The organism is Niabella sp. ZPM-14, assembly GCF_055693045.2.
Map to the genome: position 1 here is coordinate 4493026 of NZ_CM181148.1, position 46100 is coordinate 4539125.

The 46100-nt window shown below is 47.8% G+C and carries 26 protein-coding genes; 21 read left to right on the forward strand and 5 right to left on the reverse strand.

Features of this window, described 5'->3' with window-relative positions; translation table 11 throughout:
- Positions 1-142: 142 nt before the first annotated feature.
- The 16 genes from ACU37H_RS19100 (at position 143) to ACU37H_RS19175 (ending at position 31122) form a co-directional block, all read left to right on the forward strand.
- Positions 143-2080, forward strand: a complete 1938-nt coding sequence (locus ACU37H_RS19100; RefSeq protein ID WP_472706331.1) for a DUF6923 family protein — start codon at positions 143-145, stop codon at positions 2078-2080.
- Positions 2081-2543: 463 nt separating this feature from the next.
- Positions 2544-3698 carry a Gfo/Idh/MocA family protein gene (locus ACU37H_RS19105; RefSeq protein ID WP_472706333.1) on the forward strand — a complete coding sequence of 385 codons (1155 nt, stop codon included), beginning with the start codon at positions 2544-2546 and terminating at the stop codon, positions 3696-3698.
- 144 nt (positions 3699-3842) lie between these two features.
- Positions 3843-5501 (forward strand): alpha-glucan family phosphorylase, encoded by a 1659-nt coding sequence (gene glgP, locus ACU37H_RS19110; protein ID WP_472706335.1) that lies wholly within the window; start codon positions 3843-3845, stop codon positions 5499-5501.
- 282 nt (positions 5502-5783) lie between these two features.
- Complete coding sequence (locus ACU37H_RS19115) at positions 5784-10961, forward strand: amino acid adenylation domain-containing protein (RefSeq protein WP_472706336.1); 5178 nt, start codon at positions 5784-5786, stop codon at positions 10959-10961.
- 9 nt (positions 10962-10970) lie between these two features.
- Positions 10971-18158 (forward strand): non-ribosomal peptide synthetase, encoded by a 7188-nt coding sequence (locus ACU37H_RS19120; protein ID WP_472706338.1) that lies wholly within the window; start codon positions 10971-10973, stop codon positions 18156-18158.
- Positions 18159-18549: 391 nt separating this feature from the next.
- Positions 18550-18945: a response regulator gene (locus ACU37H_RS19125; RefSeq protein WP_472706340.1), complete on the forward strand. Its 396-nt coding sequence runs from the start codon at positions 18550-18552 to the stop codon at positions 18943-18945.
- The gene (locus ACU37H_RS19130; RefSeq protein ID WP_472706342.1) at positions 18890-20020 is read left to right on the forward strand and encodes a sugar transferase; all 1131 of its coding nucleotides are present in this window, start codon (positions 18890-18892) and stop codon (positions 20018-20020) included. Before ACU37H_RS19125 ends, ACU37H_RS19130 begins: the two co-directional genes overlap by 56 nt.
- A gap of 173 nt (positions 20021-20193) precedes the next feature.
- Complete coding sequence (locus ACU37H_RS19135; protein ID WP_472706344.1) at positions 20194-20895, forward strand: TolC family protein; 702 nt, start codon at positions 20194-20196, stop codon at positions 20893-20895.
- Between the two features lie 23 nt (positions 20896-20918).
- On the forward strand, positions 20919-23105 hold the full coding sequence (locus ACU37H_RS19140) for a hypothetical protein (RefSeq protein WP_472706346.1): 2187 nt from the start codon (positions 20919-20921) through the stop codon (positions 23103-23105).
- An 18-nt stretch (positions 23106-23123) separates the two neighbouring features.
- Complete coding sequence (locus tag ACU37H_RS19145; protein WP_472706348.1) at positions 23124-24587, forward strand: O-antigen ligase family protein; 1464 nt, start codon at positions 23124-23126, stop codon at positions 24585-24587.
- A gap of 81 nt (positions 24588-24668) precedes the next feature.
- A complete protein-coding gene (locus tag ACU37H_RS19150) occupies positions 24669-25289 on the forward strand; it encodes an acyltransferase (protein ID WP_472706350.1) in 621 nt (206 codons plus the stop codon).
- Complete coding sequence (locus ACU37H_RS19155) at positions 25286-26482, forward strand: glycosyltransferase (RefSeq protein ID WP_472706352.1); 1197 nt, start codon at positions 25286-25288, stop codon at positions 26480-26482. The genes ACU37H_RS19150 and ACU37H_RS19155 overlap by 4 nt, the downstream gene beginning before the upstream one ends.
- Positions 26463-27590 carry a glycosyltransferase family 4 protein gene (locus ACU37H_RS19160; protein ID WP_472706354.1) on the forward strand — a complete coding sequence of 376 codons (1128 nt, stop codon included), beginning with the start codon at positions 26463-26465 and terminating at the stop codon, positions 27588-27590. The genes ACU37H_RS19155 and ACU37H_RS19160 overlap by 20 nt, the downstream gene beginning before the upstream one ends.
- Positions 27591-27608: 18 nt before the next feature.
- A complete protein-coding gene (locus ACU37H_RS19165) occupies positions 27609-28817 on the forward strand; it encodes a glycosyltransferase (RefSeq protein ID WP_472706356.1) in 1209 nt (402 codons plus the stop codon).
- A gap of 56 nt (positions 28818-28873) precedes the next feature.
- Positions 28874-29452, forward strand: a complete 579-nt coding sequence (locus ACU37H_RS19170) for a gluconate 2-dehydrogenase subunit 3 family protein (RefSeq protein WP_472706358.1) — start codon at positions 28874-28876, stop codon at positions 29450-29452.
- 5 nt (positions 29453-29457) lie between these two features.
- Positions 29458-31122: a GMC oxidoreductase gene (locus ACU37H_RS19175; protein ID WP_472706360.1), complete on the forward strand. Its 1665-nt coding sequence runs from the start codon at positions 29458-29460 to the stop codon at positions 31120-31122.
- A gap of 120 nt (positions 31123-31242) precedes the next feature.
- Here the strand turns inward: ACU37H_RS19175 and ACU37H_RS19180 are convergent, their stop codons facing one another.
- A complete protein-coding gene (locus tag ACU37H_RS19180) occupies positions 31243-32583 on the reverse strand; it encodes a flippase (RefSeq protein ID WP_472706361.1) in 1341 nt (446 codons plus the stop codon).
- 393 nt (positions 32584-32976) lie between these two features.
- Here ACU37H_RS19180 and ACU37H_RS19185 point away from each other — a divergent pair, with 393 nt between their 5' ends.
- A complete protein-coding gene (locus ACU37H_RS19185; protein WP_472706363.1) occupies positions 32977-33834 on the forward strand; it encodes a beta-1,6-N-acetylglucosaminyltransferase in 858 nt (285 codons plus the stop codon).
- Positions 33835-33942: 108 nt separating this feature from the next.
- On the opposite strand, the gene ACU37H_RS19190 is transcribed toward ACU37H_RS19185, so the two are convergent.
- From ACU37H_RS19190 to ACU37H_RS19205, 4 genes are all read right to left on the reverse strand, one after another.
- On the reverse strand, positions 33943-35262 hold the full coding sequence (locus tag ACU37H_RS19190; RefSeq protein ID WP_472706365.1) for a hypothetical protein: 1320 nt from the start codon (positions 35260-35262) through the stop codon (positions 33943-33945).
- 204 nt (positions 35263-35466) lie between these two features.
- Complete coding sequence (locus tag ACU37H_RS19195; protein WP_472706367.1) at positions 35467-37062, reverse strand: hypothetical protein; 1596 nt, start codon at positions 37060-37062, stop codon at positions 35467-35469.
- A gap of 132 nt (positions 37063-37194) precedes the next feature.
- Positions 37195-38046, reverse strand: a complete 852-nt coding sequence (gene prmC, locus ACU37H_RS19200; RefSeq protein WP_472706369.1) for a peptide chain release factor N(5)-glutamine methyltransferase — start codon at positions 38044-38046, stop codon at positions 37195-37197.
- A 132-nt stretch (positions 38047-38178) separates the two neighbouring features.
- Entirely contained in the window at positions 38179-40101 is a 1923-nt protein-coding gene (locus ACU37H_RS19205; protein ID WP_472706371.1) for a choice-of-anchor Q domain-containing protein, read from the reverse strand.
- Positions 40102-40323: 222 nt separating this feature from the next.
- Between ACU37H_RS19205 and ribD the strand changes: the two genes are divergently transcribed.
- The 4 genes from ribD (at position 40324) to ACU37H_RS19225 (ending at position 45685) form a co-directional block, all read left to right on the forward strand.
- Complete coding sequence (gene ribD / locus ACU37H_RS19210; protein ID WP_472706373.1) at positions 40324-41403, forward strand: bifunctional diaminohydroxyphosphoribosylaminopyrimidine deaminase/5-amino-6-(5-phosphoribosylamino)uracil reductase RibD; 1080 nt, start codon at positions 40324-40326, stop codon at positions 41401-41403.
- Complete coding sequence (locus tag ACU37H_RS19215) at positions 41381-41992, forward strand: IMPACT family protein (protein ID WP_472706375.1); 612 nt, start codon at positions 41381-41383, stop codon at positions 41990-41992. Before ribD ends, ACU37H_RS19215 begins: the two co-directional genes overlap by 23 nt.
- A 228-nt stretch (positions 41993-42220) precedes the next feature.
- Complete coding sequence (gene clpB, locus ACU37H_RS19220; RefSeq protein WP_472706377.1) at positions 42221-44836, forward strand: ATP-dependent chaperone ClpB; 2616 nt, start codon at positions 42221-42223, stop codon at positions 44834-44836.
- A 237-nt stretch (positions 44837-45073) separates the two neighbouring features.
- Positions 45074-45685 carry a DsbA family protein gene (locus ACU37H_RS19225; RefSeq protein ID WP_472706379.1) on the forward strand — a complete coding sequence of 204 codons (612 nt, stop codon included), beginning with the start codon at positions 45074-45076 and terminating at the stop codon, positions 45683-45685.
- Positions 45686-46100 lie beyond the last annotated feature (415 nt).

Genomic DNA, 46100 nt, shown 5'->3' on the forward strand with positions numbered 1-46100 from the left:
GCGGCAGGACAGCCATTCGCAAGGTGCTTGAAACTTAATAACCCGTTAGCGATCCTGATTTATTAACGCCCCTAAAACTTATTTTGTGATTAAAAACATCATTTGGCTTGCTTTCTTATCAATGATAAATACCGGGCAGCTTATGAGCCAGGCTGTTACTCCCTTTACCTGTACGGATACGGTATCTTATGTCAGTCATGCTACGGTCAGCGACGGATTTACGGGTCTTTATAAAATGAACCTGATCACGCGAAGTAAGGAAACGATAAGGATTCCCGCGGATATCAGGTTTAACGGTATCGGCTACAACGTACGCGACAACTATATTTATGGTGCTTACGCGGGAACCATCTCCGGAGCGTCTGCATCGGCCAGCAACGATATCGTAAAGTTAGATGCAGAGGGCAATTATACGATCATTGACGTACCTGCGTTGCCCAGCGACACTTATGAGGCCGGCGACATAGATGCCGATGGCAATCTGTACCTGTATTCCTCCGACGCAAGTGACATTTACAAAATCGATTTAAGTACATTCACTGTTTCAGTGATCAGTTTATCTTCAACGGCAAACCTGAATGATATTTCAGTGAGCGATGATGGATCCAGGATATGGGGTGTTTCCGCAAACGATGGGAATATTGTGACCTACACCAATGGGACGTCGTCAGTCAGGTCCGGCTATCGTGTTGGAATCAATGCTATGAATTTTTTTGACAGCCGGCGCAACCTTTTTATGATAAGTGAACTTTCAGGCAATCTTTTTCTGGTAAATCCTTCCGGCGGTAGCATCGAGCGGATTTCCGATAACCCTGCATTTAGCTATTACCAGGGCGATGGCGCTCAGTGCAGGAATGCATCGGTATATAGTAACGAGCAGCCGGCTTTGGGCTGTGAGCCAGGTATCGGATATGTAATAGACGAGCACTCCAGTGATCTGTACCGGATCGACGCTTCGACCGGTGATTACACCCTCGTTAAAGATGATATATCACCCCGGGACGTCACGGATCCTAATGCAATGGGGTATAATCCGAAAGACGGATATTTATGGGCCTACAACAAAAAGACTAACCAGATGCTGCGTATTGGCGGCGACTATTCTATGCAGTATTTCCCGATAAGCGGGCTGGAGGAAGATACTGATTATGGATCTGGAGCGTTCGGCCCCGACGGTATCTATTACCTGTATAATGGAGCAGAGCCCACCGGCGTGATCCGACGCCTGGACCTTAATCCGGCTTCCGCCACCTATATGGAGTTTTTGCCGGATCTTGATCCGACGCCGGTCGGGTTTACCAGGTCTTCCTCTATTAATGATATTGCATTGAACGTTACAGATGGAAAATTTTATGCGGTAACAGAAAATGGCAGCATCATGCAAATAGATCCTGATAACGGCGAGATGCGTAGCCTGGGTACAATGACTGGTGACGGTGCCGGCACAGGAGTTGTAGCCATCACATTTACCGATTCCAAAGGCAATCTGTATTTACAACGCTCCGACGAGACGAATATGTGGCAAGTCGATTCGGTGCACACTGGTAACCTTCAAACTAAACTCTTCAAGTCAGGTCTAACCTCCTTTTCAACTGCCGACGGCGCCCGCTGTGCAACAACCGGCTTTGCGCCGCCGCTTACGGTACGGTTTGGTGCCATGAATGCGTTGATACAAAACGACAGATTGCTGGTGAATTGGGAAACGATAAGTGAAAAAAATAATGATCACTTTGAAATAGAAATATCTACCGATGGGAAAACGTTTAAAACCGTCAAGGTGATAGCCAGTAAAGCGAAAAATGGCAATTCGGATACGAGTATTCAATACGGACAAAGTATTTCATTAAGTGGCTTAGCCCTGATGGGCACTTCTCTGCTGTTTTGCATAGCAATGATAATGCACCGGCATAAAGGACTCGCCGTAATGATAGTAGCAATGGGCGTCTGCTCCACCTTGTACGGCTGTGTCAAAAAGAAAAAATTTTCTGTAGAAACGCAAAGAATATATGTCCGTATCAAACAGGTCGACAAAGATGGAACTGCCACGTATTCTAAAGTAACGACGGCTGAAGTAAAGTAAATCCCGGTTATATCTTAAATGACGCGCGGCGCGTCCCGGATGGGGGGGCTTTTAGGCATCAGCTTATGCCCGATTTCTTCAACAACTGTTTTAATAACGCCTAAGCAAATGATCGGTCAGACGGCTCCCAAGGAAAGGATGCCAGGCCGTCCTGTTAGTGGTGCAACCACTTTTTTCAGAATGATCTTTACTATTGCACAAATTTGATAAAACAGGTTATTTTTTAGACCGTATATTCGTAGTCTGACAGAGACCAAAAGAGAACGTGCCGCGGATGTTTACATTCGACATGGTTACCGCTCTGCAAAAAGTGGTCTTTCTCACCGGATAGCATTACATAAAAAAACTAAATAGTAACAGATGAAACGCTCATAATACACTTGTTCACAAACAAGGAATGTATATAAGCGTTACATTCGACTAAAAAAATCGCAGCGTAGCTGCAAACTAAAAAAGTATACGAATGAAACAAAAACTACGGGCAGGAATGATTGGTGGTGGAAAAGGCGCTTTCATCGGCGCTGTGCACCGCATTGCATTAAATATGGATGGGCTGATCGAGTTGTGTTGCGGCGCATTCAGCCAGAACCCGGATAAGTCAAAAGAATCAGGAAGAGAGCTGTTCTTACCGGAAGACAGGATCTACGGTAGCTACCAGGAAATGTTCAAAAAAGAAAGCGAGTTGCCTGAAGAAGAGAGAATGCAGCTGGTGGTGATCGTGACGCCCAACTTTGCCCATTTTGAACCGGCGATGATGGCCCTCGAATACGGCTTCAATGTGATGATCGATAAGCCCATGACGCTGACCCTGGAAGAAGCAAAATTGTTAAAAGCCAAAGTGGACGAAACAGGATTGCTCCTGGGACTTACCCATACCTATTCCGGTTACCCGATGGTAAAGCAGGCGCGTAAAATGGTGGCTGATGGTGCGTTCGGCGCGATCCGCAAAATATATGTAGAATATCCTCAGGGCTGGCTGAGCAAGTTGAGCGAGGGCGATGGCAACAAGCAGGCCGCCTGGCGTACTGATCCCGCTAAAAGCGGCAAGGCCGGTTGCATGGGCGATATCGGGACGCATGCAGCCCACCTGGCGGAATATATTTCCGGACAAAAGATCACAAAACTATGCGCCGATCTGAATATCGTAGTGCCCGGGCGTATGTTGGACGATGATGGCGCCATGCTGTTGAAATTTGATAAAGGCGCCAGTGGTGTACTGACAGCTTCACAGGTGGCTGCCGGTGAAGAAAATAATCTCAGGATCAAAATTTACGGTGAGAAAGGCGGGATCGAATGGAGCCAGCAGGAGCCCAATACATTAATGGTAAAATGGCTCGACGCTCCCGCACAGGTGTACAGAGCCGGTAATGGTTATTGCTCCGATGTAGCGCAGTTCAATACGCGCACACCCGGCGGTCACCCAGAAGGTTACCTCGAAGCATTTGCCAACCTGTACCGGAATTTCGCATTCACTTTATCAGCTAAACTAAACAATGAGCCGGTGGATCCTTTATGGGATTTCCCCAATGCAGCCGATGGGGTGCGTGGGATGGCTTTTATCGAAAACGTAGTCGCTTCCTCTCAAAGTGAGCAGAAGTGGTGGGATTTCGTGATATAATTGCATGCGGTCAACCCGTTACCAGCGACAGATCCGGCAACCTGGAACCGGCGATGGGAAACCTGCAGTAATGATCCTCTTTCCCGCCCTTTAGACTTTAATTAATTTATCATACTTTGCTTACTTTAAAAAAGAAATTATTTTATGAGTTTTGAAAACTTCAAGGTTCCTTACGAGATTGATAACAATTATGGGAAGAAGGTAGCCTATTTTTCGATGGAATTTGCTACGCATCAACCTTTGAAAATTTATAGCGGGGGATTGGGCTTTCTGTCAGGCTCCCATTTGCGCAGCGCCTATGAATTAGGGCAAAACCTGATCGGCATCGGGATCCTATGGAAGTACGGATATTACGACCAGGAACGCAACCAGGATCAGACGCTTGATGTGGCGTGGAATGAAAAAAATTATAGCTTTTTAGAAGATACCGGTATCAAATTTCAGATCGACGTACACGATCACCCCGTTTGGGTGAAAGCCTGGTACCTGAAGCCGGAAACCTTCAAGACAGCGCCTTTATTCCTGTTAAGCACCGATCTGCCCGAGAATGATTATGTGTCTCAAACCATCACTCACAAATTATACGATAGCAATGTGGCCGCCAAAGTCGCTCAGTTCATTTTACTGGGTGTTGGCGGGGCCAAGCTGGTGGACATCTTAAACTTCAACCCGGATGTGTATCACCTGAATGAAGCGCACGGCCTCTCAGCCGCGTTTTATCTGTATCGCAAATACAACAGGAATCTCGAAGAAGTAAGAAAAAGACTGGTATTTACGACCCACACACCTGAAGAAGCCGGAAATGAAAAGCATGATATCTTCCTGTGTCACAAGATGACCTATTTCTGCGGACTAAGCATCGACGAGGTAAAGCATCTTACGCAGGAGCATGGAGACATGTTCAACCATTCCCTCGTAGCGTTGCGTTTTGCAAGAATAGCCAATGGCGTGTCGCAGCTTCATGGAGAAGTGTCGCGGGCCATGTGGGGTAAATATCCCAATATCTGTTCCATCACTTCCATTACCAATGCGCAGAACTGGACCTACTGGGCCGATAAGCAGATGTATAAGTTCAAAGACGTGGGCGATGATTACGGATTTGATGACCGTAAGAAATGGCTCAAAAAGCGAGCCTTTGAAATCGTGGCAGATCAGACCGGTAAGCTGTTCAATCCCGATGTGTTCACGATTGTCTGGGCGCGCCGTTTCGCGGGTTATAAAAGAGCCGGTTTAATCGCTTCTGATGCCCATCGCTTTTTCGAGCTGATGAACAATGAAAAATATCCGGTGCAGATCGTTTGGGCTGGAAAGCCTTACCCGATGGACCATCCGGCCATCAGCGAATTCAATGAGCTCGTACACCTGAGTAAGAAATATAAAAACGTTTCCGTGCTGGTGGGGTATGAGCTGGGCTTGTCCAAACGCCTCAAGCAGGCTGCCGATCTTTGGCTCAACAACCCGCGCGTACCGCGTGAAGCTTCCGGTACCAGCGGCATGACCGCTGCCATGAATGGCGCTGTCAATTTCTCAACGGATGACGGCTGGATCCCCGAATTCATCAATCACGGCCATAACGGTTTCGTGATTCCGAAGGCCGACTATGGAAATATGTCCACCTATGATCAGGATCAATACGATCTCAACAAGTTGTATGAAATATTGACGCGCGAGATACTGCCGTTGTATTATGAAAATTACAACACGTGGAGACTGATCATGAAAAATGGAATGCAGGACGTGCGGTTCCAGTTCGACAGCAACCGCATGGCCCACGAATATTATGAAAAATTATACAACGCATAAAAAGGCGTTTGTATGTAATCAGATTTTTATATCTATATCACTGAAAACCCGGCAGCCTTCGACGGCGCGCCGGGTTTTTTTATGCGGTTGTCGTCGCGCGCTTACCCCTCCGGGGTTAATGAAAATCACTCATTTGCGTTGTTTGTACTATTCTGCATTATACGTACCTTTGGACGTCCTTACGTGATTAGTGTGAGCCCTGACATTTATTTAAAAGCTTATTGTAACAGATACAATGAGGATTGGCCCGTTATTTAATAATTCTAAACCATACTTTAACTTATGAGCGCTCTAAACGAAGCTATGTCGCGGAAAAATGATTCCGGTGTTCTGGCCTATTTTTTTGACGCTGTCCGAAAGTATCCTGAACAAGCAGCCCTTTACTATAAGAGTGAGTCCATGACCTACCGCGCGGTAGATGAAAAGACAACTCAATTGGCGCATCAGCTGGTAGCAGAAGGTGTTCAACACAACGATATTGTTGCAATATGTCTTGATAAAGGGTTCGATGTGATCCTTTCCATCATTGCCATTCTCAAAACCGGCGCGGCTTATATGCCGGTAGACCCGGGCTATCCACGGGATCGCGTCGCTTTCATGTTGGAAGACGCTCAACCGAAAGTCATTATTTCTTCCGATCGTTACAGGAATTTATTCAGTGATGATGTCACGATCATTACAGATATCCATGCCGCGACAACTGATCAGGCGGAAGCAATATCGCTCCCGCAAGCGCCCGGATCATTTACTTATGTGCTGTTCACTTCCGGATCGACAGGGCGCCCCAAAGGGGTATTGATGAGGCAAGCGGCATTGGTCAACCTGATCCGATGGCAATTGAAAGATTCTGCCATGGGCCCCGGTTCGCGCACGCTCAACTTTTCTCCCATCACGTTCGATGTATCTTTCCAGGAAATATTCACGACGCTGGCGATTGGCGGTACCCTGTATTTGATCGACGACGATTTAAGGCTGGATGCCGCATCTTTACTGAACTTTTTAGAGACGCACCAGATCAACCGGCTGTTCCTGCCATTCGTAGCACTGCAGATGTTATGTGATATTGCCGGCTCTGAGAATATGTTCCCCCAGAGCTTACAGGAAGTCATGACTGCGGGCGAACAGTTAAAAGTAACACCACAGGTGGTGACATTTTTCTCTGCCATTTCCGGGATAAAATTATTTAATCAATACGGTCCTACCGAAGCACATGTGGTAACCAGCCTGACGTTAGACGGTGACCCCCATGCCTGGCCCGAGCTACCCACGATTGGGGTTCCTATCGATCAGGTACCCATTTATATTATTGACGAGCAAGGAAAAGAAGTTGAAGCGGGAGCTCAGGGAGAGCTCTGTATCGGTGGCATTGCGCTTGCCGAAGGCTATATGAACCAGGATGCGCGGACCGCTGAAAAGTTTATAGAATGGAGCGGAAAAGGAAGTAAAGAACGCATTTACAAAACGGGCGACCTCGCCAGGGTTCTGCCCGACGGAAATATTGATTTCCTGGGCCGCATTGACGACCAGGTGAAGATCAGGGGTTACCGCGTAGAGCTCGGTGAGATCGAAACCACGCTGTTGCAGCACAGCGCAGTATCCAACGGTGTCGTGGTCGCACAAGGTGAGAATACCGGCGAGAAGCGGCTGGTAGCGTATGTGGTAGCCAAGGGCAGTGAACAGAATACCGACGCGGTTCGTAGCTTTTTGCAGGAAGCGCTTCCTGAATACATGATCCCTTCCGCTTTTGTATGGATCGATGAGATTCCAAAAACCGCCAGTGGGAAGGTCAACAAGAAAGCCTTATCCAGTGTGAAGTTCAGACGTCCCGCATTAGCAGTACTGTTTCAGAAGCCTAAAACGGACATAGAAAAAAACATCGCCGCTGTCTGGAGCGAATTGCTGCAGCTGGAAGAGGTGGGTGTAAACGATAATTTTTTTGAGCTGGGTGGCAACTCCGTGCTCGCACAGAAAACGATCATTGCCTTAAAGCAAAGATTTCAATACCTGGTGCCTATTACGAGGTTGTACCAGTTTCCGACCATCAGCGGACTCCAAAATACACTGGAGCCCGCAGCTTCCGTGAAGAGAAAGCCAGGTATCAAAAATAAAAAGACCGATACGTCAGGCGACATTGCGATCGTCGGCATGGCAGGGCGTTTCCCCGGCGCTGACACGATAGAGGCTTATTGGGACGTATTAAAAGAAGGCCGCGAAACGATCAGCTTTTTCTCAAAAGAAGAGATCGATTCAAGCGTACCCGAATCAGAACTGAATGATCCGCTGTATGTACGCGCGAGAGGCGTGTTGGAAGACGTGGCTTATTTCGATGCCGACCTTTTCGGCGTCAATCCGCGCTTAGCAGAATTGATGGATCCGCAGATGCGGGTGTTTTTAGAGGTGTCGCGCGAAGCGCTGGAAAAGACTGGCCGCTTGAACGACGACGAACACACCATCGGCGTGTTTGCCGGTAGCAACACCAATACATATTTCAACAATAATATCTTTCTTCACAAAGACAAGATCAATACACAGGGCTATTATCAAACCCTTTCAGTTTCAGAAAAGGATTACCTGGCCACGCGTGTCGCGTACCACCTGAACTTAAAAGGCCCGGCAGTAAATGTCAATTCAGCTTGTTCTACTTCATTGCTTGCCATTGCGCAGGCAGTAGAAAGCCTGAGAATGGGGCAGTGTGACCTGGCGCTCGCCGGTGGAGTAGCCGTCAGTGTACCCGTCAAAGCGGGCCATCTTTATGAAGAAGGAGCAATGTTCAGTAACGACGGCCATTGCCGTCCTTTCGATGCGGATGCGCAGGGAACGGTGTTCAGCGACGGGGCCGGTGTGATTTTATTAAAACGCTTAAGCGAAGCCGAAGCGGATAATGACCAGATCTATGGGGTGATCAAAGGGGTAGGGGTCAACAATGACGGTGCCGGAAAAGGCAGTTTTACAGCGCCCAGCACTAACGGCCAGGCGGAAGCCATCCTGATGGCCATACAGGATGCAGGCGTGGATCCTGCCGACATATCCTACGTCGAAACCCACGGAACAGCAACGCCGCTGGGAGATCCTATTGAAGTAGAAGGCCTGAAGCTGGCCTTTGGCGAACAACCGGTGCAGCAGTATTGCGCCATCGGTTCAGTGAAAAGTAATATGGGCCACCTGACGCACGCCGCGGGTGTGGCGGGCGTGATCAAGACGGCCTTATCCCTGCATCATCAAAAGCTGGTGCCTTCCATTAATTATAAAAAACCTAACCCGGCCATCGACTTTGTTAACAGTCCTTTTAAAGTGAATGACCAGTACCGGGATTGGCAAAGCGAAGGCAAACGAATTGCAGGTGTAAGCTCCTTTGGTATCGGTGGCACCAATGTTCACATCATCCTTGAAGAGTACGCGTCTCCGGTCGTTTCGGCTCAGAATTTCTCCTCACCGCAGGTCATCACCTGGTCTGCCAGGACTGAGGCCAGCAGCGGGGCTTTCGCGCGTAAACTGGCCGCCTTTGCCCGGAAAAATTCCGGACACGCGCTGTCTGATATTGCCTATAATCTACAAACCATGCGCCAGCCCATGGGCGTAAGAACTGCACTGGTGGCGACTGATATGGCAGATCTCGAACGCCAGCTATCAGATGAAGGTGTGGTGGCCGGCGCCACGCGCGTTCTAAAAGAAGCGCAACCTGGCGTAGTCTTCGTCTTCCCGGGCCAGGGCTCGCAGTTCATCAACATGGGAAAAGCTTTGTATGCAACGTCTTCCGTGTACAAGGCAGCTGTCGATGAGTGTGCGGCTCTATTGTTACAAGAGATGAACGAGGATATCCGGGATATCATCTTTACTGACCCGACAGACGAAGCCACCGAAAAACTAAAAAATACGTATTACACACAACCCGCCACCTTTGTCACTTCCTACGCATTAGCCCGGTACTACATAAGTGTAGGCATCAGGCCCGCAGCGCTGGTAGGACATAGCATTGGCGAATTTGTGTGCGCGCACTTGTCGGGTGTGCTCACACTAGCCGATACCGTAAAACTGGTGGCTGCCAGGGCCCGCCTGATCAGCGGATTGCCCGGAGGGACAATGTTATCCGTTCGTGCCTCCAGCGAACGCGTGCTTCCTTTACTTCCATCCACACTGTCCATCGCGGCCAACAATGCGCCCCATCTTTGTGTAGTGTCGGGAGCATCTTCAGACATTACATCTTTCGGGCAAATACTGGATCAGGAAGGGATTGTGAACAAATCGCTTCGCACCAGTCATGCCTTTCATTCGCAAATGATGGATGCCATCGTTGAACCGCTTCGCGAGGTGGTCGCAACATTTACATTAGGCGTTCCTCAGATCCCGATATTATCAACAGTAACCGCGGCGTGGTTGAAAGATAGTGAAGCTGGCGATCCCGGTTACTGGTCTCAACATGCTCGTGCCACCGTGAATTTCAGCGGCGCGATACAGGCGCTGATCACCGAATTGAACCCGGTCTTCCTGGAAGTGGGACCCGGCAACGCTACTACAATGCTGATCAAACAGCAGGGAGGGGCGGTGGTTTCCAGGGTGGTGCCTTCCATGGAAGTGGCTGCTGATGTAAGCGACGAGATCGCTGTGAAGCGCGCGCTCGGCCGGTTGTGGACGCTGGGCGTTGAGGTAGACTGGAAGGCGTTGCACGAAGGACAGCCACTTCGTCCTTTACATGATCTTCCCACGTATGCTTATGATAAAAAGAAATATTGGGTAGAGCCGCTCCAGGTGCAGGTTGCAACGGCTTCTGCCGCAAGCTACGAGGATACATCGATATCCATGAAAGCCACGCCCGCAGCGGATCTCAGCAAAAAAGACTGGGTAATGGAAAAGATCCTAAAGATCCTCGAAGATGCTTCAGGCAACGATATCAGCGAAAGCAATCCCCATTTCAGCTTTATCGAATTAGGATTCGATTCTTTATTGCTCACACAGGTAGCCAGCAGTTTTAAAAGAGAATTTAAAGTGCCGGTAACCTTCAGGCAGTTGAATGAAACGTACGATACACCGGATAAACTGGCCCGGCATATTGAATCCAACCTTCCGGATGAGCTGTATCAGCCAAAGACGCAGCAACCATCCGCTATACAACTACAGCCCGCTCTGGCAGCGGCTTCCGACGCAGGAAATAAAGCCCTGCTGGAGAGCATCCTGACACAGATCAACCTGCTTACGCAGCAAGTGGCCCGGCTTCAGCAATCGCAGCTGACCGCAAATGCTGCGCCGCTGAATGATACTCCAACTAACGGGCATCATCATCACCAGGAGACACCGGCCGTTGCAGCCGTAGCTACGACCACGACTTTGCCTGATGTAACAATATTTGATAATTCCAACCCGCCGGTGGCCGGCGCCAGACTGGGAAAAGACCAGAATGGCAACCCTGCCTGGTTCATTGCTGATGCCAATCAGCCCGGACGATACTTGCAAATACCCCTTTAGACTACGCTAATGATCAATTCGGAAATAAACCCACATATTCCTGTCGATTTCAATCCTTTTGAGGGAGACGTCATAGAAAAAGTAGTGCCCGCTACTGAATCTCAAAAGGAAGTCTTCGCGTCCTGCCTGCTCGGCGAACGCGATGCCAATCTTGCCTACAACCTGTCCATGTCGCTGCATTTTAAAGGCGACCTGAAAGCCAACGTATTGCAGGAATGTATTGAAGATCTGATCCAGCGGCATGAATCGCTCCGGTCTTCTTTCAGCGAAGACGGCGGCAGAATGATCATTTACGAACGGCAGCCGGTACAGTTTTTACACCGCGACCTGTCGATGCTGGATGCTTCCCAACGCGATGAAGAGGTCAACACTTTTCTCTGGGAGGACGCTGATACCGCATTCGATATTATTCACGGCCCATTGATCCGCTTTGCCCTGTTTCGCATGGCATCTGATCAGCATATGCTGGTAATTACGGTCCATCACCTGGTGTGTGACGGCTGGTCTTTAGGGATCCTGCTCGAAGACCTGAGCAAGTTGTATAATGCCAAAAGATTTGGAACTCCTTTGCCATCAAAAGCCGTTCCTTTCAGCCAATATGCCGTAGACAGCATCTTGTTTGAACATACACATGAGTACCAGCAAATAGTTGACTATTGGAAAAAAGAATACCTGGGCAATATCCCCGTTTTTGAAATTCCGCCCGACTATCCGAGGCCGCCTGTACGTACCTATAAAGGCCGCCGGGATGATTATATCCTGCCTTCCGCTATTGCTGATGCCGTAAAGAAGACAGGTGTACAATATGGAAGCAGCTTTGTCAACATTTTAATGGCAGCTTTTGAAGTGCTGCTGTATAAATACACCGGGCATGATGATATCGTGATCGGCTTGCCCACTTCAGGCCAGGCCGCTACGGAAAATTATAATCTGGTGGGACACTGTGTCAACCTGTTGCCACTGCGGAGTAATCCGGATCCGGGGGTTCCGTTTTCGGATTATCTACGTTCGCGGAAATCGAAAACCCTGCTCGATTATGAAAACCAGCGGTTCACTTTCGGTAGTTTCCTGAAAGAACTGAAGATGCAGCGCGACCTGTCAAGGATGCCGCTGGCGCCCGTGTCGCTCAACATCGATATGGGCATTGACCTGCAGGTACATTTTCAGGGCCTGGAGTATACGCTGGTGCACAACAAGAGAATGTCCGAGACCTACGAGCTGTTTTTAAATGTAGCCGATAGCGAAGAGGGATATGAATTCCAATGGTCCTACAATACCCAGCTCTACAAGCCTTCCACGATGAAGGGGTTGATGGATAAATATACTTATCTCTTAACCCAGATCGTTGCCAATCCTGAACAGAAGATCGCTGATCTGAAACTGCAGGATGAAGCTTCTTTGATCAGCTATTGGAAACAATGGAACGACCGGGACCACCTCAGCTTCGATGCCTCCACGTTGCTGGAGATGATCCTTCGAAGCTGCAAGGACCGCGCAGAGGAAACCGCCCTGTATTTTAAAGGACATTCCTATACCTATCGCCAGGTGGATGAGCAATCCAACCGCATGGCGCATTATCTTATCAAGGAAGGTGTTACCAATGGCACTGTGGTGGGAGTGGCCATGGAACGCAGTGTGGACCTGGTTATTTCCTTGTTGGGTATCATCAAAGCAGGAGGGGTGTTCGTGCCCCTCGATCCGCAGTATGCCCAGGAGCGTATCGAATACATGCTTGAAAATTCGGGAGCGGAAATACTGCTGACTTCCACTGCTTTCAAAGGACGCTTTCATTCCGGAGCCCGGGAAATGCTGGCAGACCGTATGATGGAAGAGCTGGATCAGTTCGAAGCAACGCTTCCGCAGGTGACCGTTACGCCAGAGTCGCTGGTGTATATTTTATACACCTCTGGATCAACGGGTAAACCTAAAGGCGTTATGATCGCCAATAAATCACTGGTCAATTATATCGGTTGGGCAGTACATTATTATCTGAAAGGCCGGCCGGGCGTATTCCCGCTGTATACATCGATCTCTTTTGACCTGACGATCACCTCCATTTTTTCTCCGCTGGTGTCCGGCAGTCTGCTCAAGATCTATGAAGAAGAGGAGCCGGTGGCCATGCTGGAAAAGATATTTACCGACGAACAGGTGAATGTGATCAAGCTGACGCCATCTCACCTGAAGCTCGTAAAAGATAGTGAACGCATCCGGCAGCAACTGCCCGGCCATTTCCTCACGCTGATCGTGGGCGGGGAAGAGCTGGAAACCTTGCTGGCAAAAGAAGTGCGTGAACTGTGTAGTGGCAATGTTGTGATCTGTAATGAATACGGACCTACCGAAGCAACAGTGGGTTGTATGATCTATGATTATACAACGGCCGACGATTTGTCCGCTGTCCCTATTGGTATACCGATTGCCAATGCCAACATTTATTTATTAGATGCCAATCTCAGCCCGGTACCCAAGGGCATTGTAGGTGAAATATATATAGGCGGGGATTGCGTTGCCGAAGGATATTATAAAAAGCCCGAACTGACCGCAGAGCGATTTCTGCCTGATCCGTTCGAGCCGGGACGCCGCATGTATAAAACCGGCGATAACGCTATCATGCTTGAAAATGATGTGATCTTGTTCAGAGGCCGGATTGATGACCAGGTGAAGCTGCGAGGTTTTCGCATAGAACTGGGCGAGATCGATTACCATTTGTCCAACCTTCCCAATGTGCGCAACAATATCACGGTAGTGAAAGAAGATGGATCCGGCAACGGTTACCTCGTTTCCTACGTAGTGCTGCAACAGGTGCCGCAGGAAACGGAATCTTTAAAGAGCGACTGGCGCGAAGCCTTAAGGCACAAAGTGCCGGATTATATGGTGCCCGGCGCCTTTGTGATCATCGACGAGCTGCCGCTCACGACCAATGGGAAGGTAGATAAAAAAAGACTTCCTGCTCCGGAGATCCAGGCCCATGGCTATGTAGCGCCTGAAACCTCCGAAGAGCTTTTGCTGGCCGATATCTGGCAACAGGCTTTTGGAAGAGAGCAGGTGGGGGTGTATGATAACTTCTTTGAAATGGGTGGCCATTCATTGCTGGCAGTGAGAGTGACCAAAATGCTGGAAGCCAAAACCGGCGTGCGCATCGGCGTTACGGCGATTTTCAGGTATCCCGTGCTTCGCGATCTGGCAGCAGAATGTACACGTTTAAAAGCCGATGCGAAGTTGCCGGCGGGCGCAGAGGCTTTGCTTTCGTCAGCGGAGGACCCGGCTACCGAAGCGCCGCTACGGTTTAAGAGTACCGAAGCGCAATTAGAGATCTGGCAAGAATGTTTCATCGGCGGAGACGCGGCCAATATCTCTTATAATGTCACGCACACTGAATATTTGAAGGGCGATCTGGATATCGATGTTTTAAAGAAGTCATTTTCAGTGTTGATGGACCGGCATGAGTTATTAAAAGCCACGTTTTCTAAAGACGGCGCCTTCATTGATATTCACCCTGAAGCTGCGCTGCCTTTCCAGGTTCATGATATCACGGATCGCGATGCGGCGCAACAGGATACTTTTGTGAAAGCCTTTTTAAAGGAAAAAGCTCAAACGCCGTTTCATCTGGATGAGCAACTGTTGTTCAGGGTAGACGTTGTCAGGTTACGCAGTGACCTGCATTTATTCAGCCTGGTCGTACATCACCTCATCTCTGACGGTGCGTCTTTTGATACGATCATCAAAGAAACCGGTCTTTTGTACAATGCCTATTTGCAGGGCGAAGAGCCGCTGTTGCCGACTGCCGTCCGATTTAGCAGCTACGCCAAAAAACAGGAGATGGTATATGCCAGCGAAGCATACAAAGCCGATCTGAATTATTGGGTCAATCAGTTTGCGAAAGATATCCCGGTATTAGACCTCCCGATCGATTATCCGCAACCCGCTACGCGGAAATATAAATGTAATGTGGATGAGTTCTCGATCAGCGAAGAAGCTACTGCGTTGATTGAAAAGTTTGCTTCCCGCTCGCGAAGCACTTTAACCATCTTCCTGCGTACGGTGTTCGATGTATTGCTTTATAAATACACGGGGCAGCAGGATTTCGTGGTGGGTCTTCCTGTAAGTGATCATGTCAGCGAAGCAGGAACCAGTATGGTGGGACATAGCGTCAATATGCTTCCTGTCAGAACCTTTGTGGATAGCCATCTTCCTTTTGATGCCTATCTGAAAAAAAGAAATGATGCGATGCTTTCTGATTATGAGCATCAGCGATTGACCTTTGGCTCTCTCATCAAAAACATCCAGGTAAAACGCAGCGCGATAAAAAATACGTTGATATCTGTCAGCTTCAGCAGTCAGATGGAAAAGTCAGGTAGCTCGTTGGAGTTGCGAAACCTGGACCACGAGAAAGTGTTGATCCCGGAAGTGCATAACAACCTCGAGCTATTTATCGATACCTATAAAAAAGACGGTCGCCTGCACTTCCAGGTGATCTACCGAACAGATCTGTTTAAAGCGTCGACCATCAGTGCCCTGATGCATCAATTCAATGAGCTGTCGGTGCAGATCGTCACTGATCCGGGCAAGGCCATTGCAACTTTTAAACTGGAAGAAGAGCAAGCCATATTAGACAAACTCGCCGCCTGGAGGGATCCGCGGATAGAGCTGCCTCGCGAGTCTGTTGTAGACATGTTCCGTCAGACTGTGAGCAGGTATCCTGATAAAATAGCGGTGACGTTTAATGAAGCGGATCTTACTTACCAGGAACTCGCGGCAAAGGTGAACCAGTTGACCAATACCTTGCTGAGTGCCGGCGTTACTAAGGGTGATATTGTGGGCGTTGCGCTGGACCGCGGTCCGCAGTGGCCCATTTCATTACTGGCGGTGTTGCAGTGTGGCGCCTTGTATGTTCCTATCGACGTATCCCTGCCTACTTCGCGTATTCGTTTTATGCTTGAAGATGCAGGTGTGAAATTATTGATCACAGCGCAATCGTATGACCAGAAGTTCAGTGAAATAAGTCAGAAGGTATTTTACGAAAAAGCAGCAGCAGCAGATGCGCTGCTGCTCGAACATACACATGTGGCGCATGAAGACAGCGCTTATATCTTATATACATCCGGATCTACTGGTTTGCCCAAGGGCGTGGAAGTGACGCATGGTAACCTCGTGAACCTTCTAACCTCGATGCAGTCATTGTTTGGCGCTGATCAGCACCTGAAGCTCTTATCTGTAACGACTATATCCTTCGACATTGTAGGCGTAGAAATGTACCTGCCGCTTATTAGCGGCGGACAGCTGATCCTGACTGACGAGACGCAATCTAAAGATGGCAGCGCACTGCTGGATATGATTGATGAATACCAGGTGAATTATTTCCAGGCCACGCCAGCGACCTACAAGCTCATGCTGGAGTCGGGCTGGGAAAAAGTGACGGATTGCAGGATGATCACCTGTGGCGAGCCGTTGACCAACGCACTGGCTGGAGAAGTGCTGCAGAAATGCACGGCCTTCTACAACATGTATGGTCCGACAGAGACCACCATTTACTCTACCGGCACGCGCGTTGAAACCAGCGAGGGACAGATCACGATCGGTAAGCCCATACAGAACACGGAAATATATATTGTAGATAAAGACGGCAATCTCCTGCCGGAAAATATTGTGGGTGAGATCTGCATCGCCGGTGCCGGAGTGGCCAAAGAATATCACAACCGGCCGGAGCTCAACCGGGAAAAATTTGTAGACGATCCGTTTAGCACAGTGCCGGGTAAAATGTTCAGGACCGGTGACCTCGGAAAATTTAATGCGGAAGGAGAGATCATTTGCCTGGGCCGGAAAGATCATCAGGTAAAGCTGCGTGGCTATCGCATCGAACTGGGTGAAATTGACTGGCAGATCAAACAGTTGGGTGGCATTAAGGATGTGATCACGATCGTGAGGGAAGATAAGCCCGGTGATCAGCGGCTGGTTGCTTACCTGGTCGCCGAAGGTCTTGCGGACAACCTGCCTGCCCCGCGTCAGTGGCGCGAACAGCTGAGAAAGGTACTGCCCGAATATATGGTGCCTTCTACCTTCATGGTGCTTGACCGGTTCCCGCTGAGCAGCAGCGGAAAGATCGACAAGAAGGAATTACCTAAGCCGGAACCGGGCAGGACCGGCGCGGCTGAAACGAAGGCAGATCGACCGCTGACCCCGTTTGAAAGCGGGATCAGAAAGATCTGGCAGGAAGAGCTAGGCGTTGAAGATCTGTCGCTGGATGATGACTTTTTTGATATGGGAGGCAACTCACTGATCGCGATCAAAGTGATGGAGCGCGTGAAAAATGAAACGGAGATCACGCTGCCTATTTCAGCATTATTTGAATATGCTACGCTCGGATCGATGATCACCTTATTGACCGACAAGCAAGTCAGGATCCGGACCAACGCGCTTGTACCCATCAAGACTACCGGCAGCCGAACGCCCATCTACCTGATCCATGGCGGTGCGTTGAATATCCTGTTATATAAAAATCTGGCGCCCTTCCTGGACCGCGAACAACCTTTGTATGGTATCCAGGCATTAGGACTGGACGGCGATACGACGCACTTATCCAGCATCGAAACGATCGCGACACGTTATCTTTCAGAAATACTCGCGCAGAATCCGGATGGCCCTTATATTATAATTGGTTATTCCTATGGCGGTATCGTGGCGCATGAAATGGTGAAACAGCTGATCAGCAAAGGTAAGGAAGTAAAAATGTTAGGTATCCTGGATACCAATGTTTCCGGAAGATACGTGCCTTCGTCCACATCGGCGCGACTCATGGATACATTGAAGCGACAGGTGAAGAAAGCCATGTTCATTGGCGGAAATTTGTTCAGATATCCTAAAGAGGTCATCGCCTACCAATGGATGTTTGTCAAAAGGAAGCTGCTCAAAACCTATAAGGAAGAAGAAAGCGAGCAGATCTACGACTATGACAGCAAAGTGATTGACGCATATGACAAAGCCTTTTTTGCTTATGACATGAAACCGCTGGATGTGAAAGTGCACCTGTTCAGGGTGCAGGAGCGGATCTACTTCCTCGATGATCCGGTTTACCTGGGTTGGAGACGATACGCGAAGCAGGTCATTGTCCACGATGTAACCGGGGATCATAAAACCTTCCTGTTGCCACCTCATAACAAGGCGTTGATCACGACCATTCAGAAAGTTATCAAAACGATCTAGATATCGATTGATATATTCAAGCATCATTAAAATTTAACTATAGTTCATGCTTCAATCGTTATAATATTCCACAATTAAAACCGGTCTTCCGTTTTTCTCGTATGTACGTTCTTGTCTGAAAGTGAACGGCAGGAAGTGCTAAAAGTGAAGGTAATTCCCCGCACAGCTTATACGTTGCGTAAAACGTATGATATGAGTCATTTAGGGCAGTTCGACCGGATATACTCTGGTTTAGCAAGCTCGTGTTTTTCGGACCGGCACTTTCGTTGGATATCATAATAATAGGGTAGAATTATTTTATAAATATTCTGCATATTTTACTATCTTGTTCTTAATTTTACAGCGTATTCTCTAAATCAAAGTAGCCCGTACTTCTAAACCTCAGGTATTCATGAAAAAAACAATTCTGATAGTAGATGATGAACCCACTATTTTAAAACTGCTGGAATTTGTTTTGGCTAAAGACTACAAGATCGTTTTAAAAAACAATGGTTATGAAGCCATTCAATGGTTGGAGGAGAGCAATAAGCCCGATCTTATCATACTGGATATTAATATGCCGTACTTCAATGGCCCCGAATTTTTAAAATCCATCAAGATCAGCGGTATATTTTCCAAAATACCGGTTATCGTGCTCACCGGGACTTCGGATACACAACAACTTGAATCACAATTACCGTTTCCTGTAAATGAAATTTTTCAAAAACCTTTTAATCCGACCAAGCTAAAAGATGCAGTCAAATACCTACTCTCCGAGCACACTAAACTCTCCGCCTCTGAAAACTAATGCCCTGAGCCAAACCGTTGGTATTGCCTATATCGGCAGCGCATTTTTCGAGGAAGTCGTTAGTGAAGGTCGCGGCTATTTCAATTACCGCATCGATCAATATGACAACCTGGTTGAGTTCAACAGCCATTTGTCGCAATCATCGATGGTGGATCTGCCGTATGCTTTGCTGATTGAAATGCAGACCAATGATGAATTTCACGTGTTTAACCAGGTAAAAGAGATCAGGGAAAACGCATTAACATCGGGGATCATCGTGATCCTCCTGTCTTCGTCCAACAAAGCCGAGCTTCACCAGCGTGCGCTGGAGGCAAAGGCCAACGATATTTATTTCAAACCATTCAATACCGCGCTGATATTTGAGAGGATCAATTTCCTGATCAAGTTCAAGCTTTTGAAACCACACGATCCGGGCCGCATGCCTGCCAAAAACCTCGAATATAAAATGCCGGTATCCAAGCGGCTGTTCGATATTCTCGTGTCTACATTTTTGATCCTGCTGCTGTCTCCTTTGTTCCTGCTGGTGGCCATACTGGTCAAACTGGAAAGCAAAGGACCTGTGGTATACAAAAGCAAACGTGCCGGAAGTGGTTATAAGATCTTCGATTTTTATAAGTTCCGCTCAATGGTAGTAGATGCTGATAAAAAGCTGGAAAACCTGAGCAAGACCAATAACCAATACGCTGCAGGGGAACAGCAGGGAACTCAAAAAGCATTTGTAAAGATCCTCAACGATCCGCGTATCACCAAGGTGGGTAATATCCTCCGTAAAACCAGTATTGATGAACTGCCACAGTTGTTCAACGTGCTGAAAGGAGACATGTCCATTGTAGGTAACAGGCCATTGCCATTGTATGAGGCAGAGCAATTGACTTCTGATCAGTTCGCCATGCGTTTCCTGGGACCGGCCGGTATCACCGGGTTGTGGCAGATCAGTAAAAGAGGTAAAGCCGAAATGTCGGAAGACGAGCGCAAGCAACTGGACAATACCTACGCAAAGGACGGATCGTTCTGGATGGACCTCAAGATCATTTTCAAAACGGTGCCTGCTATGTTGCAGAAAGAGAAGGTTTGATGTGAAATCTTTCGACTATCATAAACAATAAACATTCCGCATGAAACGCTCCGATCAGATTTTCGGAACTAGTGTTTCAACGAGTTGAAAAAACAAACGATATACGAACGGCCGACATCATTCGGATCAATTATAAGGTGCTGTTCGGCTATTAAAAGAAATAAACATTTACGATGAAAGCTAAGATTGTTATTTCATTCATCTTTTTACTGACTTCTACCGTTGCGTTTTCCCAGGAGTCGATCATTGCCGATATCAATGATCCTTTCCTGAAGAAGTGTATCAGCCTGGCCCTGGTAAACTATCCCAGGAGAAAGGTGGCTGACTATACTACGGAAAAAGCCAGGGCCCAGGTTACCATGGCGACGATGTCTTTGTTTGACATTTTCAATGCCAGCTATTTCTACAGCCCCCAGAGAAACGAAGGACTGATCTATATTCCCGGCGGCGGTAGCGGTGGTGTCAACAATGTGGTGCTAAGCGGGTTCCAGTTTGGTGTGACCGTTAACCTGGGTAACGTGCTCTCCAAGCCTGCCAACCTGAAAGCGGCCAAAGCGGATTATAAAATAGCCCAGGCTCAAAGTGCTGATTACCGCATTGAACTGACCAATATGGTGAAGTCGAACTACTACGATTTCCTTGCTGCAAGAAAGCAGTTAGAGATCAAAACCCTTGCGGCTAAAGATTTCAGAAGCATTTTAACCAATGCTCAATCCCAGTTTCAGAACGGCACCGTGACGCTGGACATTTACACCCAGGCGAAAAGCTCTTCCGTTGAAGCAGACGTAGAGGCACTGGAAGCAGAAGTAACCTATCTGAAAGCCAAAAACCTGCTTGAAAGTGTTATTGGTACGGCTGTTGAGAATGTTAAGTGATAAGACAAAAAAGCAATTAAGTAATGATCAATCTGAATCTAAAGGATTTTTTAAAATATTTACTCAAATTCAAATGGCTGCTGATTGCGGTTCCCGTGGTGATTGCTGTGGCCACTTACTTCATGGCTAAAACGCTGCCGAAGACCTACACTTCAACATCTTTAATTTCTACCGGGCTTGCCAGCCGGTTCCAGCAAAGCGCGCTGAATGGCGCCGAAAGGATGGATTTCTTCCAGCTTAGCCAGCAGTTTGGCAACATCATGGAGCGGATGAAATCAAAGCGCAGCATGAACGCACTGTCGTATAAGCTGATCCTCCACGACCTGGAAAATCCTTCGCAGGCTTTCAAAGAGCCGTCCAAATTGATGAAGCAACTTTCTGAAGAAGACAAGCAGATTGCCATCAATGAATACCGGAAACGCCTGGAGGCGGGTAGTCTGATTTCTGTTGCGGATAACGGCAACCGCATCAAGTTGTTTGATATGCTGACCCAGTCCGGTTATGACGAAAGATCCCTGTTGAAAGACCTTTCCATTTCCAGGAGTGGCGAGAGCGATTTCATTCAGGTGGTGTATTCCTCTCCAAATCCTGATTTATCGGCCTATGTCGTAAATACTTTTTCCACTGATTTTATCACCTATTATAATGGATTGGCTGCGGCCGGTCAGCGGCAGTCATTAGCGCTGCTGGACACGGTGCTGCAGAATAAACAATTGGAAATGGAGCGTAAAAGCGCTGAAGCGAGAAGAGCATTGGAAGGAGAGGCAGCCAAGGCAGCTGGTCAGGCCAATGCGCAGCGTCAGTCTGAAGTGGCCTATTCACGGTATTCTGAAGCCGAAGCACAACGCCTGCAATACCTGCGTCAGATCAGCTCCATCAAAGGAAACCTCGAAGAGGTCAATGCCAAATTGCAGGGCAAGGGCGGATATGTTAATCAAAGCCAGTCCAGGGAAAACGTGGACATCGTCAATATCGATGCGCAACTGAAAATTGCGAACCAGCGGTATATCAATAACAATTTTCGTGCAGAGGACCGGAATACGGTTGACTCATTACAGCGGATCAAAGACCGTTTGATTGCAAGATCTTCCAGCAATGCCGGGTCCAACACGGCTGCCCTGCGGCAGGATCTGCTGGCCGAACGCCTGAAACTGGAAGGCGATCTGGCTTCCACGCAGGCAGCATTAAGAACAGTAGAAGATCAGCTGAGATCGATGCCTAATCCTTCAGGAATAGGTGCTGCAACCAACTTGCCATCCACCTCTACCGATGTTTTACGTGATGCCGAGAACGCGTCCACCGATTATGAGCAGGCGCAAAATCAATACACGCAAACAGAACTGATGGCCAAGAGCAGCGCCAACCTGAGCCTGGCCGAACCGGGATTACCCGGGCCACCCGAAAAATCCAAAACGGTGATGTTTGTTGGTTTTTCAGGCGTCTCAAGTTTCCTGCTCTGCGTGATGACTTTGTTCCTCACGTTTGCCTTAAATAAAAATGTAGAAAACACTTCGAGGCTTGAAGCAGTAACCCAGCAAAAAGTACTCGGCTGTCTTAACTATATCACCGAAGACGATAAGGATCTTCGTAACATATGGAAAGATCAGAACACGATCAAGAATTATAGTGCATATAAAGATCTTCTGCGATCGCTCCGTTTTGAGATCAATCAGCATCTGTCAGAAGAAAATAATGTGTTGGGTATTACCAGCATGAAGAACGGCGATGGGAAAACCTTTCTGGCCGGAAGCCTGAGCTATGCCTTCGCCATGATGGGCAAGAATGTGTTGCTTATCTGTGAAAAGGACGGCAATATCCTCGACCTGGTGACGAATAAAAACGAAGGCATCAATCCTGATAAGCAACAAAAGTTTGAATCCTTCCTCGTTAAAAAGCAGATACAGGTGGAAGACCGGATCACGATCCTGAACCGGAACACGTCCAATAACTCACTGCTTGAACTCAGAGATACCAAGAGCCTGATCGCCGGGTTCGAAGTGTTGAAGAACACATTCGATATAGTGATTATCGATATTTACAGCGGCCAGGATCTGCACAATGTGAAAGAGTGGCTGATGTTTTGTGATCGCAGTGTAGCCGTATATGAAGCCGGTTCCAAATTCTCCGAGGAAAACAGACCTTTCTTAAATTATTTGTCATCACAGCCCGGATTCCTGGGATGGGTTCTGAACAAGGTGAAGATAGCCTGATGGCGATAAAATATATTGATGTACCAAGTGCCATCCGGATATCAGAAATTAACCAAGCGCGGCTACCTGATCATAATAGCAGCACTGGTGTTATGTCTGTTGTCCGGTGTCGCGGCCATGACCACTAACCTGGTCTTCATTCCCATGATTCCCGTGATTTTAGCGGGACTGGTGATATTCCTGGTGGTGTTGTTCAAGGAACCTTTTGTAGGCTTGGTATCGGTCTTTGTCTACTGCTTTTTTCTGTTTGTGCTGTCGAGAGAGATCAGCGGAGATATTCAGTTTGGGCTGGGCACGGAAGCATTGCTGATTTTAACATGGTTGAGCGTGTGGTACAATGCCAAACGCTACGATTTTTCTGTATTAAAAAGTGAACTGACCATTTTATGCCTGGTCTGGTTTGTCATCAGCGTGCTACAATTAGGAAACCCCGCCGGTGCCAGTGTGATGGGCTGGCTGCAGGAGATCCGGTCAACGGCGTTATTGCCTTTACTGATCGCTCCGCTGGGGATGATACTGATCACCAATAAGAAGAAACTGAATACGATTATCTACGTGATGATTGTCTGCTCTTTTTTAGGTGTGCTCAACGGCATCAAGCAACAGTACATCGGACTGTCTCCGGGTGAGCAGCGGTTCCTGGATGAAGGAGGAAGTGTCACGCATATTGTATTTGGTCAGTTGCGCGTGTTTTCCTTTTACAGTCATGCCGGCCAGTTTGGCCCTTCACAGGCGCAGGTATCCGTGCTTTGTGCCATACTTGCCCTGGGTCTTAAAGGTTGGGGCCGGAAGATATTGTTGATCGGTCTTGCGATGCTGTTCTTTTACGGAATGTTGATCTCCGGCACACGCGGCTCTTTCTTTGCGTTGATTGGCGCGGCCGGTTCAGCGTTGTTCTTTGCGCGGAAGTTCAAAGTGATCGTGTTAGGCGTAGTAGTGCTGGGCTTGTTTGTAGGCGTATTGAAATATACGACGATCGGTAACGGGAATTACAATATTTACCGTTTAAGAACCGCTACTGATCCGGAAGATCCTTCATTGAAGGTAAGGCTGGAAAGCCAGCGGGTACTGGCCGAGTACATGAAGTCGAGACCCTTTGGGGGTGGGCTGGGCGTGATCGGGACCTTTGGGCACAAGTATAACAGTGATAAATTTTTGTCGACCATCGAGCCGGATAGTTACTGGGTGAAATTGTGGGCGATGTATGGTATTATCGGTTTTATTATCTGGTTTTGTAGTTTGATGTACCTGATCGGTAAGAGTTTCGGTCTGATCTGGACCATCACCGATAAGAATTTAAAGATCAAGTTAAATGCCCTGGGTTCAGGTGTGATCGGGTTGTTTATATGTAGTTATGGTAACGAGGTGATGAATGATATTCCCTCTTCGCTCATTGTCTGGCTCTCGCTGGCAGCGGTTTTCAATGCACACAGGTTAGAACGCAATGACAAGACCAATAGTCCTGTTTTAATACAATCATAACATGCCCTTTATACTCTTTGTCATACCCGGACTTATTTTTTTCGCGATCGGTATCCGATCCGGGTTGAGAAGCAAAACAAAATGACGCTAAAGGATAAAATAAAATCAAGTGATTTTCTCCGCAAAGTCACCACGTGGATGATGCATCCCAAGCAGGACCCCAGGCCCCGCTATTGGATGCGCATTTTTGTGAACCCTTTTATTCACAAGAAGGGTAGTGGTGCCATTGTCAGAAGAATGGCCCGACTCGATGTGTTTCCTTATAATACCTTCAGTGTCGGACAGCGCTCCATTATCGAAGACTTTTCGGTGATCAATAACGGGGTGGGAAATGTTGTCATCGGCGATCAGACCATCATCGGCATGAGCTGCGTGATCATTGGACCCGTGCAGATCGGCAATCATGTGATGCTGGCGCAGCATATTGTCGTATCCGGCCTCAACCATCGATACGAAGATGTATCAATACCCCCGAGCCTGCAGGATGTAGATTGCAAGCCTATTACGATTGAAGATAATGTGTGGATAGGAGCTAATGCGGTGCTTACCGCAGGCATCACTGTTGGTAAGCATGCCATCGTCGGCGCCGGATCCGTGGTAACCAAAGATGTGCAGCCCTACACGGTAGTAGTGGGCAATCCAGCGCGTATGATCAAACAATACAATCACGAAACCAAAAGCTGGGAGTCAGTCAAAAAATGAGAACCCTCTGGACCATATTACAAGTTGTCGTGACCGCGCCGTTCTGGTTTCCTTTCGTGCTGTTTTTATTAAGCGGCATCAGGAAACTGTTGCGGCCTGCATCTCCAAAGCATGCTGCTGCAATGCCGGGCAATGATATAGGAATTATCGTTACCGCATTTCAACAAACTGATCTCATCCCGGACGTGGTGCATTCCATCCTGCGTTCCACCTATTCCAATTACATGATCTATGTGGTTGCAGATGATTGTGATATATCTAACCTGCATTTCTCATCAGAAAAAGTGATCATCCTCCGGCCCGACACGAAACTGGCCAGCAACACCAGGTCTCACTTTTATGCGATCCGGCATTTCGTGAGGCCACACGATGTGCTCACGATCATCGATAGTGATAACATTGTAGACGAACAATATTTAAGCAGGATCTCCGCGAAGATCAACCAGGGCTACGATGCGGTACAGGGCGTCCGGGCTGCGCGCAACCTGAATACGACCTACGCCTGCCTGGATGAGGCCGGTGATATGCTCTATCGCTTCATCGATCGCAAATTATTGTTTGAAGCAGGCTCATCCGCATCGCTCGCCGGTTCGGGTATGGCTTTCAGGACTGAGGTATTCGTAAAGTCTTTAGAACATTTTGATATATCCGGCGCAGGCTTTGATAAGTTCCTGCAGTACGAGCTGGTTCGAAATAAGAAGCGGATCGCTTTCGCTCAGGATGCTGTCGTGCTCGATGGGAAAACGTCTGCGGCGGATCAGCTGGTGAAGCAACGCGCGCGCTGGATCAACACCTGGTTTAAATACTGGAGCCTGGCCATGCTCCTGTTCTTCAGATCGCTGGTCAACCTCAACTGGAACCAGTTTGCCTTTTCTATGATGTTACTTCGCCCGCCTTTATTTATTTTAGGTTTCGTGAGCGCGGTTTGCATCGTGGTCAATATCTTTTTTGCACCTGCCTTACTCTGGATCTGGCTGGCTTCCATTGTAGTGTTTGTCGCGCTATTCGCGATCGGCCTCCGTACATTTAAAGCTACTCCTGCTATCTATAAAGCATTGGTCAATTTACCGCGGTTTATCTACTACCAGGTCGTGGCTCTTTTCAAAGCACGTGCTGCCAACAAGATTTCTGTAGCAACCCGGCATGATGTTTCAGCTTATAAAAACGATTATTATGAAACGGATAGGAATTGAGGTACAGCGCTTATTCAGGCAGAAAAAACACGGCATGGAAGTGGTGGCCCTGGAACTGATCAGGCAACTGCAGCAACTGGACAAGGAGAATGAATACGTGTTGTTTGTAAAAGATGATGTGGACGATCAGTGCGTGCAACCAACAGACAATTTTCGCATTCAGAAGGTGAAAGGGTTTACTTATGCCGACTGGGAACAATGGTCGTTACCCCGCCAGTTGAGCAAAGCTGGTGTGGACTTTCTGCACGCGACCTGCAACACGGCCCCTTTCAATCCGGGAAGACCGCTGATGCTTACGCTGCACGACATCATCTACCTGGAGTCGCTCGATTTCAAAGGCACGGCTTACCAGAATTTTGGTAATATGTACCGCAAATGGATCGTGCCCAGGGCGGTCAGCAAAAGCGAGGTCATCATCACCGTTTCAGCGTTTGAAAAGAATACGATCGTCAACAAATTAGGATTGCCGGAGGAAAAGGTGAAAGTGATCTATAACGCCGCCAATCCGAAGTTCAACAATCAATACACCCCCGCGCAGATACAACAATTCAAATCAAAGTATAAGCTTCCGGATTCTTTTATCCTGTTCCTGGGCAATACGGCGCCCAAAAAGAACACGCCGAACCTGATCGAAGCGTATATCCATTATCTCAGCACGGTCAACAACCCCGAACCCCTGGTAATACTGGATTACGAAGCGGAACTGGTAAAAAATAAACTGAAAGAAAAAGGCCGCCCCGAGCTGATCAAATGGTTTGTGTTCCCGGGCTTTATCAATGCCGATGAGATGCCGCTGATCTACAACGCAGCAACGCTCTACGTCTATCCTTCATTACGCGAAAGCTTTGGTCTTCCGATATTAGAGGCGATGGGCTGTGGTACGCCTGTTATCACCTCCAACACTTCTTCCATGCCGGAGATCGGCGGAGACGCGGCGGTATACATCGACCCTTATAATGTAATGGACATTGCGGAGAAGATACATGAGGTACTGGCCAATCCCTCATTGCGGCAGGAGCTGTCACAAAATGGAGTGGAGCGTGCGGCGGCTTTTAGCTGGAGAACCTCTGCTTTACAGTTAATGGACCTCTATCAATCAATGCCCTGACAAAACCCTTTCTAAACTATGCTTAAGAATAAAGATATTATCATTGTCGGCCAGCAGCCCTGGGATACGGAGATCGGCAGTAATTGTAAAGACATTGCTTTAGAATTCAGCAAGTACAACAGGGTGCTGTATGTCAACTCTCCGTTGGATCGCATATCCAAGTGGCGCGGAAAAGGCGATCCCAAAATCGATAAACGCATCAACGTGATCAAAGGCAGGGAATCGGGACTGGTGCAGATCAATTACAATCTTTTCAATCTGTATCCCGACTGCCTGGTAGAGTCCATCAACTGGGTGCCTTTCACGGGTTGGTTTAAACCACTGAACCGGATCAACAACAAGCGGTTCGCGCGGTCCATCCAAAAAGCCATTCAACAGCTGTCTTTTAAGAATTACATCCTGTTCAATGATAATGAAGTATTCAAGGCTTTTTATCTCAAGGATTTTTTGAATCCTTTTCTTTCCATTTATTATTCAAGAGACAATATCGTAGGCGTTGAATACTGGAAGAAGCACGGTGCCCAGCTGGAACCTGAACTGATGGCGAAGAGTGACCTTTGCTTAGCCAATTCAGAATATCTCAAAAACTATTGCAAAAGAAATAATCCCAACTCTTTCAAAGTGGGCCAGGGGTGTGACTTTACGTATTTCCGCGACGAGAACCTGGAGCGCAGGCCCGAGATGGAAGCGATTCGCCGTCCTGTCATTGGTTACGTAGGCGCATTATGGACTTCGCGACTGGACCTGACTTTGCTGGAACATCTTGCGGAAAAGAAGGGAAACTGGAGTTTCGTATATATCGGTCCGGAAGATGAAAGCTTTAAGGGAAGCAAACTGCACCATATGTCCAATGTGCACATGCTGGGTACCAGGCGGCCCGAGGAGCTGGCGTCCTATATTCAATACTTCGACGTTTGTATGAACCCGCAATATGTCAATCCTATCACCATTGGTAATTATCCGCGCAAGGTGGACGAATACCTGGCTTTAGGAAAAGCCACCATTGTTACGCAGACCGAGCCCATGCTGGACTTTAAGGATTACATACTGCTGGCTAATAATGAGCAGGAATATATCGACGGCATCCAGCATTTGCTGGACACGGATAGCCCGGAACTAAAGGAAGCCAGGAAAACATTCGCCCTGTCTCATAGCTGGGAAAATAGTATCGAGCTTATGTCCAAAGCTTGTGAAGAAGTAGCGTCGCGGATGAACAAACCTTTTTAATAATGCAATCAATCTTTCTATCGCAATTTTTCTGAACTGAAATGTTATGACCGCTTATGAATCGGAGAAACGTCATTAAAAGTCTTTTTCTTTATGGTGTTGCTGCGGCAGCCGTGGGCTCCGTGTTTGAAATACTGCACTTACATAAGTCCATCGATAAAGAGTATGTGCGATCAAAGAGATCGCTCATCAATGCTTTGGCAGAGCTGATCATCCCCGCAACGGATACGCCGGGCGCCTCCGAAGCTAACGCGGGCGACTATATTGTCCATGCCGTAGCGGAGCAGCTTTCTACCAAGGATGCCAATAATTTCATTTCAGGTCTGAAGAATGTAGAAAGCCTGACCAGGGTGAGATACAAAAAGGATTTCACGGCCTGCACCACCGAACAACAAACGGATATCCTCAGGTCTGTACAAGACAGTACCACTTTGTTTCGCCAGCCTTTGATGCGCAAGATCGACAAACGGCTGAGGGGCGCCCCATTCTTTGAAACATTGAGAGATCTGGCGGTGATCGGTTTTTGCACGTCAGAGATCGGGGCCACAAAAGTATTGCGCTATGACTACATCCCTTTACAATATGCTCCCTGCACGCCTTTAGAACCCGGGCAACCAGGATGGGCTACAAAATAATTTTTATGAACTACGATGCAATTGTAATCGGTTCGGGGATTAGTGGCGGATGGGCTGCTAAAGAACTTACAGAGAAAGGGCTAAAGACCTTATTGTTGGAGCGTGGCCGCGACGTAAAGCATGGGGAATACCCGACTGCCATGTTGAAGCCCTGGGAATTCCCCAATCGCCTGCAGACCACCCGGCAGGACCGGGAAGAGAATCCCGTGCAGCAAAACTTCTTTGATGAGGCATCGAAGGGTTTCTTTATAAAGGATAGCGATTATCCTTACATACAGAACAAGCCTTTCTTTTGGGCGCAGGGCAACCAGGTTGGCGGAAAGTCACTGACCTGGGGCCGGCAATGTTATCGCTGGAGCGATCTGGATTTTGAGGCCAACAGCAAAGACGGTGTAGGTGTCGACTGGCCGATCAGGTATAAAGACCTGGCGCCATGGTATGACTATGTAGAGCAATTTATCGGGGTCAGTGGCAGTAAAGAAAACCTGCCCCAGTTACCGGATGGTTGCTTCCAGGACCCGATGCAGCTCAATTGTATTGAAGATCATTTAAAGGATTCGATCTATAAAAATTTTGATCAGCGGGTATTGACTATTGCGCGGGTCGCGAACCTTACACAACAAATCGGTTCGCGCAGCAAATGCCTCAATAGAAACCTGTGTAGCCGGGGATGCCCGTTTGGCGCGTATTTCAGCAGTAATAGTTCAACCATCCCGGCCGCGCTCGGCACCGGTAACCTGACCCTGCGCCCGTTTTCTACAGTCCTGGAAATCATCTTTGACGATCAAACCCAAAAAGCCAAAGGTGTGCGCGGTATCGATACGGAAACCATGCAGCCTTTTGAATATTACGCACGGATCATTTTTGTCAATGCCTCGACCATTGCCTCTACAGCGATCCTGCTGAATTCGACCTCGCGCCGCTTCCCGGATGGCATGGGCAATGATAGCGGTGAGTTAGGCCACAACCTGATGGACCACCATTCCTCTGCCGGTGCCTGGGGCGAGCATGAAGGCTTCCAGGAGTATTATTATAAAGGCCGAAGGCCTTGCGGGTTTCTCATTCCGCGTTACCGCAATTTGAAAAACGAGAACAACCTGGCTTTTAGACGCGGCTACAATATCCAGGGTGATGGCGAGCGGGGCGAATGGGGCGATATCGTGGGTGCGGCTCCGGGCGAGTTCGGCGAGGACTTTAAAAAGAAATTGATCAAGCCAGGGCCCTGGGCCGTATGGATGGCCGGATGGGGAGAATGCCTTCCTTACCACGAGAATAAGATCAGCCTGAGCGATACAAAAAATAAGTGGGGCATGCCGCTGGTAGAGATCGATTTTGAATTTCGCGAAAATGAACAAAACATGATGACCGATATCCAGGAGTCTTCTGCAGCTATGCTGGATAAGGCCGGGTTCAAAAATATTTCAACATTCAATTATAATAAACCAGGTGGGGGAACCGTCCATGAGATGGGAACCGCCCGGATGGGTCGCGATCCAAAAACGTCTGTGCTGAATGGCAACAACCAGCTGCATGCGGTAAAGAATGTATTCGTCACAGATGGCGCCTGCATGACTTCTTCCGCCTGTCAGAATCCTTCGCTGACCTATATGGCGCTGACCGCCCGCGCCTGCCAGTTCGCGTTCGACGAATTGAAGAAGGGCCATTTATAAGGCAGATGGAAATAAAGCAGCCGGCAGATAAAACGGGAGAATTACCCAACCCGGTCTGACGGTCCCCGTCTGACCGGTTTACGTAGCCGGGGAATCTCGTTTTATCCATAGCCGGCCGGACTATTCCTGGTTTTCGGGCGCTTTACGCTTCAGTATCTTCTTCAGGAATTCTGGATAGAAGGCCACCGCATAGATCCACGGATTAAGCACGTTGATGCGGAAGTATTTCTTTAAGATATAACGGGTGATAAAAAATGCGACCACGTTCACAAACACGCTGGCATAGGCGGCACCCATGATTCCCCAAACCGGTATGAATACCAGGTTCGACAGGAATACCAGAACGCCCGATAACGTCACCATATAAAAGTTAATACGCGCGCGACCCGACGCGGCCAGCACAATACCGGACTGTCTTACGTACGGCGCGAAGATGGCGTTGATCAGGATGATCCTCAGCAGGGGTACCGACTCCTGGTAAGTCTCGCCGGCCACGACGAGCATGACAAAATCAGCCAGGACAAATAAGGCGATAACACAGGGTACCAGGACCGCCAGGATCACGCCGACCGATCTCTCGTACAGGTATTTTACTGAAGCATCTCCGTCCGCCTCGTGCCTTTTAGAACTTTGGGGAAATACGATCGTCGACATGGCGTTGATCGGGATATCTGTGAGGTTCGTGATCCGCATCGTGACGTTAAATATACCACTGGCCGCTTTGGAAAGCATAGAGCCAAGCATCATTTGGTCAATAGAGCCGGCCAGCATCGTGCTCACCCAAACGGCAAAGCTATACTTACCGAAATTCAGTATTTTTTTGATCCAGGTAAAATCGATCAGTTTTGTAAAGCTGATATACTTGTACGTGAATAGCAGCGAGACCAGCGTTGCAGCCACCACACCGAGAATCGTGGCAGTCGTCAGCGAAGTAAGATTCGCCGGCTGGTCAAAAAAGTAATGATAAGAGATATAGCCAAAGGGAACCAATTGTTTCACCATCGGTGCCAGCGATGTCCCTTTAAACTGCAGGTTCGCCTGTTCGATGCAGTTGAGCTCAGACAATACACCTGAGATGATAAACGTGATCGTATACAGGTTGAGCATGAAAGGCAAGACATCGGAATCCCAAAGGTCCCCCGCCAGTGGAGATAGTACCAGGAATAGCAGTGTGAGCAGGAGCGATATCCCGACATTAATGATAAAAGTAGCAGTAGTGATCTTCTTTTTATTGTCTGGATCAGCGCCCGAAAGATATTTGATCGTCGCTTCCTGTGTCAGCCCGTTCTTCGAAAGTTCAACGATAGTAATGATGCTGACAAAAATGATCCAGGTACCGTAGTCGTTTGGCGAAAGCAAACGGATCAGCATGTAGAAGTTGAGAAAACCCAGCACGAGATTACTACTGTTCTGGAAAATAGTCATGATGGCATTTTTGAGCCAGTAGTTTTTTTGAGACATGTTTATGGGCTAGTTAAGCTGTAAAATAAATGACGATGGATTCATTTCACCGGGTTTAATATGCTTCTCGCTTTGGGCATGAAAGTGCAAATATATCATAATGACCTCGTAAGTGTCATTAAATGTGCAGATATGATAAGGGTTGAATAAATAAATTTTTGAACCCGCCTGACGCAATGGTACTCGTTCAAAAGGGATGATTCCGTGACGTAAAAAGACCTGAATAAAGACTCCGAGACTCGCATAGAGTTGGTAGTGATTTTACGGTTGACGCATGGATCAAATGGATTTCTTGACGCTGGAATTATCCCTGCTTCTTACAGGCTGTACTAATTGAAAAGAATTTATGCCCCGGATAAATAAAAACAAAAATCTTCAGCTAAATTTGATGTAATGCAAGTCTGTAATCTGGTTTTAGCCCATAAAAACCCTGGTCAGTTGGGCCGGTTATTGAGAAAATTAAATCATCCTTCCTGCACTACTTATGTTCACGTCGATAATAAAGCAGACATCTCTCTCTTCCGGAAAGCTGTTGCAGACATTCCCAATGTAATATTGATCGAAAACCGCATAGCAGTTCATTGGGGCGGCCCCAGCATGATCTATGCAGTGGTACAATCCATAATGGCGATCAAGGCGTCCGGGGTGCAATATGATTATATCAGCCTGATCAGTGGTCAGGACTTCCCCATCAGGCCTGTCAATGAATTTGTAGATTTTATCAGCCAGCATCAGGGACAGCAATTCATCTCTTATTTTGAAGGCGATGAAGCGAAGGCCTGGTGGGACGACAGTGCGAACCGGTTTGAACGATACCACCTTAATGAGTTGGATATCCGCTTTAAATATGCCGTTCAAAACGTCGCCAATAAAGTATTGCCCCGGCGGCGAGCGCCGGAAGGATGGGAGCTGGTTGGCGGTAACTGCGCCACCTGGTGGACGTTACAGGCCGAATGCGCTTACTATCTTGCAGAGCAGGTGCTGACTCAAAAAAAAGTAAAGGACTTTATCCGCCTGACCTGGGGCATCGACGAGATCATCTTTCCCACGCTCGTCATGAATTCTCCCTTCAGATCGTCCGTTATAAACGACAACCTGCGCTACATCGACTGGGCCGAAAATAACCCCCACCCCAAGATTCTTAAAACAGAAGACTTCGATAAGCTTATACACTCTTCCCATTTCTTCGCGCGTAAGTTCGACGATCAGGTGGATGACCATGTGATATCCCTGTTAGAACAGCGATTGTAACAGGTTCGCCCTCGGATCGTTTTTTCTTTTTCCTTAAAAGAACAACAGCGGACCTGCTGGCCCGCCGCTGACTTATTAATTATATATAGCCGTCTTTTAGGATAATGATCAGAACGACAAATTCGCTCCGATGCCACTGACCTTTGACTTAAAGGTAGTCGTGTTTTCAACTGCATCTGATTCATTCGCGACATACACGTTGTTTTCATCTCTCGATATCCGCGTGCTCGACATATTATTCACTATGATCGCGTCGTTATTGCTAAACGTTAGATTATTGTAAAGTTCCAGCGTGCCGTACGTGTTGTAGAAGTCGAGCAGTCTTCCGGGAAAAGTCATCTTATCCGTATTCATCTTTCCAACGGTGTTATTGTATATTTTAGCATTAGCCGCTTTAAACAGGGTGCTGGCGCGGATATAAGGTGTCACCTGGATCTCAAAACCGCTGTATTTACGGCTGTTGTAGACGATGTTGTTATAGATCTCAACGGTCTTTGTGTCATCAACGCTGTAAAGCCATAATCTTAAGCCGTTACCTTCGTGATTCGTGATCACGTTATTGTAGAATTTACCATTACCGCGCGCAAAGAACACTCCGTTGTGATTGTCGTTGCTGGTATTCACGTTGTTGATCCGGTTATCATGCATGCTAAAGTCTTCTACATTGCCTACAGAAACGACCGAGCCTGGGCTGGGAGAGTCCACGCAGGTAACATGGGCCACTTCCAGCTTTTTGATCAGGCCTATAAAACTGCTGGATGATACGTCGCCGCCCAGGAAAAGTAAAGGACCTACATTGTCCGCATCAATGTTCAGGAAAGCAAGATTAGAGGCATATGAGCCGGCCGCGCCTGTGTATATTTTTGAGTTCAGATCAACATAGCTGATCACATAGTCTCTTACATTGCTGAATTTGATATTCTGCAAAGTGAAATTATCGATCGCTCCGGAAAGCATGATCGCGCGATAAGAACTGTTGGTGAATGAAATGCCTTTATCACTGGCTGACTGCCCGGCTCCTGAAACGGTAACATTGTTCAGGTTGGACAGCGTCATCAGCCTGCCGCCGTCGAATGAGATAGCACCGTCATTAATAAAAGTAACGCGCGCGCCGGAGTTCGGAACAGATACATTTCTGATAACGATACTGTTATAAGATCCGCCTTTAATTTTTACAATATCACCGTTCAAAAACGTGACTTTGGTACCATTTATGGTAAGGTTATTGCCATCAATGGTCAGGTTTCCGGAACCGGTGCCTACCTGTAACACACGACCGCTGGGTGGCCGGGGTACGGTGGTGGTATCGTGAGAAGTGGTATCTGTGTTGATGGTCGTGTCTGAACCGTTTCCGACCGGATCGACCATATCGGGCAGATTACCTTTCGTACAGGAAGAAGAAGAAATAATAAGAACAAGAGCTGACATGAAGATACAAAGTAAAGAGGGGGCTAACACTTTACGCATAGTCGAGATTGGTTTGAATAAAAAATTAGTTTACAGAAACACAATGGGCTACATTTAAATCATGAATGATTTAAAATCAAAATCTTAGACAGAAACAAATAATATGCCATACGGGCAAACAGGTACTTGATAAGCAGTTATATTCTTGTTAACATGGGCGTATATTTATTCTGAAGCGGTGATAAAAACAGGCCTTTCGCTTACATCTACGTTCACGAGACCATTATTTGACTGCAGAGCCGTGGCTCCGCCATTAATGCTATTGTTGACGAGGCTCACCAATCGGAGTTCCTTCGCCGCAGCGGGCAATTGAATGGGCAATGCATTGATTTTCAGATCCTGGCTGGTTCTGGCCCAAACAGCATATACTACTCGGGACGAAGCGGGATCTTTAAATTTATAGACGGATACATTGGCGTTTGCATTCTTCAGCTCGCCTGCGAATTTTGTCCCCTTCAACACATTTTTCAGCGTATACACATAATACCACGACTTTTTCGGAGTGAAATCACCTCTCTGCGCCATCAAACCGCAGGTAGAAAACCAGGTCTTGTCGTTCGGATTGACGTCTCTGGACATATACATCTGGGCCCGATCCACACCCGCCGCAGCCAGTTCCAGGTAAGTCCGCACCAGCCAGATGGCCTGAACTTCGAAGATATCCATCGAGCCGATCCTCGGTGGTGCTAACACAGACTCGGGGTTGGTATCCCATCCAAATTCCGACACCCACACTTCTTTGCCGGGAAGCTGCTCATTACGATACTTTATAATGGCGGCCATCTTCGCCTTAAAGCCCGCGGCTTCAGGACTGACTGCCGGACCGCCTCCCTGCCAGCTCACACCATCCTTAAAAGCGTATACATGGAAATTCAAGACGTCAGCGGCAAACTTTTTATCAGGCCGGTTCGCCTCAAACCAGGTCTTCATTTTTTTCACGTAGTCAAGGTTCAAACTGGCCAGGCCACCCATCACCAGTTTCATGGAAGGGTCGGCGTTTTTGATGCCATATTTTTTACCGTATTTGTTCATGGTGCTGCCATGTCCGTCGTAGTCAGCGCTGGCCATGGCTGCATATTCTTCCGGTTTAAATTCGGCATCGCGGCCTTCCCATGTTTTATCCTGCTCGTTCCAGTCTTCCAGGTATTTCAGGTAACCCAGGCCTGAAACTTTAGGCTGATTGGGCGCCAACGCCAGTGCGCTGTTGTCTGTTTTTACCGAGCCATACCGGGCGGCGAACTGGTACATATGAAAAGCTTTGGCATGGTAAGAAAGCGGATCTGCCGCGTTTAAACCGGCCGCATCGGTTGGCTTATTCTGAGAAGGGAAATTCGTTTGTCCCTGCAGCCAATTCACCGCTCCCTGAATACAGGGCACTACTTCAACCTTTTCATTGTGCAAAGCGGCATAATAATTATCAAAACTCCATCCCGGGTAACTGGGCGAAAATTGCATCTGGTTGTCCGGAAAGCGCGGATAGGTGGCAGATCCGTTTCCTTCGTCCCAGCTCCAGTTGTGGTATTCTCTGATAAAGCCTACCGCTTTAAGCATATCTACCGGATCGTCTATAAATGCGTTGGCTCCTATAAACTGGTCCATGGTGATCGTGCCGGTAGTGCCCCCAATGGGATCTGGCGGGTCGACAGGCTGCTCATTATCCGGCTCCTTATCCGTAGTGTCAGGCGTTTCTTTCGAACTGCAAAACGACATCATGAAGCACAGGACTACCAGAAAGGGCATAGTGATCTTATTAAGTGTCATGGTTGAGGGTTTGAGGATTGGTTGTTTTGGATATCAATAAAATGACACACGTCGCAAAGATATTGTTTTGAAAGGACAGTCAGTGGTCGAGCTGGATGACGATTTTGTAATATTTTTCTAAAATTCAGTTTCTTATGCTGCTCTTTCACACCGGATCATCCGGTCCTTACCCTGCATGTCCTGTTTCAGCAGGGCACTGTAGCCGTTCGATTCAAACAGTTTCAGCGTTTCTGCGCCCAGGTCTTCATGGATCTCCACGTAGATCCTTCCTTCCGGCAACAGCAGTTCTTTGCCGGCGCGGGCGATCGCCTCATAAAAGATCAGGGGTTCCCGGTTGTCTATAAATAAAGCACTGTGCGGCTCATAGCCGGTCACGTTGGGTCGCATCGTGGCCTGATCACTCGAAGGAATATAGGGCGGGTTGCTAACGATCACATCGGCTTTCGGCAGTTGTTTCCAGCTGTCCGGTTTAAGAAAATCCAGTTCGATTAACGATACAGGCGCTTTATGTTTCCGCACATTTTTTTCTGCCACCCGCAGTGCCGCTGCACTTACGTCACAAGAGAACACTGCCGTTTCGGGCAGCTTTCGTTGCAACATAACAGGAATACAGCCGCTGCCGGTGCCGACATCAATAATAGTTAAGCCGGGTTTCCCCGAATAATCTTTGATGATCCAATGAACCAGCTCTTCGGTTTCGGGTCGGGGGATGAGCACCTGCTGATCTACATAAAAAGGAAGCTCGTAAAACCAGGCTTCATTTAAAATATACTGAACCGGTTCGTTTCGACAGAGGCGCTTTACAATTTCGTCCAGCATTTCGTGAAAGCAACCATCAGGGGAAAACCGGACATTCTTTTCAACCCGAAGATTAATGCCGGTTAAATGCTCGATGACGAGATCGAAAATATTCTTTGCTTCGTCCGCGTCATACACCGCACTAAGCGTGCGGACAAACTGGTCCTGTGTTTTTTGTAACGACATAAAAGGATGGTGATCGAATGTCCTTACGCGTGATTGTCAATTTGCCCGCGTGTGCTTCAATAAAGTTTGAAAGGCGGGCGACTGGCCCGCCTTTCAAACAAAGACTCAAATAAGGACATTGTCCCTACAATATTAATCCTTTATAAACGTCTGTACAACTTTACTGTATTTCACCTTGCCGTCAATATCTGTTTGAGCGATTCTTACAAATACTTTTGAAGAAGGTGCATTGAACATCTCTTTCCGGCATCCGGTCCCAACCGCAATGACCAACAGCGCCGATATGGTCAACAGGACGATTCTCTTCCTTCCGGGATTTCCGATGCCTGCAAATGCCAGCAATAATGGCACGGCCCACAGAGCGGCCCAGCCGGCGGTACTGGTCTGGTACTGGTATTCCGTGGGGGAGCTGCTGTTACCGTGGGGAGCTTTGGTGAAGACTTTGTCCAGCGGAATAAAATCCGTTCCGTTTTTGGATATCTCTACAGTAAAAAAGGAATTATTCATTTCCTGCAGCGTGGTCCAGTTTACGAAAAGTGTGTTGCCCTTAATATAGGCATCCAAAGCTCCGAAGTATACCGGCAGAGGTCCGTTATACTCAAAGGCACCCAGATCTACTTTGTCTCCTATTTCCCGGGAGGCCTGCTCAAGGTCCCAGGGTATTTTTTCGGCCAGGGTGACTCCATCGTTATCCAGGTCCAGTGTGTCGGCGGGCAACAGGTCGTTGCTGCCCGTGTCGATAGCAGGACTGGAACTTTGCAGCCGGTAATTATTGCTGGTAGCGTTCTCAAATTGCGGAGCGTTGCTGGTGTTGGTGCCATCTAAGCCTCCGTTAGCTGTATTGTCCAAGTCCTGCACGAGGCTGTACCGGATATCCGGGGCTGAGGTGGCGTTATTGCTACCGATACTCCTGTTGGTGGTAGCTTCATTATCCCAGATAATGGTGTTGTACAACTTCGGCGAAGAAGACCGGTTAAAAATAGCACCGCCGCCATTAGCGGCCTTGTTTCTGCTGAAGGTGGTGTTCGTCAGCTTTGGCGAGGAAGCGTCATTATACAGAGCCCCACCGTCCGGCGCCTCATTTTCGCTAAACACCACATTGGTTAAATTCGGGGACGAGTTGTTCAGGTTGTACATCCCTCCACCACGTGGATTGGTATTGCCTGCGTTTAAAACGACCTTGTTGCCGATAAACCTGACGTTGATCAAAGTGGGAGAGGAGTTGGTGCCATTATATAAACCGCCGCCGCGTACGTGGCCAACATCAGTTCTCATCACAGTGTTTTCAAGAAAAGTGACGTTGATCAAAACCGGGGATGAACTTTCAGTACTCATCATCCCGCCGCCGCGATCGCGCGTAACGTTTTTGGTAAATAAAACATTCATCAACCTGGGAGAGGAAGATGCGGGACAACTCAGACCTCCGCCACCATTCAACGAATAGTTATCACTAATCACAAGATTGGCCAGCGCGGGAGCGGAATTACGGCTGTTGATGCCCCCACCGCCGTTTCGGGAAACTGCTATGCCGTTGATGGTCAAACTGCCGCTGCCCGTTGCATTGCCGTCTTTAACCGTAAAGCCGTCCAACCGGGCGGTGCCTACATTGCCGATACTGGTGACCACATGATAGGCATTACCCGTCGTATCATTCACCGGGCCCAGATCTGCGCTCAGGATTGACCCGGTGCCCGTTCCTGCACTGGTGGGAATAACGCGGGTGTCGCTCAGATCATCGATGCCATTGTCAGGATCAAATCCTCCATAAACCTTCACGTTCGACTTCAGGACAAAGGCATTGTCGCGATCGTTTGGCGTAATGGTGCCGGTAGCGTCTGCTCTGCGGTTGGGCTTGTAAGTACCTACAGCGACAAATACCTGGTCGTTGCTCACAGAGGATGATTGATTGATCATCTCTTGCAGGTCGCCCGATGCATTGGCCCAGGAACTCCCGTCGCCGGTGCCCGTAGCAGCCGCTTTAACATAGCGGGTCGTTTGTGCCAATAAAGTAGTGCTGCACAAAAGTAATGCGAGACAAAAAATTTGGTTTCTCATTTTGTATTTAATAAGGTGTTTAACAGAATGACGGATTAGAGGTCTTGCTATTTTGGTTTGGTCTTAAGCTCTTCGTCATTATGCGGCGAAATTAAATAAAATTATAATTAATTGAAAAAATATATTTTAATTATGATTAATGTTTTTCCTGATCGTTTTACGGGTCTGTTAACCGTATGCCCATAAGCTATTCAAGTAGTTAAAACAGTTACATTTGCAAAAATGTACGAACCGGTTCACGAGCACTATATGCAGCGTTGCCTGCAATTGGCCCAGTTAGCGGCGGGGCAGGTAGCCCCTAACCCCGTTGTAGGTGCTGTTTTGGTGCATGACGGTACGATCATCGGAGAGGGGTTTCACCAGCAATATGGTGGCCCCCATGCTGAGGTGAACTGCATTAATGATGCGCTGCAACACCATGCGGAAAAGATCTCAAAAGCTACGCTGTACGTGTCGCTGGAACCCTGCGCACACTATGGGAAAACACCGCCCTGCGCTGATCTGATCATCCAACATAAAATACCCGAAGTGGTGATTGCCTGCAGGGATAGCTTTGACGAGGTAGACGGCAAAGGCATCGCTAAACTGAAGAAAGCGGGTGTGAAAGTAATCACCGGTGTGCTCGAAAAGCAGGCGCTGCAGCTGAACAAAGCCTTTTTTACTTTTCACGAGAAGCGGAGGCCCTACATCCTCTTGAAATGGGCACAGACTGCAGACCGGTTCATGGCGGGGAGCGGCACCGAACGGCTCATGATCAGCAACGCCTATTCGCAGCGGAAAGTGCACCGCTGGCGCAGTGAAACCGCTGCTATTATGGTTGGAGCTAATACGGTACAACACGATGATCCTTTGCTTGACAACCGGTTCTGGTTTGGACGCGCATCGAAGAAAATTGTATTCGATCCCCGGCTGAAGCTCACCCGTGATTTCCGCTTATTCAATACGACCGATGTAGTATTAGTGCTGAATACAGTGAAAGACGCAGTGGCCGGAAATATCATGTATGTTAAGATAGACCCTAAAAACCTGGTAGCCGACGCAATGCATCAGCTGTACAACATGAACATTCAAAGTGTTTTTGTCGAAGGCGGGCGTCAACTGCTTCAGGGCTTTATTGACCAGGACCTTTGGGATGAAGCTATCACGATCATGAATAGCAGCCAGTTTATCGGAGAGGGACTCGACGCTCCTCAACTTAAACACCATGTGCCGACAGGCCACGAATCTTTATTTGAAGACCAGATCCAATATTTTAAACATAAAAGCAACTCGTTTATCCATGCAGCTACCGGACTATTTTAATACGATCGATTCAATGGGTACTGCAGAATTTAAGGATAAAGGCAGTCGCTTTATCGCCATCGCCGTGCCGGTGAAGACGGCAGCCGATTGCAAACAAAAGCTGGCCGAGATCAAAAAGCAATATCCTAAAGCGAGTCATTACTGCTTTGCTTACCGGCTGGGCCTGGATGCTAACCAATTTCGGGTCAGTGATGATGGCGAGCCTTCCGGCTCAGCGGGAAGACCGATCCTGGGTCAGATCGACAGTCGTGGCGCCACAGATATCCTGATCGTCGTAGTCCGGTATTTTGGAGGCACTTTGCTGGGCGTACCCGGACTGATCAACGCCTATAAATCGGTCGCCGCCATGGTGCTGCAGGTGATGCCGCTCGTCAGAAAACCGGTGTTGATGCCTTATCACCTTCAGTTTGATTACACCCAGATGAACGATATTATGACCGCCATCAAACAATTTGACTGTGAGATTTTCAGGCAGGAGCTGCAGCTTTTTTGTTCGATGGATATCGGTATACCTAAATACCGGCTCAACGAAACCCTGATGAAGCTGGGTGATAGCCGCGACATATTGATCAAAGCCTCTGCGACTTAAACGCTGCTTCCCTGAAAAAATTTCAGGAAAACCGCTACTGCTCTGCATTTTAGTCATATTTAAACCGCTGAATCTGACATCCTTGCACGAAAAGGGTGCCTGGACATCAATTTGATAACATAGATCTATCAGTCACCGGAAATTCAGCGTGATTATTGCTGCTCCACACAACGGAGATGCCCAGGCCGAACCGGTGCTAACCATTAAATAGTACAAAAAGCAGAAACTATGAATCTAGGAAACTTTACAATAAAAGCAGCGGAGGCGTTTCAGCAGGCGCAACAAATCGCCTTCAACGCTTCCAATCCCAATATCGAAACCGAGCACTTGTTAAAATCTTTGCTCGACCAGGAGGATTCTCCGGTAGATTACCTTTTAAAAAAGAATAATGTGACCGTGAACCTCGTCGAAAATAAACTGAATGAATTACTCGCCAAGCTGCCTAAGTCATCCGGCGAGCCCGCGCAGCAGATCAGCCGGGAGGCGAACAGTGTTGTATTAAGAGCCGGTGCGGCATTGAAGCAATTCAATGATGAATTTATCACGCCAGAGCATCTGTTGCTGGCCATTGTTGAAGGCAATGATGCGACCGGTAAGTTGTTGAAAGACGCAGGTCTCACTGCAAAAGGCCTGATCACGGCGATCAAAGAATTGAGGCAGGGATCGACCGTGTCATCACAAACACAAACACAGGAGTTCAACGCGCTCAACAAATATGCAAAAAACCTGAATGAATTAGCGCGCCAGGGCAAGCTCGATCCTGTGATTGGCCGGGACGAGGAGATTCGCAGGACGCTTCATATTCTGAGCCGGAGAACGAAGAATAACCCGATCCTCGTAGGGGAGCCGGGTGTAGGTAAAACCGCCATTGCAGAAGGCATTGCACACCGGATCGTGAACGGAGACGTGCCGGAAAACCTGAAGTCGAAAATTATTTATGCTTTGGATATGGGCCAGCTGATCGCCGGTGCCAAGTACAAAGGTGAATTTGAAGAGCGTTTGAAAGGAGTGGTGAAAGAAGTGGGTGGCAGCGATGGTGAGATCATATTGTTCATTGACGAGATCCATACCCTGGTCGGTGCAGGCGGGGGAGAAGGGGCGATGGATGCTGCCAATATTCTGAAGCCGGCTTTGGCACGCGGAGAACTTCGTGCGGTGGGGGCCACTACGCTTAATGAATACCAGAAGTTTTTTGAAAAAGACAAGGCACTGGAACGCCGGTTCCAGAAAGTGATGGTGGATGAGCCTTCGATTGAAGATGCCATCTCCATCCTGAGAGGTTTAAAAGATAAATACGAAACGCACCACCATGTGCGGATCAAGGATGATGCAATTATTGCTGCGGTGGAGCTGTCAAGCCGTTACATCACCGACAGATTCTTGCCCGACAAGGCTATTGACCTTATCGATGAGAGCGCCGCCAAGCTGCGCCTGGAAATGAACTCCATGCCCGAAGAGCTCGATAAGCTTGACCGGCAGATCCGCCAACTCGAGATTGAAAGAGAAGCGATCAAACGTGAGAATGACGAGGAAAAGCTGAAGCAGCTGAATACGGAGATCGCCAATCTGTCTGTCGAGCGTGACACCTTAAAGGCCAAATGGTCGGAAGAAAAAGAGTTAGTAGATAAAATTCAAAATGCTAAAGCGGGCATCGAAAGTCTGAAAGTGGAAGCGGAGCAGGCCGAGCGTAATGGCGATTATGGAAAAGTGGCCGAGATCCGGTACGGGAAAATGAAAGAAGAAGAAGAGCGCATCGCCCGGCTGACAAAGGAACTGCAGGAGGATACCGAAAAGCGCTTACTAAAAGAAGAAGTGGATGCGGAGGACATTGCTGAAAGCGTAGCCAAAGCGACCGGCATCCCGGTGAGTAAGATGATGCAGAGCGACCGGGAAAAGCTGTTGCATCTTGAAGATCATTTGCATGAAAGAGTGGTAGGGCAGGATGAAGCTATTGCAGCCGTTGCCGATGCGATCCGTCGCAGCCGCGCCGGCCTGAGCGATCCGAAAAAACCTATAGGATCTTTTATCTTCCTGGGCACGACCGGTGTAGGTAAAACAGAGCTGGCCAAAGCATTGGCCGAATACCTGTTTGACGATGAGAGCATGATGACCCGCATCGATATGAGTGAATACCAGGAGAAACATACGGTCAGCAGGCTGGTAGGTGCGCCTCCCGGCTACGTAGGCTATGACGAAGGCGGACAACTGACAGAAGCCGTGCGGCGCAAACCTTACAGCGTAGTGTTGCTCGACGAAATCGAAAAGGCTCATCCGGATGTGTGGAATGTATTGTTACAGGTGCTGGACGATGGAAGACTTACCGATAACAAAGGCCGGATCGTTAATTTCAAGAACACGATCATTATCATGACCAGCAATATAGGAAGTCATTTGATCCAGGAAGCCTTTGAAGATGTTACAGAAAAAACGGTGGATGTGGCGGCTGAAAGGGCCCGCGTTCAGGTAATGAATTTGCTGAAGGGAACGGTGCGGCCTGAATTCTTAAACCGGGTAGACGAGATACTGATGTTCCATCCGTTACTCAAAAAAGATATCGTCAATATCATCAAAATACAGTTGGCTGGTTTGAAAAAGCAGGTGTTGCAAAATAGTGGCTTGCAGCTGGAGTTTAGTGATTATGCGCTGGAGTTTCTCGCCGAGCAGGGGTTTGATGTGCAATTTGGAGCACGTCCCTTGAAAAGGTTGATCCAGAAAGAAATCGTGAACCAGTTGAGCAAGCGGATATTGTTGGGTGATATCGATAAGAGTCAGCCGGTGCTGGTTGATGTTTTTGATAATACCGTGGTTTTTCGCAATGAAGCGCAGGAAGCTAAGCGGATCTGATAGGAGCGAGTGGGTGGTGGAACTGGAATAATTATTGAGCACATTTTACAGTTGATCTATAATAACCTGGTGGAAATGGTCAGAAATTCTCTTTTTTTGATACCGCTAACCGTAGTCGCTATCAGTAAAAAATTTGTGCGGAGAAAAATATAATTATCATCACCCACTCCTTATATTTGACCTGTTTTTGGTTTTGTGTAATATAGGGAATTACTTGCCTAATAAATTGTAAACTTTATGAGTGTTAAAAAAGACGACGAAGTAATCATTGAACCTAAGGATATCTTTGTAGGTAAAAAGGAAGCGTCTGTTGTGTTGATGGAATTTGGAGAATATGAAAGTGAGGATTGTGCAAAAGCCAATGAGATAGTGAAACAGCTTTTAACTGATTACGACGGTAAAATAAAGTTTAACTTTCGTCATTTTCCGCAGACCAGGATCCATCAGCGCAGCCTTAAGGCAGCGGAAGCAGCCATCGCGGCGGCGCAGGAAGGTAAGTTCTGGGAAATGCATAATGAGTTGTTCCAAAACCGCCGGAACCTGGGTACTACCAGTTTAAAATTGCACTCCAAAGAAGCCGGTGTAAAGAATAAAAACTTCCTCGATGAGCTCGTGAACGGTACCTATGGATGGCAGGTTCAGGACGACCTGAAAGAAGGGCTTGACAGGGGTGTAAAAGAAGTGCCTACTTTCTTTGTGAACAACGAGATGGTGAAGGGAAAACCGACCTATGCTTCATTAAGCGCTGCGATTGAAGCTGCGTTAAAAAATGGTAAAAAGCCCGCGTCTTCTAAAGCTAAAGCAGCGCCTAAAAAAGCAGCAACCGCTGCTTCAAAAACCAAGAAGTAAACGCTTGACGCAAAGCCGCTCATCTACTGCTACTTCTACTTAATATTCCATACGCTGATCAATAGATAATAAATGATATGTTTGATGAAACCCTTTACAGTAAAGGGTTTCATCGTTTTTAATCATATAGTATCCACTAAGTGCATAAGTTATTTTATATATGTGAAGGATTGATGAAGAAGGCTTTTTTTTGCAATCTTTAAGGCGGTGTATTGAATAATTTCGAAAGCGCTATTCGTGGCTTGTGCAAAATTCTCATTAATGAAAAAAATGTCAATGATTATTTTTTTTATGTTGAATAAATGTGGATATTCGCCGTCCGTCTAAATTATTTTTGTCGTATGTAGACCGGCAGATTTTGGAACGTTTTTATTGAATTTTTAAAAATTGTAGCACCCATAAATTCGCTGTTTCA

Coding starts and splice junctions, on each gene's coding strand:
- ACU37H_RS19100 (WP_472706331.1), top strand. CDS start 143: ATGAGCCAGGCTGTTACTCCCTTTACCTGTACGGATACGGTATCTTAT.
- ACU37H_RS19105 (WP_472706333.1), top strand. CDS start 2,544: ATGAAACAAAAACTACGGGCAGGAATGATTGGTGGTGGAAAAGGCGCT.
- glgP (WP_472706335.1), top strand. CDS start 3,843: ATGAGTTTTGAAAACTTCAAGGTTCCTTACGAGATTGATAACAATTAT.
- ACU37H_RS19115 (WP_472706336.1), top strand. CDS start 5,784: ATGAGCGCTCTAAACGAAGCTATGTCGCGGAAAAATGATTCCGGTGTT.
- ACU37H_RS19120 (WP_472706338.1), top strand. CDS start 10,971: ATGATCAATTCGGAAATAAACCCACATATTCCTGTCGATTTCAATCCT.
- ACU37H_RS19125 (WP_472706340.1), top strand. CDS start 18,550: ATGAAAAAAACAATTCTGATAGTAGATGATGAACCCACTATTTTAAAA.
- ACU37H_RS19130 (WP_472706342.1), top strand. CDS start 18,890: ATGCAGTCAAATACCTACTCTCCGAGCACACTAAACTCTCCGCCTCTG.
- ACU37H_RS19135 (WP_472706344.1), top strand. CDS start 20,194: ATGAAAGCTAAGATTGTTATTTCATTCATCTTTTTACTGACTTCTACC.
- ACU37H_RS19140 (WP_472706346.1), top strand. CDS start 20,919: ATGATCAATCTGAATCTAAAGGATTTTTTAAAATATTTACTCAAATTC.
- ACU37H_RS19145 (WP_472706348.1), top strand. CDS start 23,124: ATGTACCAAGTGCCATCCGGATATCAGAAATTAACCAAGCGCGGCTAC.
- ACU37H_RS19150 (WP_472706350.1), top strand. CDS start 24,669: ATGACGCTAAAGGATAAAATAAAATCAAGTGATTTTCTCCGCAAAGTC.
- ACU37H_RS19155 (WP_472706352.1), top strand. CDS start 25,286: ATGAGAACCCTCTGGACCATATTACAAGTTGTCGTGACCGCGCCGTTC.
- ACU37H_RS19160 (WP_472706354.1), top strand. CDS start 26,463: ATGAAACGGATAGGAATTGAGGTACAGCGCTTATTCAGGCAGAAAAAA.
- ACU37H_RS19165 (WP_472706356.1), top strand. CDS start 27,609: ATGCTTAAGAATAAAGATATTATCATTGTCGGCCAGCAGCCCTGGGAT.
- ACU37H_RS19170 (WP_472706358.1), top strand. CDS start 28,874: ATGAATCGGAGAAACGTCATTAAAAGTCTTTTTCTTTATGGTGTTGCT.
- ACU37H_RS19175 (WP_472706360.1), top strand. CDS start 29,458: ATGAACTACGATGCAATTGTAATCGGTTCGGGGATTAGTGGCGGATGG.
- ACU37H_RS19180 (WP_472706361.1), bottom strand. CDS start 32,583: ATGTCTCAAAAAAACTACTGGCTCAAAAATGCCATCATGACTATTTTC.
- ACU37H_RS19185 (WP_472706363.1), top strand. CDS start 32,977: ATGCAAGTCTGTAATCTGGTTTTAGCCCATAAAAACCCTGGTCAGTTG.
- ACU37H_RS19190 (WP_472706365.1), bottom strand. CDS start 35,262: ATGTCAGCTCTTGTTCTTATTATTTCTTCTTCTTCCTGTACGAAAGGT.
- ACU37H_RS19195 (WP_472706367.1), bottom strand. CDS start 37,062: ATGACACTTAATAAGATCACTATGCCCTTTCTGGTAGTCCTGTGCTTC.
- prmC (WP_472706369.1), bottom strand. CDS start 38,046: ATGTCGTTACAAAAAACACAGGACCAGTTTGTCCGCACGCTTAGTGCG.
- ACU37H_RS19205 (WP_472706371.1), bottom strand. CDS start 40,101: ATGAGAAACCAAATTTTTTGTCTCGCATTACTTTTGTGCAGCACTACT.
- ribD (WP_472706373.1), top strand. CDS start 40,324: ATGTACGAACCGGTTCACGAGCACTATATGCAGCGTTGCCTGCAATTG.
- ACU37H_RS19215 (WP_472706375.1), top strand. CDS start 41,381: ATGCAGCTACCGGACTATTTTAATACGATCGATTCAATGGGTACTGCA.
- clpB (WP_472706377.1), top strand. CDS start 42,221: ATGAATCTAGGAAACTTTACAATAAAAGCAGCGGAGGCGTTTCAGCAG.
- ACU37H_RS19225 (WP_472706379.1), top strand. CDS start 45,074: ATGAGTGTTAAAAAAGACGACGAAGTAATCATTGAACCTAAGGATATC.